Raw genomic sequence first — 57,671 nt, 5'->3', positions numbered from 1 at the left:
TCCGCGCCGATGCCGAACAGCTTGCTCTCTACGGCGTCGATGTGGTGCGCCGGATCCAGTTTTTCGCTGATGGCCTCATCCAGCGCGGCCAGCAGGCGCTGACGCGGGGCCAGGCGGTCGACGGTGATGTCTTTCATGCCGTCCGGGATCCAGATGTTCATTACCGACGGCGTGCCAAGCTGCTCGCCAAACCAGGCCGAGACGCGGCGGCTGGCTTTTACGTGGTCGATCCAGAACTGACGGATTTCGTCGTTGGCATGCGCGAGGGTAAAACCGTCCGCGCTCAGCGGGTGCGAGAAGCAGGAGGGGTTAAAGTCCAGGCCCAGCTTGTTGGTTTTCGCCCATTCCACCCAGTTTTTAAAGTGTTCCGGTTTGATCTCGTTACGCGCCACCGGTTCATCGGACTCCAGATAGATCGCGTGCAGATTCAGGCGTTTTGGCCCCGGAATCAGGCTCAGCGCCAGTTCCAGGTCGGCACGCAGTTCGGTAGCGTTGCGCGCTTTGCCCGGGTAGTTACCCGTCGCCTGAATGCCACCCGTCAGAGAACCGCCTGGGTTCTCGAAACCGGCGACGTCATCGCCCTGCCAGCAGTGCATGGAGACCGGCAGTCGGTCGAGCTGGCGCAGCGCCGCTTCGACATCTACGCCGACGGCGGCGAAACGCTGTTTAGCCAGATCCCAGGCTTGTTGAAGTTGAGTGGTCATGCGCAAAGCTCCTTAGTCAGTCGTTTTTGCTGAAACTGCGCCCGGTAGCGGGCAATTTCATGGCAGGGATTAGGGATGAAGGTGGTCAGGCAGGTATTCGCGGTGACCACCGAACGGAATTCGTCGACGTCTGCAAGTTCGTCCAGGGTCATTAGCTGAATACCGATGTTGCCGAGCGTCGAGGCCTCCACCGGACCCGCCACCACGGTGATACCGCAGGCATCGGCGCAGAGCTGGTTCAGCAGATGGTTCTGGCAGCCGCCGCCCACGATATGCAGCTGGCTAAACGGTTTGCCGCGAAGGCTCGCCAGCTCGCTCAGGACATCCGCGTAGAGCAGGGCGAGACTGTCAAAAATGCAGCGCGCCAGCTCGGCAGGACTGGAGGGCACCGGCTGCCCGGCTTCGAAACAGGCGGCCTGGATTTCGGCGCTCATATGCACCGGGTTAATAAAGCGGTCGTCGTTCGGGTTGATCAGGAACGTACAGGCCTTCAGCTTTTCGGTTTCTGTGATAAGTGCAGGCAGGTCGGAAATGTGCTGCTCTTTCAGTATCCGCTGGAGCAGCCAGAGACCCATGATGTTCTTCAGCACACGGTAGCGTCCTTCGGCACCGCCTTCGTTAGTGATGTTCGCCGCCAGAGCGGCGTCGCTGGTGTAAGGCGTTTTGCTCTCAAAGCCCATCAGCGACCAGGTGCCGGAAGAGAGGTAGGCCGCGTCTTTACTGGCCAGCGGGGATGCAATCACCGCGCTGGCGGTATCGTGACTGGCGACGGCAACCACCGGGATTTCATTCCCCTGCGGGCAAATCCAGTAACCGATCACATTCCCCGGATGGGTCGGCGCGCCGAACCAGGAAGGCGAGGCGCCCGTCCATGCCAGCAGGTGTTCATCCCAGCTATCGGTGTTGATGTTGACCAGCTGCGTGGTGGTGGCGTTGGTGTATTCCCAGTTCATGTTGCCGGTCAGCCTGTAGCTTAAGTAGTCCGGGATCAGCAGGGCATGCGCCACCTTTTTGACCAGCTCCGGCTGCTGCTTAACCAGCGCATGTAGCTGGTACAGCGTGTTAAACGGCAGAAACTGTATGCCGCTGCGGCCATAGATGTTGTCCTTGCCAAGCTGTGCGATGGCGTGCGCCATCAGCCCATCGGTGCGGCTGTCGCGATACGAGACGGGCAGGCCAATGCGTTCGCCATGGCTGTCGAGCAGAACGTAGTCCACGCCCCAGGTATCAATACCGATGCTGTCGATGCGTATGCCGTTATTGCAGACGTTGTTCAGCCCGGTGCGGATCTCCGCTTCCAGGGCATCAATATCCCAGGTATCAAAACCGTTCTGTTTTTGCAGGCAATTGGCGAAACGGTGCATTTCGCGAAGCGTAAATGTGCGCTCGCTGCAATCCCAGGTGGCGAGCATTACGCGGCCGCTGGATGCGCCTAAATCGACAGCCACACAATGGCGAAAAGTCATGGTCAGGTCCCTTCTTAAGTCATTGGTGCTGAGTGTAAAAAAGGGAAGAAAAGACCACCTTCTCATCACTGACAGCACGAATCTCGCGCTGGCAAGAAAGCAAAGATGAACGTGAGGGAGTTCACAATTTCCAGTCATGGCGGGGTTTTAGGGCAATGTGACGCTGACCGCATTTCCCGATTTTTTCGTCTGTTTCTTGAAAAACGGACAGCTTTTGCGACGTTTGATGTCAAAAATTTAAGGTGAGTGCGGAAGGCCTTAATTACTATTTTGAGAACTTTTCTCATTGCTGGGAGCCGTTATGACCGTACTGCACAGCGTCGATTTTTTCCCGTCGGGAACGTCTCCGGTCGCGATTGAGCCTCGGCTCCCGCAGGCTGCGTTTCCTGAACATCATCATGATTTTCATGAAATTGTGATTGTCGAGCATGGAACGGGTATTCATGTCTTCAACGGCCAGCCGTACACCATCAGCGGCGGTATGGTGTGCTTCGTGCGTGACCACGACAGGCATTTGTATGAACATACCGATAACCTGTGCCTCACCAACGTGCTCTATCGTTCGCCGGACGCGTTCCAGTTTCTGTCGGGGTTGAACAAGCTACTGCCCCAGGAGCAGGATGGACACTACCCGTCTCACTGGCGGGTGAATCAGTCCACGTTGCAGCAGGTGCGCCAGTTGGTGAATCAAATGGAGCAGAGCGAGGACGGGCAGGAGACCCATGCCATTGCCACCCGCGAGCTGCTGTTTATGCAGCTGCTGGTTCTGCTGCGTCGCAGTAGCCTGGTGGAAGGGCTGGCAAATAACGACGCGCGGCTGAACCAGCTGATGGCCTGGCTGGAGGACCATTTCGCTGAGGACGTATGCTGGGAAGCGCTGGCGGATGATTTTTCGCTGTCGTTACGCACGCTCCATCGTCAGCTGAAGCAGTACACCGGGCTCACGCCGCAGCGCTACCTCAACCGCCTGCGCCTGATCAAAGCGCGTCACCTTTTACGTCACACCGACGAAAGCGTCACGGATATCGCCTATCGCTGCGGTTTCGGCGACAGTAATCACTTTTCGACGCTTTTTCGCCGCGAGTTTAGCTGGTCGCCGCGCGATATCCGTCAGGGGAAGGATGCTTCGCTCCAGTAACGCGAAGGCAATCACCGTTTTATTGCCGTAAAAAGGCTAATAATGTCCGGTTATTCACCGTAGAGGTTGTGGTGTGGCCGCTCAGTTAATTCTTCGCAAAGATGATTTTTTTGCCTCCGCGAGCCAGGCCGTCGCGGTGGCCGACCGCTATCCGCAAAATGTCTTTGCCGAGCATACCCACGAGTTTTGCGAGCTGGTGCTGGTGTGGCGCGGCAACGGCTTACACATCCTTAACGACCGGCCCTACCGCATCACGCGTGGCGATCTGTTTTACATCCGCGCCGAAGACAAACACGCTTACGCCTCGGTTAACGATCTGGTGTTGCAGAACGTTATCTACTGCCCGGACAGGCTCAAACTGAATGTCGACTGGGCGGCCCATATCCCCGGTTTTCTCAATACCAGAGGCGAACCCCACTGGCGCTTAAGCAGCAACGGCATGGCTCACGTGCGCCAGACGATCTCTCAGATGGAGCAGGAGAGCCAGAAGCACGATCCGGTGGCAAACCCGATGGCGGAACTGCTGTTCGCCCAGCTGGTCATGACCCTGAAACGCCATCGTTACGCTACCGATAACCCCTCCGCAACCGTCCAGGAAGCGCTGCTGGATAAGCTGATCGCCCGGCTTGCGGGCAGCCTGAACAAAAGTTTCGTGCTGGAAAAGTTCTGCGAGCAGGAGCAGTGCAGCGAGCGCGCGCTGCGCCAGCAGTTCCGCACCCAGACGGGGATGACGGTGAACCACTACCTGCGCCAGCTGCGCATCTGCCACGCCCAGTACCTGTTGCAGCATACTGAGCTGATGGTGAGCGAAGTGGCGATGCGCTGCGGATTTGAGGACAGTAATTACTTTTCGGTGGTGTTTAACCGCGAGGTGGGGATGACGCCGGTTCAGTGGCGTCATCGCAGTCGAAAGGCGGCGTAGTCAGTTCGCCATGCCGAGGCCGACAATATTCGCGGCAATGATGATCACCACGCAGCCCAGGCTTAGAACGCCCACCGGACGACGCCCGGCGTTATTCCACTCTTTCAGTACCAGCCCAACCAGTCCGCCACACAGCACGTAGAAGCTCATGTGCAGCATCCAGCTTATGTAGTCGTACTGCGGTGGAATGCTGGCGTGGCCCCAGGCGTAGAAAAAGAACTGCAGATACCACATGAGACCGCCCAGCATCGAGAGCAGCACATTGGTGATGATTAAGGATTTTGCCAGTGAGAAATCGGCTTTTACCGACAAATCCTTCACTTTTGCCAGACGAATGAAGCAGAAGCCGAGGTTGACCAGCGCGCCGCCGCCCATGATGACAACGTAGCTTGGCAGTGCCACGTACAGCGGGTCGACGCCCAGCGCGGCGGCCGCTTCGTGCATGGGCTTCGCGGCGTTCATGGCGAACGACATGCCCGCCGAGAAGATGCCGCACATCACTGCCAGCAGCAGCCCTTTCTTCAGATTAAAGTCTTCGGCTTTGATGCCCATCTTGCGCTCTTTCAACTGACCCGCGCGGGTGACGATACCCACGCCGATCACCGCGACGAGCACGCCCAGCAGCGTCATCTGCCCGCCTTTAGTGTTGATCAACACGTCAACATTACCGTTAAGAATGGGCGTCATCAGCGTGCCAACGATCAGCGTAATGCCAATCGCGATGCCGATACCCATCGACATCCCGAGGTAGCGCATGGTCAGGCCGTAGTTGATGTTGCCGATGCCCCACATCGCGCCGAACAGAAACACCGGCAGCAGGGTGGAGGCGCTGAAGGAGGTGAAGTAGCCCCAGAAATCCGGGAGTAGCATGGCGCTAATGGTCCACGGCAAAATCAGCCAGGACACGGTACCGCCAACCGACCACATGGTTTCCCACGACCACCCTTTCACCTTTTTGAACGGGGCATAGAAACAGGCTGCACTGGCCGCGCCTATTAAATGCCAGAAGATACCCATCGTAATCGCATGATTCATTTTTACGTCCTCATCGTTTTTATAGCCGGTGGCTTCCCCCCGACTTGATGAGTGTAAAAATTAGGCGGTTCAGGAACCTTCAGAAGGTTGCCGCACTTTTGTTCTGGATGGCAATCAGCACGTTAACCGGGTGAGCAGACTCACAATTTTGTGTTTAGGCAAAACCCGAATAACCTTATAAAAACTACGGCATTGATAATCATTTTCAATATCATTTAATTAACTATAATGAACCAACTGCTTACGCGGCATTAACAGCTGTGCCGCCCGACAATAATGGAGAGGATTATGAGTTATACACTGCCATCCCTGCCGTATGCCTACGACGCACTGGAACCGCATTTCGACAAGCAGACGATGGAAATCCATCACACTAAACACCACCAGACCTATGTAAACAACGCGAACGCCGCGCTGGAAAGCCTGCCAGAGTTCGCTAACCTGTCTGCTGAAGAGCTGATCACCAAACTGGACCAGCTGCCAGCGGACAAGAAAACCGTTCTGCGCAACAACGCTGGCGGTCACGCTAACCACAGCCTGTTCTGGAAAGGCCTGAAAACCGGTACCACCCTGCAGGGCGACCTGAAAGCGGCTATCGAGCGCGACTTCGGTTCCGTTGACAACTTCAAAGCGGAATTTGAAAAAGCCGCTGCAACCCGTTTCGGCTCTGGCTGGGCGTGGCTGGTACTGAAAGGTGACAAACTGGCGGTTGTTTCTACCGCTAACCAGGACTCCCCGCTGATGGGTGAAGCGATCTCTGGCGCATCCGGTTTCCCAATCCTGGGTCTGGACGTGTGGGAACACGCTTACTACCTGAAGTTCCAGAACCGTCGCCCGGACTACATCAAAGCCTTCTGGGACGTGGTGAACTGGGACGAAGCAGCAGCGCGTTTCGCCGCTAAAAAATAAGGTTGCATTGACGCCTGTGAGAAGCGAGTCTGATGACTCGCTTTTTTTGTATCTGCAGAAAGGAGCAGCGATGCATTATCCGGTGAATGTATTTACAGGCAAGGTAAGGGAATACGACGGCAGCCGCCCGAGCGCCATCGCCAAAATTCAGGTCGACGGTGAGCTGACGCTAACCGACCTCGGGCTTGCCGGCGACGAGCAGGCCGAAAAGAAAATCCACGGCGGGCCGGAGCGCGCGCTGTGCCACTACCCGCGCGAACACTATCAGCACTGGAGAACCGAGTTCCCCGAGCAGGCGGATCTCTTCGTCGCCCCCGCGTTTGGCGAGAACCTCTCCACCGAAGGGCTGACCGAAAAGAACGTGTTTATTGGCGATATCTACCGCTGGGGCGATGCCCTGATTCAGGTGACGCAGCCGCGCTCCCCGTGCTTCAAGCTCAACTACCATTTCGGCATTCAGGATATGTCAGCCCAACTGCAAAGCGCGGGTAAAACAGGCTGGCTGTACCGTGTGGTGCTGGCAGGGCAGGTATCTGCGGATGCACCGCTGGTGCTGGCGTCGCGCCTGAGCGATGTCTCCGTGTATGAGGCCTGCGCGATTGCCTGGCATATGCCGTTCGACGACGAGCAATATCACCGCCTGCTGTCGGCGGCAGGTTTATCCACTAGCTGGACGCGAACGATGCAGAAGCGGCGCTTAAGCAGCAAAATCGAGGATAATTCGCGGAGATTGTGGGGAAAATAGTCCCCGTAGAGAGTAGGCCGGGTAAGGCGAAGCCGCCACCCGGCATTTTTGCCTCTGCGCCTGTTATTGCCCGGTGGCGCTGCGCTTACCGGGCCTACAAAACAATGCCAGAGGGAAACTACGAACGCTTATACAGCGGCAGCCATAGCGTTAACCGCAAACCGCCCAGCGGGCTGTCGTCGGCTTTGACCCAGCCGCGGTGCTGCTGCATGGCGGTTTCAACAATCGCCAGCCCCAGCCCCGTACCGCCAGACTCGCGGTCGCGCGCCTCGTCGGTGCGGTAGAACGGACGGAAAATCTGCTCGCGATCTTCCGGGCTCACGCCAGGACCGTCGTCATCGACAATGACCGTAATCCCGTCTTTATCCACCGAAAACGCCACTTCAATCTTCGTATGCGAGTAGCGCAGGGCGTTACGCACGATATTCTCCAGCGCGCTTTCCAGCGTGTTGGGGTTACCGTACAGCGGCCATGGCCCCGGCGGGAAGTTGACGGTGAACGATTTGCCCATCTGTTCCGCTTCGAACGCTGCGTTATCCAGCACTTCATGCCACAGATGATTGGCTTTCACCGTTTCGCTGACCAGCGCGTTTTTCTGCTGATTGCGCGACATAACGAGCAGGTCGTTGATCATGCTGTCCAGGCGGTGAGCTTCCGTTTCAATACGCTCCAGCTCCTTGCTCTCACCGCTGCGGCGACGCAGCAGGGCGGTGCCGAGCTGTAAGCGCGTGAGCGGGGTGCGCAGCTCGTGCGAGATATCCGACAGCAGGCGCTGCTGTGCCGTCATCATGCGATCGAGCGCGCTCACCATCTGGTTAAAACTGGTTCCGGCGGCAAGGAACTCCTGCGGCCCTGCTTCCAGTTCAGGATGCTGTCGCAAGTTACCCTGAGCCACCTCATCGGCGGCATTTTTCAGCTTACGCGCCGGTTTTGCCAGGCTCCACGCCAGCCATAACAGCAGCGGCGAGCTGACCAGCATGGTAACAATCAGCAGCAGAAGCGGACGGTCAAACAGCAGGTTAATAAAATCAGACTGGGAGTTGCTCGCCGGGCGGATCAGGTAGAGCTGATAATTATCCTCCCCGTCCCTGACGGAGAAAGGCCCCACCATCTCTACGCGGCCATATTTCTTCTTCTGGGGGTGATCGGCGTTATCCGCCTGGCCAATGAAGTTGCGGATGATCTGCATCTCGTTGCGATCGGCCCCAATCACGCGGCCTTCGCTGGTGACCAGCAAAAGACGTTGCCCGGGCGGCGCCCACTTGTCGATAGCGCGAAACAGCCTGCGCCACCACATCAAATCGTTCGGCGGATCGTTTGCCAGCTCGGCTTCCACGTGCTGCTCGATCATCACGCCCTGACGTTGCTCGCTGTCGAGAAGCTCCGTCATCTGGCGTGAGTCGAGTTTTGGCAACATCAGTACGAGCATTAAAACCAGTGCCAGCGTCAGCCAGAAGATGGCGAAGATGCGGGCGGTTAAGCTTCCTATCATGAAGCGGAAACCATCAGATAACCGCGACCACGCAGGGTTTTAAACCATGGGTGACCGTCTTTACGTTCCGGCAGCTTACGGCGCAGGTTAGAGATGTGCATGTCGATGGCGCGGTCAAACGGGGTGAGACGTTTGCCCAGCACTTCCTGACTTAAATGTTCACGCGATACCACCTGGCCGAGATGCTGCGCCAGCAGATAAAGCAGGGTGAACTCCGTGCCGGTGAGTTCCAGCGTCTGGCCATCGAAGCTCGCTTCCTGGCGGCCCGGATTCAGGCTCAGGGAGTCGACTTCAAGGGTGGGTGAGCTGTTATCGGTATTTTGCTGCTGCTCGCTCCAGTGGGAACGTCGCAGGATAGCGCGAATACGGGCAACCAGTTCACGGTCGTTAAACGGCTTGGGTAAATAGTCATCCGCGCCCAGCTCAAGGCCGAGTACGCGATCAAGTTCGCTGCCGCGTGCGGTCAGCATGATAACGGGAGTCTGGTGTGTCTGGCGAAGCTCTTTCAACGTATCGATACCGTTCTTCTTTGGCATCATCACGTCGAGCAAAAGTAAATCGATGCTGTCGTCAAGGAGACTCAGCGCCTGCTCGCCATCATGGGCAACCAGAACGTTGAAACCTTCCATGTCGAGCAACTCCTTTAAAAGGGATGTGAGCTCTCGGTCATCATCAACTAACAGGATTTTATTCATTGTTTAAATACCTCCGAGGCAGAAATTACGACATCAAGGCTGTCTAATCCATGACTTTACGTTGTTTTACACCCCCTGACGCATGTTTGCAGCCTGAATCGTAGACTGTCTCTCGTTGAATCGCGACACGAAAGATTTTGGGAGCAAGTGATGCGCAAAGTTACCGCTGCCGTCATGGCCTCAACGCTGGCGTTCAGTGCGTTTAGCCAGGCTGCTGTAGCTATCATCAGCGATAACGGTTCCTCAAAAGAGGACACAACGCAGCACAGTAGCCAAAGCCATATGTTTGACGGCATAAGTTTAACCGAACATCAGCGTCAACAGATGCGAGATCTGATGCAGAGGGCAAGACATGAGCAGCCCCCTGTTAATGTTAGCGAAATGGAGACAATGCATCGCCTTGTCACCGCAGAAAATTTTGACGAAAGCGCAGTTCGCGCTCAGGCCGAAAAAATGGCACAGGAACAGATTGCTCGCCAGGTAGAGATGGCGAAGGTCCGCAACCAGATGTTCCACCTGCTAACGCCCGAGCAGCAAGCGGTTTTGAATACCAAACATCAGCAGCGAATGGACCAGCTGCGTGAGGTTGCACGGATGCAGCGAAGCTCAGAAACGACGTTTTTCAGTAGCAATAGCAGTACCCGTAGTAACCAGTAAACCCTGTTTTCCTTGCCATAGACACCATCCCTGTCTTCCCCCACATGATGTGGGGGTTTTTTTTGCCCCGCATTCTGATTTGTTAACCGTTTATTCATCCTAAGACTCCCCATGCTTCCGTTATACTAGCGGCATGACATGACAGGAGCGTTTATGAATCAATCCTATGGAAGACTGGTAAGCCGGGCCGCGATGGCCGCGACGATAATGGCGTCGTGCTTGCTGGTCATCAAGGTTTTCGCATGGTGGTATACCGGCTCGGTCAGTATTCTGGCGGCGCTGGTGGACTCGCTGGTGGACATTGCCGCCTCGTTGACCAACCTGCTGGTGGTGCGTTACTCGCTGCAGCCGGCTGATGAAGAGCACACGTTTGGGCACGGCAAAGCGGAGTCGCTGGCCGCGCTGGCGCAAAGTATGTTCATTTCCGGTTCTGCGCTGTTCCTGTTTTTAACCGGCATTCAGCATCTCGTCTCGCCGACACCGATGAAGGATCCCGGCGTGGGCGTGATTGTGACCATCGTTGCACTTATATGCACACTTGTTCTGGTAACGTTCCAGCGCTGGGTTGTTCGCAAAACGCAAAGTCAGGCTGTACGGGCGGATATGCTTCATTATCAATCTGATGTTATGATGAATGGGGCTATTCTTATTGCGCTCGGTCTGGCCTGGTATGGCTGGCATCGGGCCGATGCGTTGTTTGCGTTAGGGATCGGTATCTATATTTTGTATAGCGCCCTGAGGATGGGGTACGAAGCGGTGCAATCACTGCTTGACCGCGCCCTCCCGGACTCGGAACGCAATGAAATTTTTTCTATCGTGACCTCCTGGCCCGGCGTCAGCGGTGCACACGATCTTCGAACGCGGCAGTCAGGGCCGACCCGCTTTATTCAGATTCATATTGAAATGGAAGACAACCTGCCACTGGTTCAGGCTCACGTTATTGCTGAGCAGGTCGAGCAGGCGATTTTGCAGCGTTTTCCTGGTTCAGACGTCATCATTCACCAGGATCCCTGCTCGGTTGTACCCGGACATGTTGGGCTTTCGTAATTCGTTGTAAAAAAGTGAGCCAGGCCAGCATTTTGTGTATAAATTACCGCCATTTGGTCTGACCTGAATCAATTCAGCTGGAAGGGATTGATATACTATTTGCAGTATTCGTTGGTCGATAAATTTCTTCCGGCAACAGATTTCAATTTTGCATTCCTAAGTTCAGAGGTAGTCATGATTAAGAAAATCGGTGTGTTGACAAGCGGCGGTGATGCGCCGGGCATGAACGCGGCAATCCGTGGTGTTGTCCGTGCAGCGCTGACGGAAGGCCTGGAAGTTTTTGGCGTTTATGACGGTTATCTGGGCCTGTATGAAGATCGTATGGTTCAGCTAGACCGCTACAGCGTGTCTGACATGATCAACCGTGGCGGTACTTTCCTCGGTTCTGCGCGCTTCCCGGAATTCCGTGATGAACACGTTCGTGAAGTGGCTATCGAAAACATGAAAAAACGCGGCCTGGATGCTCTGGTGGTTATCGGTGGTGATGGCTCCTATATGGGTGCAAAACGTCTGACCGAAATGGGCTTCCCGTGCATCGGCCTGCCAGGCACTATCGACAACGACATCAAAGGCACTGACTACACGATCGGCTTCTTTACTGCACTGGGTACCGTTGTTGAAGCGATTGACCGTCTGCGTGATACCTCGTCTTCTCACCAGCGTATCTCCATCGTTGAAGTGATGGGCCGTTACTGCGGTGACCTGACTCTGGCGGCAGCTATTGCTGGCGGCTGTGAGTTTATCGTCGTGCCAGAAGTCGAATTTAGCCGTGAAGATCTGGTGGCTGAAATCAAAGCGGGCATCGCGAAAGGTAAAAAACACGCGATCGTGGCTATCACCGAGCACATCTGTGACGTTGACGAACTGGCGAAGTACATCGAAGCGGAAACCAAGCGCGAAACCCGCGCAACCGTTCTGGGTCACATCCAGCGTGGCGGTTCCCCTGGCCCTTATGACCGTATCCTGGCATCCCGTATGGGCGCGTACGCTATCGATCTGCTGCTGCAGGGCCACGGTGGCCGCTGCGTCGGTATTCAAAACGAAAAACTGGTTCACCATGACATCATCGACGCCATTGAAAACATGAAGCGTCCGTTTAAAGGTGACTGGCTGGACTGCGCGAAAAAACTGTACTGATCGGCATCCAGCGTAAGCGTAAATGCAAAACGGTAACCTCTGGGTTACCGTTTTTTTATGTTTGCTCCCTCTCCCGTGGGAGAGGGCTGGGGTGAGGGCATCAGGCCACTCCTCCACTCGTTTATTCCACTACGTTATAGCCAATCTTTTTTTATTCTTTAATCCTCGATTCGCTTTCTGGCACGCTGCATTCATCAAAACACTACATAAGAGAGCTGGGCGATGAATAAATGGGGCGTGGGTTTTACATTATTGCTGGCATCGACCAGCGTTCTGGCTAAGGACATCCAGTTACTGAACGTGTCATACGACCCGACGCGTGAACTGTACGAGCAATACAACAAAGCGTTTGCGGCACACTGGAAGCAGGAAACCGGCGACAATGTCGTGGTTCGCCAGTCTCACGGTGGTTCTGGCAAGCAGGCGACCTCCGTCATCAACGGTATTGAAGCCGACGTGGTAACCCTGGCGCTGGCCTACGATGTTGACGCTATCGCCGAGCGTGGCCGCATCGACAAAAACTGGATCAAACGCCTGCCGGATAACTCCGCGCCATACACCTCGACCATCGTTTTCCTGGTGCGTAAAGGCAACCCGAAACAGATCCATGACTGGAATGACCTGATTAAACCAGGCGTGTCAGTCATCACGCCTAACCCGAAAAGCTCGGGCGGCGCTCGCTGGAACTACCTGGGCGCGTGGGGCTACGCGCTGCATCACAACAATGGCGACCAGGCCAAAGCGCAGGAATTCGTGAAAGCGCTGTATAAAAACGTTGAGGTGCTGGACTCCGGCGCGCGTGGCGCCACCAACACCTTCGTCGAACGCGGGATTGGCGACGTGCTGATCGCATGGGAAAACGAAGCCCTGCTGGCCACCAACGAGCTGGGTAAAGACAAGTTTGAGATCGTCACCCCAAGCGAATCGATTCTGGCTGAGCCGACCGTCTCTGTAGTCGATAAAGTGGTTGAGAAGAAAGACACCAAAGCGGTAGCTGAAGCGTACCTGAAGTATCTCTACTCGCCAGAAGGCCAGGAAATTGCGGCGAAGAACTTCTATCGCCCACGCGATCCGGCAGTTGCGAAGAAATACGAAAGCGTCTTCCCTAAACTGAAGCTCTTCACCATTGATGACGAGTTCGGCGGCTGGACGAAAGCGCAGAAAGAGCACTTCTCTAACGGCGGCACTTTCGACCAGATTAGCCAGCGCTAACCATTAGCCAATGACACGGTAACCCGGCGTGAGAAATCCGCCGGGTTTTTTATTTGGTCATCATTTTGCGTTACTCTTTTGCCTCTATTGAAAACAGGGAACGCGTTGTGAAAAAAATTATCGTATTGATCCTGATTGTCATCGCCCTTGCCGCTGGCGGCGCGTACTGGATGAAGGCGGGTAATCCGAATGCGTTGCGCCATATCGTTCTCGACCAGTGTGTGCCGAATCAAATCCAGAACCGTAACCCGGCGCCGTGTGCGCAGGTGAAAACGGATGCAGGCTACGTGGTGTTTAAAGACCGCAACGGGCCGCTGCAGTATCTGCTGATGCCAACCTACCGCATCAACGGCACCGAAAGCCCGCTGTTGACCGAATCACATACGCCGAACTATTTCTGGCTGGCCTGGCAGTCGCGAAGCTTTATGACGTTGAAGCGTGGCTCCGAGGTCCCTGACAGCGCCATTTCGCTGACGATCAACTCCCCGACGGGCCGTACGCAAAACCATTTTCATATTCATATCTCCTGCCTGCGCCCGGACGTGCGCGAGAAGCTCAATGCGGCTCAGGGAGAAATCACCACCCAGTGGCTACCGTTCCCGGGCGGGCTGGAAGGACATGAGTATCTTGCTCGTCGGGTGACGGAGAATGAACTGGTCCAGCGCAGCCCGTTTATGATGCTGGCAGAAGAGCTGCCGGAAGCGCGCGACCACATGGGGCGTTTCGCGCTGGCGATGGCGCAGCAGTCGGACGGCTCGTTTGTGTTGTTGGCGACCGAGCGCAACCTGCTGATGCTGAACCGCGCGTCGGCTGAGGAATTACAGGATCATCAATGCGATATCCTGAAGTGACCCCACTATAAATAGCGTTTACTCGTCCTGCCTGTCGCCGTAGACTTGCTGAAAAATTCTACAGGAGACAGGTATGTCGCTCTGGTTAACGTATCCTCTGCTGCTGCCCTCACTGATCGTTGGCGTCACCATCGTGCTGTGGGCGACGTCGCTATTGCCGGAATTTATCACCGCGCTGCTGTTCTTCACGGCGGCGATGACCGCGAAAATTGCCCCGCCGGAGACGGTCTTCGGCGGTTTTGCCTCGTCGGCCTTCTGGCTGGTCTTCAGCGGCTTTGTGCTCGGCGTGGCGATACGTAAAACCGGACTGGCGGACAGGGCCGCCCGGGCGTTGTCCGCAAAGCTCACCGACTCCTGGATATTGATGGTGGCGAGCGTGGTGCTGCTGAGCTACGCCCTGGCGTTTGTGATGCCGTCGAATATGGGACGTATTGCGCTGCTGATGCCGATTGTTGCGGCGATGGCAAAACGCGCCGGTATCGCCGACGGCTCCCGCGCCTGGTTCGGACTTGCGCTGGCCGTTGGGTTTGGCACCTTCCAGCTTTCTGCCACCATCCTGCCTGCTAACGTACCTAACCTGGTGATGAGCGGTGCGGCAGAAGGCTCGTACGGCATTCATCTGAACTATGTCCCGTATCTGCTGCTGCACACGCCTGTACTCGGTATTCTTAAAGGCCTGATCCTGATCGGCCTGATCTGCTGGCTTTTTCCCGGTAGCCCGAAACCGCCGAAGGATCTGGCACCGTCTGAACCCATGGGGCGGGATGAAAAGCGTCTTGCCTGGCTGCTGGCGGTCGTGCTGGGGATGTGGGTGACGGAGAGCTGGCACGGCATAGGGCCCGCGTGGACGGGGCTGGCGGCATCGGTCATCGTTATGCTGCCGCGCATTGGGTTCATTACCGGAGAGGAGTTTTCTGCGGGGGTAAATATGCGTACCTGTATCTATGTTGCAGGTATTCTTGGGCTGGCGACTGTTGTGACGCAAACCGGTATCGGAGCGGCGGTGGGTGAGGCGTTGCTCCGCATTATGCCGCTGGATGCAGGCAGACCGTTCACCAGTTTCCTGGCGCTTACCGGTATAACCACAGCGCTCAACTTCATTATGACCGCCAACGGCGTTCCGGCGCTGTATACCACTCTGGCACAGAGTTTTTCGGATGCGACCGGCTTCCCGTTGCTGTCGGTGATCATGATTCAGGTGCTGGGCTATTCCACGCCGCTGCTGCCGTATCAGGCGTCACCGATTGTCGTAGCGATGGGCTTAGGGAAGGTGCCTGCAAAGGCGGGGATGGTACTCTGTCTGGCGCTGGCGATTGCAACGTATCTGGTGCTGCTGCCGCTGGATTATTTGTGGTTTAGCGTTTTAGGTCGTTTGTAGCGATTTTGTAGGGCGGGTAAGCGCAAGCGCCACCCGCCACAACAGCATTACGCCTGCTTAGCCGCTTCTGCTGCTTTAACGATCACCGCGAAAGCGTCAGCTTTCAGGGATGCACCGCCAACCAGCGCGCCATCGATGTCTGGCTGGGTGAACAGCTCAGCAGCGTTGGAGGCGTTAACGGAACCGCCGTACTGGATGATGACCTGCTCAGCCACTTTCGCGTCTGCTTTAGCAATGTGATCGCGGATGAATTTGTGAACCGCCTGCGCCTGTGCAGGGGTTGCAGATTTGCCGGTACCGATCGCCCAGACTGGCTCGTATGCGATAACCGCGCCTTCGAACGCTGCCGCGCCCTGGGTTTTCAGCACTGCGTCGATCTGACGTGCGCACACTTCTTCGGTTTTGCCTGCTTCGTTTTCTGCTTCGGTTTCACCGATGCACAGAACCGGGATCAGACCCTGCTCTTTCAGCACGGCGAATTTCTTCGCGATAAACTCGTCGGATTCTTTGTGGTAGGTGCGACGCTCGGAGTGGCCGATGATGATGTATTTCGCGCCGATATCTTTCAGCATTTCAGCGGAGGTTTCACCGGTGAACGCGCCAGACAGGTTAACGTCAACGTTCTGCGCGCCCAGAATGATGTGGCTGCCGTCAGCGGCGCGTTTAGCCAGATCCAGGTACATATCCGGCGGAGCGATAGCAACCGCGCAGCCGGTCACGCCAGCCAGCTCTTTACGCAGGTTCGCAACCAGTTCGTTTACCATGTGGCGGCTGCCGTTCAGTTTCCAGTTACCCATCACTAAAGGATGTCGCATTTCAATTCTCCACGCTAAATAAGCGAATTAAGGAATATGGCCACCCTGACGGGCAGCATGGTCTGTGAATCAGTATAGAGATTTTCCCTCGAAAGGCTTTGCTTTTTGTCATTAATTCGCCCCGCCAAGGGTGTCAGATAGTGCCAGCTTAATCGGTTCAACAGCGAAGGTCAGTCCTTTTTCGCCGTTGTCCGCCACAACATAGCGGATCGCGCCTTCGGTATCGGCGTAGTAACGCTTATTTTTACCGGCGGTAAGGAGCTTTTGCAGCTTCTGCTGGCTTTGTTTTTTCGTCAGCGCAGGGGTAAAAGCCTGCAATACTGCGCTCATGTACTCCATCGCCTTCGCCTTAGCGGCTTTCTGCTCCGGGCCTTGAATCGGCAGCCAGGTGATTTGCATGCTTTTGATTTTTAACGTACCGCGCTCCAGCGCCGTGGAGGCATACAAATTCTCGTTAATCTTGCTTGCCGCACGGGTCAGGGTAGGGGTATCGCGGGAGCCATCAATGGCGCGAAATTCATCCAGCGGCAGCGTTGGATTAACCTGATTGAAGGTTTCACGAAACTGGCTAATGGACTGATCGAACGACGGCGCGCCCGCCAGCAGATACGGCGCGGTGGTCGGGGCAGTGGTTTCGGCGGCGTGCAGGGGAACACCCGCGCTAAGCAGCGCTAAACACAGGAAAAGAGAACGTGCCGAACTTTTCATCAACATTGCCCCTGGCCGTAAGTGCTCATGATTAAAACGATATCTGGTCGGCTTGTCAAAAGGTCACAACTCCAGGGTAAAATGCGCGCTATACGATAATAAGGAACCTTACATGACCATACAGCAGTGGCTGTTTTCATTCAAAGGGCGTATTGGACGCCGTGATTTCTGGATCTGGATGGTGACGTGGGTTGTCGCCATGCTGCTTCTGTTTTTCGTTGCTTACAATGCCTGGCTGAGCACGCAAACGGCGGCCTTCGCGCTGGTCTGCCTGCTATGGCCAACGGCCGCCGTCGTGGTGAAACGTCTGCACGATCGCGGTCGTTCCGGCGCGTGGGCATTTCTGATTATTCTGGCGTGGATGCTGGTGGCAGGAAACTGGGCAATGCTTCCGTCCATCCTGCCGTGGGTCGTGGGCAGGCTGCTGCCGTCGGTCATCTTCGTGATGATGATTGTCGATCTGGGCGCGTTTATCGGCACCCAGAGCGAAAACAAATACGGTAAAGATACCGTAGAGGTGAAGTACCGCTGATCACCAGTAGTGTTCGGCGGTCATATGGCCCGGCCGGCGGCGAAGATGTTTCGTCATCTGCCGGGTATCCTTCAGAAGCTGCTGCGTGTCCCGCACCATCTGCGGGTTGCCACACAGCATGACGTGGCTGGTTTCAGCGTTTAACGGCAATCCAACAGCCTCTTCCAGAGCACCGCTCTCAATAAGCGCCGGCACGCGACCGGTAAGCGTTCCTGCTACGGTTTCACGGCTGACCACCGTCTGAATCTTTAACTTTCCGCCGTACTGCTGTTCAAGCGCCTGCATCTGCGGCAGGTAGCTCAGGTCTGCGGCGTAGCGCGCAGCGTGAACCAGCACGATGTTTTTAAAGCGCTCCAGGTCTTTGCCGTACTGCAAAATAGAGAGATAAGGGCCGATGGCCGTACCGGTTGCCAGCATCCAGAGCGTGTCACAATCTGGGATCTCTTCGAGCACAAAGAAGCCTGCCGCTTCACTAACTATTTGCACATCGTCGCCGGGCTTAAGCGCGGCAAGGCGCGGGCTGAGTTTGCCGTCCGGAACGGTGACCAGATAGAACTCGAGGTCCGGGTTATCAGGTGCGTTAACGTAAGAGTAGGCGCGCTGCACGCGCTCGCCGTCGACGTCCAGCCCCAGCTTCGCAAATTGCCCGGCTTTAAACGGGTGGACGGGAGCATGTACGGTGAGACTAAATAGCGCATCGGTCCAGAACTGTATCTTTGTGACTTTACCTGTTACCCAGTCCGCCATGATCTTCTCCTGTGCTGTTTCTCTGTTCTATCTTCCGTACTTGTGGTGACAATTTCCAGCCCGTCAGGGCCGGAAAGCTCTATCGATCAAACGGTTTTACAGAATGTGCGTCTGCACGTCCGGGTCTTTACGGTCGAGATAGTGGATAGACTGAATGCGGCGAATAGTGCGCGATTTGCCGCGGATCAGCAGCGTTTCAGTGGTGGCCATATTGCCCTTACGGCTGATGCCGTCCAGCAGATCGCCTTTGGTGATTCCGGTCGCCGAGAAGACGACGTTATCGCTACGGGCCATCTCGTCCAGCGCGAGAACTTTATTGGCCTCAATACCCATCGCTTCGCAGCGTGCCAGCTCATTTTCCCCGATGCGGCGGTTCTCTTCGCTGTCGCCTTTCACCTCATGGCGGGGCAGCAGACGCGCCTGCATATCGCCATCCAGCGCGCGGATCACGGCTGCTGATACCACGCCTTCCGGCGCACCGCCGATGCCGTACAGCACATCCACTTCGCTGTCAGGCATGCAGGTCAAAATGGAGGCGGCAACGTCACCATCCGGAATGGCAAACACCCGCACGCCGAGCTTTTGCATCTGCGCGATGGTGGCGTCGTGGCGCGGTTTGGCCAGAATAGTCACGGTAAGTTCGCTAAGGGGTTTGCCCAGGGCTTTGGCGATATTGCGCAGGTTCTCTTCCAGCGGCAGGCTGAGGTCGATTGCGCCCTTCGCGCCAGGACCGACAATCAGCTTTTCCATATACATATCCGGCGCGTTGAGGAAGCAGCCTTTATCGCCTACCGCCAGCACCGCTAACGCATTGGCCTGACCCATCGCCGTCATTCGGGTGCCTTCGATCGGGTCGACGGCAATATCCACAGCATCGCCGTTGCCAGTACCGACTTTTTCACCGATATAGAGCATCGGTGCTTCGTCGATCTCGCCTTCGCCGATCACGATAGTGCCGTCGATGTTGACCTGGTTAAGCACAATGCGCATGGCATGGACGGCGGCGCCGTCTGCGGTATTTTTGTCACCACGACCCAGCCATTTATACCCTGCAAGGGCAGCTGCTTCGGTGACGCGGGAAAACTCGATAGCAAGTTCACGTTTCATGAGGTACTCGTGCAATCAAAAGGAATTGCACGAAGTTTATCACAGAGTGGGGAGGGGCGAGGGGCCCGGTGCGGTGCGGGCCCCTCACCCTGACCCTCTCCCCAGGGGAGAGGGAATATATGATTACTCGTCGTGCTCTTCCCACGCCAGAGCGCGTTTCACCGCCTTCTTCCAGCCGCTGTAGCGGAAGTTACGCTCGGTGGTTTCGATGCCCGGGCGGAATTCGCGTTCGATCACCGCTTTTTCCTGCAGCTCGTCCAGGTTCTGCCAGAAGCCTACCGCCAGACCGGCAAGGTACGCCGCGCCCAGCGCCGTCACTTCACGCACTTCCGGGCGCTCAACGCGGGTGCCCAGAATGTCGGACTGGAACTGCATCAGAAAGTTGTTCGCGACCGCACCGCCGTCCACGCGCAGGGCGTGCAGACGAATGCCAGAGTCAGCCTGCATCGCTTCCAGCACGTCGCGCGTCTGATAGGCGATAGATTCCAGAGTGGCGCGAATAATGTGGTTTGAGTTCACACCGCGCGTCAGGCCGAAAATTGCGCCGCGTGCATACGGATCCCAGTACGGTGCGCCCAGACCGGTGAACGCAGGCACCACGTACACGCCGTTGGTGTCTTTCACTTTGGTCGCGAAGTATTCGGAGTCGAATGCATCGCTGATCAGCTTCATCTCATCACGCAGCCACTGGATAGACGCACCGGCCATGAACACCGCACCTTCCAGGGCATAGTTCACTTCGCCGCGAGGGCCGCAGGCGATGGTGGTCAGCAGGCCGTTTTCTGATTTCACCGCTTTCTCGCCGGTGTTCATCAGCATAAAGCAGCCGGTGCCATAGGTATTCTTAGCCATCCCTTCTTTAACGCAAAGCTGGCCGAACAGCGCCGCCTGCTGGTCACCGGCGATACCGGCGATAGGAATACGCGTACCGCCTTTACCCCCAATGTTGGTCTGGCCGTATACCTCAGAAGACTTGCGCACTTCAGGCAGCATCGCGCGTGGGATATCCAGCGCGTCCAGCATCTTGTCATCCCACTCCAGGGTGTTGATGTTGAACAGCATGGTACGCGAGGCGTTGGTGTAGTCGGTGACGTGAACGCGTCCCTGAGTCATCTTCCAGATAAGCCAGGTGTCAACGGTACCGAACAGCAGCTCGCCGCGCTTAGCACGCTCACGTGAACCTTCCACGTGGTCGAGGATCCACTTCACTTTGGTGCCGGAGAAATACGGGTCAATCACCAGGCCTGTTGCGCTACGGATGTAATCTTCCATGCCCTCGCGCTTCAGTTTTTCGCAAATTTCTGAGGTACGTCGGCACTGCCAGACGATGGCGTTGTAAATAGGCTTACCGGTTTCGCGCTCCCAGACGACGGTGGTCTCACGCTGGTTGGTAATACCAATGGCGGCAATCTCGTCGGAACTGATATCGGCTTTCGCCAGCACTTCGACCAGCGTGGAGCTTTGTGAGGCCCAGATCTCCATCGGATCGTGTTCTACCCAGCCTGGGCGAGGATAAATTTGTTCAAATTCGCGCTGTGACACGCTGACGATGTTCGCGTCATGATCCATTACGACAGCGCGGGAGCTGGTAGTGCCCTGGTCGAGCGCAACGATATATTTTTTTTCGGTCATGGTATGTGTCCCGTAGTCAGATTACAGCGAAGCTTTTTGTTGTGCGGTAGAAGTCGTTTCCTTCTCCTCTTCCACACAGGTGTCGCACGGTAAGTGGCGACCAATTAATTTGCGATAGCCAAATGCACCCAGTGCCGCCCCTACGATTGGTCCGAACAGCGGTACCAGGAAGTAAGGAATATCTTTGCCACCGGTGAAGGCCACGTCGCCCCACCCTGCAAAGAAGGCGAAGGTTTTTGGACCCAGGTCACGCGCCGGGTTCATCGCAAACCCGGTTAATGGGCCCATGGACGCACCAATGACGGCGATCAGCAGACCAATCAGCAATGGCGCCAGCGGGCCACGCGGAATGCCGTTGCCATCATCGCCCAGCGCCATAATGACGCCCATCAGAATAGCGGTAATCACCATTTCAACTGCGAACGCCTGCACAAAATTGATATGCGGGTTTGGATAGGTTGAGAAGATACCTGCCAGATCCAGACTTTCGACGCTGCCGCGCACCATATGATGCGTCTGTTCGAAGTCGATGAAAAGATTGTAATAAAGCCCGTAAACTAACGCCGCTGCGCAAAACGCGCCGGCAAACTGAGAAATAATGAAAGGAACAACTTTGCGTCCGTCGAAGCACGCGAACAGCCAAAGTGCGATAGTTACCGCCGGGTTAAGATGTGCACCGGAAACCCCTGCAGTCAGGTAGATGGCCATCGCCACGCCCAGACCCCAGATGATACTGATTTCCCACTGACCAAAACTGGCACCCGCCACTTTCAGTGCAGCGACACAGCCCACTCCGAAGAATATCAGCAACCCGGTACCAAGGAACTCGGCAATGCACTGGCCTTTTAAGGTTGATGTCTGACTCATAATCGGAATCCTGAAGAGATTGATGTTTATTGTTAGCATGGCCGCCCGTGACAGCCACGATGTCCTGTAGACATAGTGTTAATTTATCGTTAACGAGCAAAAACGAGAAATATCGAAATCAAAATGTGTGGTCTGCGTCAATAAAATGAGCGTTTTCGCGCCATAAAGCGCATTTTTGCATCAGCGCCGGAATGTGAGCTGAATCATTTCATTAACGAATGAGTTAACAATTTAGGGGTATATGACGCGAACGCACCAGGACCAGACCTAAAAGTGTTGCAAACCGCGATCTGCGCGGTGTGTCGCTGGACACAGAGCGCCGCGCTCCATACAATCGACGGTATATGTCGTGCGCGTTTATGTTAAAGCGTCGCCTTGCAATTCAGGAGAGGTAGCATCATGTCTTTAGAAGTGTTTGAGAAACTGGAATCGAAAGTACAGCAGGCGATTGACACCATCACCCTGCTGCAGATGGAAATTGAAGAGCTGAAAGAGAAGAACAACAGCCTGGCGCAGGAAGTTCAGAACGCTCAGCACGGCCGCGAAGAACTGGAGCGCGAAAACAACCAGCTGCGCGAACAGCAGAACGGCTGGCAGGATCGCCTGCAGGCGCTGCTGGGACGTATGGAAGAGGTCTGATTCCCTCAGGGATTACTGACCAGGCCGGGTAAGGCGAAGCCGTCACCCGGCTTTTTTATGGTTATTACTCACGGATTTCAATCATAAAAAAGGCCGCCCAAGGCGGCCTTAACGCTACTTGTCCTGCGCTGTCATAGCATAAGCAACAAACCCACTCGGTTCATCACTCTTTACCACGAGTACGCTGGCGACAATGAACGCGATACATAAATAGCGTTTCATTATGCGGTCCCTGCAGCTAACCGCTCCACCGTTCACCACCGGTGATAAGTCGGTGGACACAAGCCCGGTTAAAGGTTGCTTTACGGTTGTGAATACACCTTTCCCTGGACCGATGCCCATGTGCGAGATGGCGGAAAGGGACGATGCATCATAATGAGCAACAGTAGCGTAGTTAAGGCCTTCAGAGGAAATTAGGAATTTATAAAGGGTCGACGGGGGTTACCAGAGGGATGAACCAGGGTAAGATAAAAATCCTGGTTAAAGGTTGCAAGATAACCCAACGGACCGCGAATCCCGAGGGACAAAAAAACCGCCACATTGCTGTTGGCGGTTTTTTTATGGTTCACGCTGACTGTTCTACTACTCGATATCCAGCGGATCTTCGGAAAGAATAATCCCGGTGTTATCAGCATAAAGATGGTCGCCGGAGAAGAAGGTCACGCCGCCGAAGTTAACGCGCACGTCGCTTTCGCCGATGCCGTCACCCGCCGCCCCTACCGGTATGGCCGCGATGGCCTGAATCCCGATATCCAGTTCCTCCAGATCGTCCACCTGGCGCACGGAACCGTATACCACAAGGCCTTCCCACTCATTCTGAACGGCAATGCCGGCCAGTTCTGCATCAATTAATGCACGGCGCACGGAACCGCCGCCGTCGACCACCAGAACGCGGCCGCGGCCGTTCTGTTCGAGCAGATCGTACAGCAACCCGTTGTCCTCGAAACATTTCACCGTGACGATTTGACCGCCAAACGACGACCGTCCACCAAAGTTGGAGAACAGCGGTTCAACGACGTTGACATCTTCCTGGTAGATGTCACAGAGCTCGGAGGTATCGTATTTCATAGGTTTAACGCTCGGTTGCTGCGAATGTGTTCAGTATATCGTGCGAAATGCGTTGTTGGCAAAATCATCAATTGTTAATTGATATTTGTCAGCTAACTGAGCGTCTGGCTTAAAACAATCCCGATGACGAACAATAGGTTAGTCAGCAGGGCGCCTTTTACCGTTCGCTCCAGCATCGGCGGCATGGCTGTCGGGCTGAGTTCACGCATCACAAAGCGGGCCTGTTTCACCAGCAGCGGTGCGGCAAGCACAAACAGCCACCCCCACAAACTCTGCAGGGAAATCAGGTTAAACAGCGCCAGGCAAACCAGCGCGCCAATGAGCAGGCAGGCATGGTAGCGACGCGCATTCACCGGACCCAGACGAACCGCCAGGGTGTTTTTGCCGTTCTCACGATCGCTGTCTATGTCGCGCAGGTTGTTGATGTTGAGCACCGCTGTCGCCAGCAGACCGCAGGCGGTTGCGGGCAGGAACAGGGCAGGGATCACTGTATGCGCCTGTAAGTACCAGCTGCCCATCACGCTCAGCCAGCCGAAGAACACCAGTACGGAAATATCCCCGAGTCCAATATAACCGTAGGGGCGCGTACCGACGGTGTAAGTGATGGCCGCGATAATGGCCAATAAACCCAACACCAGGAAGCCAATAAAATCGCTGGTGGTCTTAGACGCAACCGTCACCAGCGCCAGGCCGGACACGCAGATCAGCACCACGGTGATAATCAGCGCGCGTTTCATCTGCGCCTGGGTAATTACGCCTTTCTGCATCCCGCGCAGAGGCCCTATGCGATCGGGCTTGTCGCTGCCTTTCACCGCGTCGCCGTAGTCGTTGGCGAGATTGGAGAGGATTTGCAGCAGACCTGCGGTAATTAATGCCAGCGCGGCAACCAGCGGATCGAAATAACCCTGCCACCAGGCAAGCGCCGTACCGACGATAATCGCGGCAAAGGCCAGAGGAAGGGTTTTAGGGCGCAGACTTTCGAGCCACGCCTGAGTACGGCTGATGTCAGTCATAAGTATTTAGCCAATAAAAATGGGGGCATTAGCCCCCATTAAACGTGATGAGAATCCAGTAACCGCGATTATAGGATAAAACGGCTCAGATCTTCATCTGCCACTAACGCATCCAGATGTTTACTCACATATTCTGCGTCAATGGTAACGGTTTGACCGTTCAGGTCGCTCGCATCATAAGAGATATCTTCCACCAGGCGTTCCAGCACGGTGTGCAGACGACGCGCACCGATGTTCTCGGTGGTTTCGTTCACCTGCCATGCGGCCTGGGCGATACGCTTGATGCCGTCTTCGGTGAACTCAAGGTTCACGCCTTCGGTCGCCATCAGCGCTTTGTACTGAACGGTAGCAGAGGCGTTAGGCTCGGTCAGGATACGTTCGAAATCTTCGGTGGTCAGCGCCTGCAGCTCCACGCGGATTGGCAGACGCCCCTGCAGCTCAGGGATCAGATCCGACGGGCTGGCAACCTGGAACGCGCCTGAAGCAATAAACAGGATGTGGTCCGTTTTCACCATGCCGTGCTTGGTGGAGACGGTGCAGCCTTCGACCAGCGGCAGCAGGTCGCGCTGAACGCCTTCACGGGAAACATCCGGGCCGGAGCTGTTGCCGCCGCGCTTACAAATTTTGTCGATTTCGTCGATAAACACGATACCGTGCTGCTCAACCGCGTCGATAGCGTCCTGCTTCAGCTCTTCCGGGTTCACCAGCTTCGCCGCTTCTTCTTCAATCAGCAGCTTCATCGCGTCTTTGATTTTCAGCTTACGCGCTTTCTGCTTCTGGCCGCCCAGGTTCTGGAACATGGACTGCAGCTGGCTGGTCATCTCTTCCATTCCCGGAGGCGCCATGATTTCCACACCCATTGGCGCGGCAGCGAGATCGATCTCAATCTCTTTATCATCCAGCTGGCCTTCACGCAGCTTTTTGCGGAACGCCTGACGTGCAGCAGACGGTTCCGCCTGCTGCTCAGCCTGGCCCCAGTTGTTTTTTGCCGGTGGGATCAGCACGTCGAGAATGCGCTCTTCGGCCATCTCTTCCGCGCGATAGCGGTTTTTCTCAATCGCCTGGACGCGCACCATTTTGATCGCCGAGTCGGTCAGATCGCGGATGATGGAGTCCACTTCTTTACCCACATAGCCCACTTCGGTGAACTTGGTGGCTTCAACTTTGATGAACGGTGCGTTAGCCAGCTTGGCCAGACGACGGGCAATTTCGGTTTTACCGACGCCGGTCGGGCCGATCATCAGAATGTTTTTCGGCGTGACTTCGTGGCGCAGCTCTTCGTCAAGCTGCATACGGCGCCAGCGGTTACGCAGAGCGATAGCCACGGAACGCTTCGCGTTATCCTGGCCGATAATGTGTTTGTTCAGTTCGCTGACAATTTCGCGTGGGGTCATTTCAGACATGGGAGATCCTTACGCTTTGGAGGTCAATTCTTCGATGGTGTGGTTGTGGTTGGTATAGATGCAGATATCACCTGCAATATCCAACGCCTTCACCGCGATATCACGCGCGTTCATGTCGGTGTTTTCCAACAGCGCGCGGGCTGCAGCCTGGGCATAAGGGCCGCCAGAGCCGATGGCAATCAGGTCATTTTCCGGCTGAATCACGTCACCGTTGCCGGTGATGATCAGCGATGCTGTTTCATCGGCTACCGCCAGCAGCGCTTCGAGCTTGCGCAGCATGCGGTCGGTACGCCAGTCTTTTGCCAGCTCAACGGCGGCTTTCACCAGATGACCCTGGTGCATTTCCAGTTTGCGTTCAAACAGTTCAAACAGCGTGAAGGCATCAGCCGTGCCGCCTGCAAAACCGGCGATCACTTTGTCGTTGTAGAGACGACGCACTTTCTTCACGTTGCCTTTCATGACGGTATTACCCAGCGTGGCCTGGCCATCACCGGCGATTACCACATGGCCGTTACGGCGTACACTTACTATTGTTGTCACGAGCAGACCCCCTGGTTACAGAATCGGGAAACAGAAGCCCTGAGCCTGTGCTCAGGGCTGAATTAAATGATAGATGGGGGGGAATTTGGGGGTTTCAACCCCCGGAGGCGAGTCGAATACAGTTTGTGTGACCGGCAATTTTCAAACGAGAAATGGTGCCATCGGCATTTTCTTTGCCTTTGACAGGACCAATCACCACGCGATTCCAGCCGTTATTGGTGGTAATACGCGAATCAAACCCTTCAAAGGCCAGCTGTGCACGCACCGTTTCCGCCTGCTCGGCGCCTTTGAACGAACCGCACTGCACCATCCAGCGGCGTTCGTCTTTTTTCTCTGCCGTCTGCTTCGGCGCCTCGGTCTCTTTAGTGACCGGCGCGGCCTGCTGTGTTTTCGGCTGTTGCGCGGCGGTATGCGCTGGCGTCTGCAGCAGATCCTGATACGGCTGAGCCGCTTGTTTTTGCGGCTGCGCTTTTGGCTGCTGCTGAACAGGCTGGGACTGCGCCGTTCGCGTCTGCTGCTGGTATGGCTGTTCCGTTACCCGCGGCTGTGCTTTTGGCTGCTGCACCGGCTGGGTTTGCGCCCACTGTTGTTGCTGTTGCTTCTGTTGCTGCTGAATTTGCTGTTGCGCCTGACGTCGCTGCAGCGTTTGCTGGCGCTGTTCAGGCGTCTGCTCATTCCACGGCACTTCGTTCAGCTGCGTAGGCTGCTGGCGCATATCGGCCTGCATTTGTGCCAGCAGCTGACGCTGTTCATCCGTCAGCTGATTTGCATTCTGCACTTCACCACCCGCAGAAGGTTCGGTTGGCGCACGTACACCAGGCTGACGGCTTTCCAGCTCTTTGATATAGCGCCAGCGCTCTTCAGGCTTCGGAGGTAGGCCATTTCCGGCCACTTTGCTGGCCTGAAGCGCCTCAGACTCTTCTTTTTTATGGTGCGTGATAAAGTACAGGCCACCAATAAAGGCGACGACTACAGCCGCAGCAATAGCGACCATTGCTGGCGAGACAGCAGGCAGGTTACGTTGCTTTTTCCTTGAGCTACTCTTTTTGCGTCGCGAAGGTGCCGGCTGGCCGCGACGTACATAATCTCGTTGTGCCACTATCGTTTCGCTGTATTTATTCGTTCGTCAGTCCGCCATGTTACTTAAGCGGCGGGGCTTTGACCAGATAAGGGTGTCCTAAAGACGTTTACTTTAAGTCAATGCCTGGGTAGAGCCGCGGACAATCAGTTCGCAGTCCAGCAACCGCGAACCGCTGCTAACTGTTTGACCGTGAAGCTGATCCAGCAAAAGCAGCATCGCTTCACGACCGATTTGATAGCGCGGCTGAGAGACCGTTGAGAGCGGCGGATCGCAAAATTCTGAAAGCGAAATATTATCGAATCCGATGATCGATAAATCTTTCGGGATCCGCAGGCCGCGGCGTTTGGCATACGATAATGCGCCCAGCGCCATCACGTCGCTGTGACAAAATACGGCGGTTGGCGGTTCAGGTAGGTCCAGAAGCTTTTCCAGCGCCTGTCCACCGGCTGCGAAAGTAAAGTCTCCGCGCGCAATGTAGTGCGGATCGACGGTAGCGCCGGTACGGCGCAGCGCCTGAACGTATCCCTGCAGGCGGTAGTGACACAGCGGCATCTCTTCCGGCCCGGCAATGCAGCCTATACGCTTGTGCCCCAGCTCCTGGAGATAGTTTACAGCGTTGAACGCGGCGGTGAGGTTATCAATATGGACGGTCGGCAGTTCCAGCTCTGGCGCGAACTCGTTGGCCATTACCATAGGCGGTAGATTGCGCTGCTCTTCAATGCTGGCATCAAACGGCAGGCGCGAGCCAAGCAGCAGCATGCCGTCAATCTGCTTGGTGATAATGAGGTCGATAAAGGTTTTTTCCTGCTGGTTCTGATGGGCACAATCGCCAATCAGCACCAGATAGCCTTGCTCTGCGGCCGTCACTTCAATACCGCGGATAATCTCGCTGAAGAAGGGATCGCAGATGTCCGGCACAATCACCAGGATAGTGCGCGATTCATTGCGCTTCACGTTACGCCCCATCGCCTGCGGGAAGTAACCCACTTCCAGCGCTGCCTGCTCAACCTTGTTACGGGTCGCCTGGGAGACTTTGTCCGGGTTCATTAATGCGCGGGACACGGTTGCCGTTGAGACTTGTGCTTTCTCGGCAACGTCTTTCATGGTCGCTGTGGCAACCTCTTTCCTGGACTTCAACGTCTTCTCCTCGCCTGAACACCGAACTTCTGCCATCACCATTTTTACAGATAGTTAATGGAATCGGTTACAGAATTTTCATAAAAAGTGTGAGGAGCGTTAAATTTTTCGATCCGTCTTCAACCTTCGATGGGATCGACGTCCAGCACCCACTTCACTTTTCGCGCTTCGGGCAGGGTGTTAATCAGTACGAGCGCGCCGCTGACGATGTGCTGAAGACGAACCCGCGAGGGGTGCTGGAGCAAAATTTGCCAGCGAAAGCGCCCGCCGCGTTTTGGTGCCAGCGCCGGCACCGGGCCCAAAATCCACAGCTGGTTATCCACCAGCGGGCTGGCCTGCAGGAGATTTCTCAGCTGCTGCAGGAAAAGCGGCGCCTGCTGGTTGTTATGATCTTCCGCGCGGATGATAACGTGGCTGGTCCAGGGGGGAAGCTGCATGGTCTGGCGTTCGGCCAGCGCCTGCTCGGCAAAGGCGTCATAGCCTTTATGCAGCAGGGTTTGCAGCAGGGGGTGTTCCGGGTGGTGCGTTTGCAGCACCACTTCGCCCTGTTTGCCGGCGCGTCCCGCACGCCCCGCCACCTGGGTATAAAGCTGGGCGAAGCGTTCGGCTGAGCGAAAATCCGCAGAGAACAGCGCGCCATCCACGTCCAGCAGGGCGACCAGCGTCACGTCCGGGAAGTGGTGTCCTTTGGCCAGCATCTGAGTGCCAATCAAAATACGCGACCCGCCGCGATGCACTTCCGCCAGCTGTTGTTCCAGCGCCCCTTTGCGGCTGGTGGTGTCCCGGTCGATTCGGGACAGGGGCACGTCCGGGAAGAAGGGCGCAAGGGCCTGTTCCAGCTGCTCCGTTCCCAGACCGACCGGCACGATATGCGTTGAGCCACACGACGGACACTGGCGCGGCACCGGGCGCTGGCTGTCGCAGTGGTGGCAGCGCAGATGACGCTGGGCCTGGTGGAAGGTGTAGTAATGGTCGCAGCGCGGGCACTCGGCAATCCAGCCGCAGTCGTGGCACAGCAGGGCGGGCGCAAATCCGCGGCGGTTAAGGAACAGGATGACCTGGTTCCCCGCCTGCAAATGCTGGCGCATGCGGGTAATAAGCGCGGGCGCTAACCCCGCCTGAACCTGCTGACCTTTCAGATCCAGCACGTGCTGAATGGCCGGACGGGCATTCCCCGCCCGACGCGTCAGGCGCAGCATATGGTATTTACGCTGGCGCACGTTGTGCAGCGTTTCGAGCGCTGGCGTGGCAGAGCCGAGAATAATAGGAATTTGCTCGCTGTGGGCGCGATAAACAGCCAGATCGCGGGCGTGATAGCGCCAGCCTTCCTGCTGTTTATAGGAGCTGTCGTGCTCTTCGTCGATCACGATAACCCCAAGATTTTTAAACGGCGTAAACAGCGACGAGCGGGTGCCGATCACAATCGCCGCTTCGCCGTTCTTCGCTTTCAGCCAGGCGCTGAGACGTTCGCTGTCGTTCAGGCCGGAGTGCAGCACCTCAACGGGCGCATTAAAGCGTTCGCGAAAGCGGGCGATGGTTTGCGGCGTCAGGCCAATTTCCGGCACCATTACCAGCGCCTGTTTGCCCTGTGCGAGCACGTTTTCCAGCACGCTCAGGTAGACTTCGGTCTTGCCGGAACCGGTGACCCCCGCCAGCAGCCAGGCAGAGAAATGATCGGAGGCGCTATGAATCGCGCCGACGGCGGTGGCCTGCTCGGTATTCAGACGCAGGCGATCCCCTGAAACGGAGAAACTCTCCCGCCAGTCGTAAAGGGCAGGTGCTTCGCTTGCCAGTTCGCTTAGCCCTTTCTTTCTTAAGGCCTGGAGCGCCGTTTCGCTGACCTCGAGCTCATCAACCTGATGGCGCCAGATTTTCCCCTGACGCAGCGCCGCCAGCGCCTGCTGCTGTTTCTGCGAGCGCTTCAGGCTGTTGATGTCGACCGCCTGACCCTGCTCGGTAGCAAACCAGTACCACATCGGCGCATGGCTGGCGCTCTTGCCCTGGCGCAGCATGATCGGCAGGGCGTGGAACAGGACGTCGCCAATCGGGTGATGATAATAATCCGCCGCCCACAGCAGCAGTCGCCAGGTGCTGGTGGAGTAAACCGGCTCGCTGTCCAGCACCTCAACGACCGACTTCAGTTCGTTAAGCGGCAGTTCGCTCTTATCGCTGACGGAGACAACAATCCCCACGCGCTGCTGTTTGCCAAACGGCACGGTCACGCGACAGCCCGCTTTGGCGCTCATGCTGTCGGGCAGCAGATAGTCAAAGGTGCGGGGAAGCGGAACGGGCAGGGCAACGTGAGCGACGGGCATCGAATCTTCCTGACTTGAAAAGTGGCGCGTTAGTATACACATTAGTGAAAGCGGCGTGCGGATCAGTTTGCATACGTTGGTCAAATTCTGTATGATTCGCCGCCTTTGGTGTACTTTACGCCAAAGAACTTACAATCAACATCGCGTGGTGTCTGGCGTTAGGGCTGGAAGAGCGACGCGGCCTTAACTGAGGTTCTCCCATGAAAAAAGATATTCACCCGAAATACGAAATGATTACTGCAAACTGTTCTTGCGGTAACTCTATCCAGATCCGCTCTACCGTGGGTCACGATCTGAACCTGGACGTGTGCGGCAAATGCCACCCGTTCTACACTGGTAAGCAGCGTGATGTTGCAACCGGTGGCCGTGTTGACCGCTTCAACAAGCGTTTCAGCATCCCGGGCGCTAAATAAGTTTCCCGAAAAAAAGGCACCGCAAGGTGCCTTTTTTGTATCCGCTTATCAGTATTCCCACGTATCCGGGTCAATACCCAGTTCACGCATGATCACCTTCGCCTCTTCCGGGATTTCGTCACTACGCTCTTTGCGCAGATCGTCATCGTTTGGCAACGGTTGACCGGTAAACGCATGCAGAAACGCTTCGCACAGCAGTTCGCTGTTGGTTGCGTGGCGCAGGTTGTTCACCTGACGACGCGTACGTTCATCGGTGAGGATCTTCAACACCTTCAGAGGAATGGAAACCGTAATTTTCTTTACTTGCTCACTCTTCTTACCGTGCTCAGCGTATGGGCTGATATATTCGCCGCTCCATTCAGCCATGAGATACCTTTAATCCTCTCAGTCATTTATCTAAAGGTGCAAAACCTGTAACCACCCGTTTTGAACCGCAATCTTGCCTAGTTTACCGTAGAGACGATACCGTGGCACGGATATTGCCGCTGCAGCGTGCACTAAAGCATATAATTTTAACGGCTATTTGCGCATTGCTCAATCTATACGCAAAGAAGTTTAGATGTCCAGATGTATTGACGTCCATACTTTCAATGTTTACTCTGGTGCCTGACTTTTCACCTCATTCGCCAGGAAGCCCTCACCATGACGCGTAAACAGGCCACTATTGCAGTGCGTAGCGGATTAAATGATGACGAGCAGTACGGCTGCGTTGTCCCGCCGATTCATCTTTCCAGTACCTATAATTTCACCGGATTTAATGAACCCCGCGCGCATGATTACTCGCGTCGTGGCAACCCTACGCGTGACGTGACCCAGCGCGCGCTGGCGGAGCTGGAAGGTGGCGCAGGTGCAGTATTAACCAATACGGGAATGTCCGCCATTCACCTGGTGACTACGGTGTTCCTGAAGCCGGGTGACCTGCTGGTTGCACCGCACGATTGCTACGGCGGCAGCTACCGTCTGTTTGACAGCCTGGCGAAACGCGGTTGCTATCGCGTGCTGTTTGTCGATCAAAACGACGAACAGGCGCTGAAACAGGCGCTGGCAGAGAAGCCGAAGCTGGTGCTGGTGGAAAGTCCAAGCAATCCATTGTTGCGCGTTGTCGATATTGCGAAAATTTGTCAGCTCGCAAGGGATGCGGGAGCGATAAGTGTAGTGGATAATACGTTCCTCAGTCCGGCCCTTCAGAACCCACTCGCACTGGGTGCCGATCTGGTATTGCATTCATGCACAAAATATCTGAACGGCCATTCTGACGTGGTCGCGGGCGTGGTGATTGCCAAAGATCCTGAAGTTGTCACCGAACTGGCATGGTGGGCGAATAACATTGGCGTCACCGCCGGGGCCTTCGACAGCTATCTGCTGTTACGAGGCATTCGCACGCTGTCGCCGCGCATGGACGTGGCGCAGCGCAATGCCCAGGCGATTGTCGATTTCCTGAAAAAGCAGCCGCTGGTGAAGAAGCTCTATCACCCGTCGCTGCCTGAAAATCAGGGGCACGAAATTGCCGCGCGCCAGCAGAAGGGATTTGGCGCGATGTTAAGTTTTGAACTGGACGGTGACGAGCAAACGCTGCGTCGCTTCCTGAGCGGGCTGTCATTGTTTACGCTGGCGGAATCCTTAGGTGGGGTTGAAAGCTTGATCTCCCACGCCGCGACCATGACGCACGCAGGTATGGCACCCGAAGCACGTGCCGCCGCCGGTATTTCTGAGACGCTGCTGCGAATCTCAACCGGTATTGAAGATTCTGAAGATTTAATTGCCGATCTGGAAAATGGCTTCCGGGTCGCAGCCAAGGGGTAATCATGAGTGTGATAGCGCAGGCAGGGGCGAAGGGTCGTCAGCTGCACAAGTTTGGTGGTAGTAGTCTTGCCGATGTGAAATGTTACCTGCGCGTCGCAGGGATCATGACCGAGTATTCGCAGCCGGGGGACATGATGGTTGTCTCTGCGGCAGGCAGCACCACCAACCAGTTGATTAGCTGGCTGAAACTGAGCCAGACCGATCGCCTTTCTGCGCATCAGGTGCAACAGTCCTTACGTCGTTATCAGAGCGAGCTGATTGCCGGCCTGCTGCCTGCGGACGTGGCGGACGGGCTGATCAGCGCCTTTACCCATGACCTTGAGCGTCTGGCGGCTCTGCTGGACAGCGGAATTACCGATGCGGTGTATGCCGAAGTGGTGGGCCACGGTGAAGTGTGGTCCGCGCGCCTGATGGCCGCTGTTCTGCAACACCTGGGTGTCGACGCAGCCTGGCTCGACGCGCGCGATTTCCTGCGCGCTGAACGCGCCGCGCAGCCGCAGGTGGATGAAGGCTTGTCCTACCCACTGCTGCAACAGCTGCTGGTGCAGCACCCGGGCAAACGCATTGTGGTGACCGGCTTTATCAGCCGCAGCAACGCGGGTGAAACCGTGCTGCTGGGTCGTAACGGCTCCGACTACTCGGCAACGCAAATTGGTGCCCTGGCGGGCGTGTCCCGCGTCACCATCTGGAGCGACGTGGCCGGTGTTTACAGCGCGGACCCGCGTAAAGTGAAGGATGCCTGCCTGCTGCCGCTGCTGCGCCTGGATGAAGCCAGCGAGCTGGCGCGTCTGGCCGCACCGGTGCTGCACGCGCGCACGCTGCAGCCGGTTTCCGGTAGCGATATCGACCTGCAGCTGCGCTGTAGCTATACCCCGGATCAAGGCTCCACGCGCATTGAGCGCGTGCTGGCGTCCGGTACCGGGGCGCGTATTGTCACCAGCCACGACGACATCTGCCTGATTGAGTTCCAGGTCCCTGCGGGTCAGGACTTCAAACTGGCGCATAAAGACATCGACCTGGTATTAAAGCGTGCCCAGGTGCGTCCGCTGGCCGTTGGCGTGCATAACGATCGCCAGCTGCTGCAGTTCTGCTATACCGCTGAAGTGGCGGACAGCGCGCTGAAAATCCTGGATGAAGCGGGCCTGCCGGGCGAGCTTCGCCTGCGTCAGGGGCTGGCGCTGGTGGCGATGGTGGGCGCGGGCGTCACCCGTAACCCGCTGCACTGCCACCGCTTCTGGCAGCAGCTGAAGGGCCAGCCGGTGGAGTTTACCTGGCAGTCGGAAGAGGGCATCAGCCTGGTCGCCGTCCTGCGCAAAGGGCCAACCGAGAGCCTGATTCAGGGTCTGCATACCTCTCTGTTCCGCGCGGAAAAACGCATCGGACTGGTGCTGTTTGGTAAAGGCAATATCGGTTCCCGCTGGCTGGAGCTGTTTGCCCGCGAACAGGTCACGCTCTCGGCGCGTACCGGATTTGAATTCATTCTCGCGGGCGTCGTGGACAGCCGCCGCAGCCTGTTGAACTACGAAGGGCTGGACGCCAGCCGCGCGCTTGCCTTCTTCAATGATGAAGCCGTTGAGCAGGATGAAGAGTCGCTGTTCCTGTGGATGCGCGCGCACCCGTATGACGATCTGGTGGTGCTGGACGTCACCGCCAGCGAACAGCTTGCGGATCAGTATCTGGATTTCGCGAGCCACGGTTTCCACGTCATCAGCGCCAATAAGCTGGCGGGCGCCAGCAGCACCGATAAATACCGTCAGATCCACGACGCGTTTGAAAAAACAGGGCGCCACTGGCTGTACAACGCTACCGTTGGCGCGGGCCTGCCGGTGAACCATACGGTGCGCGACCTCATTGAGAGCGGCGACAGCATTCTGGCGCTGAGCGGTATTTTCTCCGGCACGCTCTCCTGGCTGTTCCTGCAGTTTGACGGCACCGTACCGTTTACTGACCTGGTGGATCAGGCATGGCAGCAGGGCTTAACGGAACCCGATCCGCGCGTTGACCTCTCAGGTAAAGACGTCATGCGTAAGCTGGTGATCCTGGCGCGTGAAGCCGGTTATGACATCGAACCGGATGCCGTCCGCGTCGAATCCCTGGTCCCTGCCGGCTGTGAAGAGGGCTCTGTGGACCATTTCTTTGAAAATGGTGAAGAGCTTAACGAGCAGATGGTGCAGCGTCTGGAAGCGGCGAATGAAATGGGGCTGGTACTGCGCTACGTGGCGCGTTTCGAGGCGAACGGAAAAGCGCGAGTCGGTGTCGAGGCGGTGCGTCCTGAACATCCGCTGGCGGCGCTGCTGCCGTGCGATAACGTCTTCGCCATCGAAAGCCGCTGGTACCGCGATAACCCGCTGGTGATCCGTGGTCCTGGCGCGGGGCGCGACGTCACCGCTGGGGCGATCCAGTCCGACATCAACCGTCTGGCTAAGCTACTGTAACCTCTGTATTTCCCTCTCCCTGTGGGAGAGGGTTAGGGTGAGGGCATCAGACCGCACTAACCCCCCATCATGAATTCCCTTCACATTCCCTGAGCAAACCTCACCGTTATTGTTGATTATTTATGTTGACGTCCCTCCGCTTTTCCGTCATTTTTACATCTGGACGTCTAAACGTATAGAAGTTCACAACACAATAAACAACGACACGCGATTGATAGAGGTAAGGTATGAGCTTTTTTCACGCCAACCAGCGGGAAGCACTGAATCAGAGCCTGGCTGAGGTAAACGGCCAGATTAACGTCTCTTTTGAATTTTTCCCGCCGCGCACCAGTGAAATGGAGCAAACCCTGTGGAGCTCTATCGATCGTCTCAGCAGCCTGAAACCGAAGTTTGTCTCCGTGACGTACGGGGCTAACTCCGGCGAGCGTGACCGTACGCACAGCATCATTAAAGGCATTAAAGATCGTACCGGCCTGGAAGCGGCGCCGCACCTCACCTGTATCGACGCCACTCGCGACGAGCTGCGCGCCATTGCCCAGGATTACTGGAACAACGGCATCCGCCATATTGTTGCGCTGCGCGGTGATCTGCCGCCGGGTAGCGGCAAGCCGGATATGTATGCAGCTGATTTGGTTGCGCTGCTGAAGGATGTGGCCGACTTTGATATCTCCGTTGCCGCTTATCCGGAAGTTCATCCGGAAGCAAAGAGTGCCCAGGCCGATCTGCTTAACCTGAAGCGTAAAGTGGACGCCGGCGCGAACCGTGCCATTACCCAGTTCTTCTTTGATGTGGAAAGCTACCTGCGCTTTCGTGACCGCTGCGTCTCCGCGGGCATCGACGTTGAAATCATCCCGGGGATCCTGCCGGTCTCTAACTTCAAACAGGCAAAGAAATTTGCCGATATGACCAACGTGCGCATCCCGCTGTGGATGTCCAAAATGTACGAAGGGCTGGACGATGACCCGGAAACCCGCAAGCTGGTTGGGGCCAATATCGCGATGGACATGGTGAAGATCTTAAGTCGCGAAGGCGTGAAAGACTTCCACTTCTATACGCTGAACCGCGCGGAGATGAGTTACGCCATTTGTCATACGCTCGGCGTGCGTCCAGCGTAATAAGCATAAAGCCCTCATAATTTGAGGGCTTTTTAGTCAGGTAAAAAACTTAAAAGGTATTAGCTATCGAATCTGTGGATTAATTCAACTATATCTTATTGCTAGTGGTGTATATCGTAACGGTAACACTGTAAAAGGGAGCATAGCGATGAGCACGTCAGACGAGACCAATAAAGCGGCATCAGTCGGCAAATGCCCGTTCCACCAGGGCGGCGTCGATCACAGCGCGGGTGCAGGTACAGGCAGCCGTGACTGGTGGCCAAAACAACTCCGCATCGATCTTCTTAACCAACATTCCAACCGTTCTAACCCTCTGGGTGAAGACTTCGACTACCGCAAAGAATTTAGCAAACTCGATTACTCTGCCCTTAAAGGCGACCTCAAAGCACTTTTAACCGACTCTCAACCGTGGTGGCCTGCCGACTGGGGCAGCTATGCGGGCCTGTTTATCCGTATGGCCTGGCACGGCGCGGGTACCTATCGCTCCGTTGACGGGCGCGGTGGGGCAGGACGCGGTCAACAGCGCTTTGCACCGCTGAACTCCTGGCCGGATAACGTTAGCCTCGATAAAGCGCGCCGTCTGCTGTGGCCCATCAAGAAAAAATACGGACAAAAAATCTCCTGGGCTGACCTGTTCATCCTCGCAGGTAACGTGGCGCTGGAGAACTCTGGCTTCCGCACCTTTGGTTTTGGTGCCGGGCGTGAAGACGTCTGGGAACCGGATCTCGACGTAAACTGGGGCGATGAAAAAGCCTGGTTGACCCATCGTGACCCGGAAGCGCTGGCGAAGCGCCCTCTGGCAGCGACCGAAATGGGGCTGATTTACGTTAACCCGGAAGGGCCAAACGCCAGCGGTGAACCGCTGTCAGCGGCAGCGGCGATTCGCGCCACCTTCGGCAACATGGGCATGAACGACGAAGAGACCGTGGCGCTGATTGCCGGTGGCCACACCCTCGGCAAAACCCACGGCGCGGGTGAAGCCACCCACGTTGGCACCGACCCGGAAGCCTCACCGATTGAAGCGCAGGGCCTGGGCTGGGCCAGCACGCACGGCACAGGGGTTGGCGCAGACGCCATTACCTCCGGCCTGGAAGTTATCTGGTCACAAACTCCGACCCAGTGGAGCAACTACTTCTTCGAGAACCTGTTCAAATTCGAATGGGTGCAGACCCGCAGCCCGGCAGGCGCGATTCAGTTTGAAGCCGTTGATGCGCCGGAAATCATGCCTGACCCGTTCGACCCGTCGAAAAAACGTAAGCCAACGATGCTGGTTACTGACCTGACGCTGCGTTTTGACCCGGAATTCGAAAAGATTTCCCGCCGTTTCCTGAACGACCCGCAGGCCTTCAACGAAGCCTTCGCGCGCGCGTGGTTCAAACTGACCCACCGCGATATGGGACCAAAATCGCGTTACCTCGGTCCGGAAGTGCCAAAAGAAGATCTGATCTGGCAGGATCCGCTGCCGGAGGCGGTATTCAATCCGACTAAAGAGGACATTGAAAGCCTGAAGGCGGAAATTGCAGCGTCCGGTCTGTCCGTCAGCGAGCTGGTTTCCGTTGCCTGGGCGTCAGCGTCAACCTTCCGCGGTGGCGATAAGCGTGGCGGTGCGAACGGTGCGCGTCTGGCGCTGGCCCCTCAGCGTGACTGGGACGTGAACGCCGCAGCGGTTCGCGCGCTGCCGGCTCTGGAAGCTATCCAGCGCACCACCAACAAAGCCTCTCTGGCCGATATCATCGTGCTGGCGGGCGTGGTAGGCGTAGAGCAAGCCGCGAAAGCTGCGGGCGTGTACGTCACCGTACCGTTCACGCCGGGCCGCGTGGATGCGCGTCAGGATCAGACGGATATCGAGATGTTTAACCTGCTCGAACCGGTTGCCGATGGCTTCCGCAACTACCGTGCGCAGGTGGATGTGTCCACGACGGAATCCCTGCTGATTGATAAAGCCCAGCAGCTGACGTTGACCGCACCGGAGCTGACGGTGCTGATCGGCGGCCTGCGCGTGTTGGGGGCTAACTTCGATGGCAGTAAGAACGGTGTGTTCACTGACCGCGAAGGCGTGCTGAGCAATGATTTCTTCGTGAACCTGCTGGACATGAATACCCAGTGGAAGGCGACCGATGAATCAAATGAACTGTTTGCCGGAAGCGATCGCGCCAGCGGTGAAGTGAAATATACCTCCACCCGCGCCGATCTGGTCTTCGGTTCTAACGCCGTCCTGCGCGCGCTGGCAGAGGTTTATGCCAGTGATGATGCGCACGAGAAGTTCGTCCGCGACTTCGTTGCAGCATGGGCGAGGGTGATGGATCTGGACCGGTTTGACGTGAAGTAACCATTGGGCCGGGTGGCGGCTACGCCTTACCCGGCCTACGGGCAAAAAAATCCCCGCCGATGCGGGGATTTTTATTTATGCTATTTACTCCCACTCCTGCAAAAACCGCTGTCCGTACTGGTCGGCCACCAGCAGCGCCGCATAGACCTGATCCGGTGTGACGCCACCAGGCATATTGTGAATGGTTTCTCCTTCCGCGCAGGATGCTTCGGCAATCAGACGCATTTTGGCCGGAATGTCTTCTTTGATGTTCAGCTGCGCCAGCGTAATGGGCAACCCAACGCTGTGGCAAAGCGCCGCGACGGTCTCTATTTCTTCTACCGGCGCATTTTCCAGCACTAGCTGCGTCAGCGTACCAAACGCCACTTTTTCGCCGTGATAGAAATGATGCGCGTCCGGCACGGCCGTCATACCGTTATGAATAGCGTGTGCCGCGGCCAGCCCGCCGCTCTCAAAGCCGACGCCGCTGAGATAGGTGTTGGCTTCGATAATGCGTTCCAGCGCCGGTGTGACCACGTGCTGTTCCGCTGCCAGCATCGCTTTTTCACCCTCTTCAACCAGCGTGTTGTAGCACAGCTCGGCCAGGGCTAATGCCGCCTGGGTGCATTTACCGCCGGCCATGGTGGTTGCGCCGCTTCGCGAGCAGGCGCGTGCTTCAAACCAGGTCGCCAGCGCATCGCCAATTCCGGCGGCAAGCAGACGTGCAGGTGCACCCGCCACCACTTTCGTATCCACAATGACCATGTTCGGGTTGTGCGGCAGCATCAGGTAGCGATCGAACTCGCCGCTGTCGGTGTAGATAACGGAAAGGGCGCTGCACGGCGCGTCGGTGGACGCGATCGTCGGCGCAATCGCGACGGGCACGTCCATAAAGTGGGCCAGCGCTTTGGCTGTATCCAGCGTTTTACCGCCCCCGATGCCCAGCACCGCCATGCAGTCGGCGCCGTCAGCGAGTTTTTTCAGTCGATCGATTTCATTTTGTGAACATTCGCCGCCAAACGGCGCGATTTCGGCATGCAGTTCTGCTTTTTTAAAGCTTTGTCGCAAGGTTTCTTCGGCAAAACCCAGTACAAACTTATCGCCGACGACCAGCCAGCGCTGTGCCAGGGGTTTCAGATAGTCGCCGAGACGGGTAAGCACATCAGCGCCCTGGATATATTTCCCCGGCGATTGAATGATACGGTCCATAACAGTTCTCCCTTACAGGTTGAGGTTACCAAACGCGTTTTTCCAGTCCTGCTCGAACTTCTCTATGGCTGACTCTACCGCCGGGGTGCCGAGCATTTGTTGCGCTACGTCTAAAGGAAGCGTGATTGCCTCACATCCCGCGAGCAGACAGTCCAGCGCCTGACGCGGCGTTTTGAAGCTGGCGGCCAGCACTTTGCTGTCCGGTGCGTGCAGCTCCAGCAGGGACTGCAGCTCCTGCACCATGCGGATGCCGTCACCGCCCTGAGCGTCGACGCGGTTTACATACGGCGCGACATATTTCGCCCCCGCCAGTGCGGCGAGTAAGCCCTGCGCAGCGCTGTAAACGGCGGTTCCCAGCGTGGTTATCCCCTCTTTTTTCAACTCTTTAATCGCGATAAGCCCCTGAGCGGTGACCGGGATTTTGACCACGATATCCGGTACGGCGTTACTCAGGCGCTTGGCTTCCGCCACCATGCCTTCTGCATCGCGGCTCAGGGTTTGCGCAAACAGCGTACCTTCCGGCCCGATGGCTTTTTGCAGGCGCGGCAGCACGTCCCAGATGGGTTCACGGCTGGCGGCAATGATGCTTGGGTTGGTGGTGACGCCCGCGATGGGGAAGACGCGGGCCAGGCGTTCAACGTCCGCCACGCTGGCGGTATCGAGGTAGAGTTCCATTATTTTTCCTTAAGTCAGAAAGGCTAAATAAAGGATAAGGCCCGGCCAGGCGCGGCCGATACAGGTCAATTTTGCCAAATACTGGACAAATGTATTCTGCTTAACGAAGTGAGATGCCGATCACAGTGCTAGTTTTTGGCGATTAGCTGGCTGTGGTACTGGCGGCGATATTCGGAAGGGGAGCGTTCGGTGTGTTTGCGAAAGAGACGGCAGAAATAATTGCTGTCCATAAATCCGCAGCGCGCCGCAATATCCTTAATTTTTAAATCGTATCCCTTGAGCAGCTGGCGAGCGTGTTCCAGACGCGTCTGCGTCAGGTATTCATTGAACCCGACGTTTCCGGTCTTCTGAAAAAGGTGAGAGAGATAGTTAGGGGAAATATAAAACGCCTCGGCAACGGAATCCCGAGTCAGCGCTGAGGCATGATGTTCGTCAATAAAGCGACGAACGGCTTCGAAGAGCGCACGGCTGCGGCTATCAGTGTGGATCTCGCTGCCAAGCAGATCGCGGCAGTGGCTAAGCAGACTTAACACTACCAGCCTGGCCGTGTCCTGCTCGGTAGGCTGCATGTGCAGCTCGTTGAGCGTTTGCAGGAGAAACGCGCCCGTTCGGGGGCCTCGCCTGGCGACCTGCAGCTGTTGTAAAAGGTCATTGTCCCGATGAAGCTCAAGCGTCAATTGCTGTTTACCGAAGCTTATTCTGAAAATGTTTGAAGAATGAAGCGGGACGTGCCCGGATGTGGAAAAGAATGCCTCGCAGCGGGTTTCAAGGATAACCGAGAGACAAGGTGATGTTCGGATGTTCTTCCCGGCAGGCGCGACAAAGTGCACATGATGCAGGGGTAATGCGCCGTTAATCAGCTCCGTCAGGATTTGCCTAACATCGTGGTGCATGACGTGGATACCGCGGTATTGCCGGGTGGCGCTAACGCTTACCCGGCCTACCTGTCGTAGGCCCGCGCAAGCGTAGCGCCGCCGGACATAAAGCATTAACCGGTGTTACGCATACCTGCCGCAACGCCCGCAATCGTCACCATCAGCGCCTGTTCAACGCGTGGATCCGGCTCTTTTCCTTCTTCTTCCGCCAGGCGCGAACGGTGCAGTAGCTCTGCCTGCAGAACGTTCAGCGGGTCGGTGTAGATGTTGCGCAGCTGGATAGACTCGGCAATCCACGGCAGATCTTCCATCAGGTGGGAATCGTTAGCGATATCCAGCACCACCTTGATGTCGCCTTGCAGCAGCTCGCGCAGCTCTTTACCCAGCGCCCACAGCTCAGGCTTCACCAGACGCTGATCGTAGTATTCCGCCAGCCACAGGTCGGCTTTTGAAAAGACCATTTCCAGCATACCCAGGCGGGTGGAGAAGAACGGCCAGTCGCGACACATGGTTTCCAGCTCGTTCTGTTTACCGTCTTCCACCACTTTTTGCAGCGCGGCGCCGGCACCCAGCCAGGCGGGCAGCATTAAGCGGTTCTGCGTCCAGGCGAAGATCCACGGGATGGCGCGCAGGGACTCTACGCCACCGGTCGGGCGGCGCTTCGCCGGACGCGAGCCCAGCGGCAGTTTACCCAGCTCCTGCTCAGGCGTTGCCGAGCGGAAGTAAGGGACGAAATCTTTGTTTTCACGCACGTAGCCGCGGTACAGATCGCAGGAGATATCCGACAGCTCGTCCATGATGCGGCACCAGGAGTCTTTCGGTTCCGGCGGCGGCAGCAGGTTCGCTTCCAGAATGGCGCTGGTGTAAAGCGACAGGCTGCTGATGGTCACTTCCGGCAGGCCATACTTGAAGCGGATCATCTCGCCCTGTTCAGTAACGCGCAGGCCGCCTTTCAGGCTTCCCGGCGGCTGCGACAGCAGAGCCGCGTGAGCAGGCGCGCCGCCACGGCCAATTGAGCCACCGCGTCCGTGGAACAGAGTCAGCTCAATACCGGCTTTCTCGCAGGTCTTGATCAGTGCATCCTGCGCCTGATACTGCGCCCAGGATGCCGCCATTACGCCCGCATCTTTTGCGGAGTCGGAATAGCCAATCATTACCATCTGTTTGCCCTGAATAAAGCCGCGATACCAGTCGATGTTCAGCAACTGGGTCATGACGTCGTTGGCATTGTTCAGGTCGTCGAGGGTCTCAAACAGCGGAGCGACCGGCAGGGCATAGTCGATACCGGCTTCTTTCAGCAGAAGGTGAACGCCCAGCACGTCGGACGGGGTTTTCGCCATGGAGATCACATAGGCGGCCACCGATCCTTTCGGCGCGTCCACGATCGCTTTACAGGTGTTGAGCACCTCGCGGGTGTCGTTGCTTGGCTCCCAGTTGCGCGGCAGCAGAGGGCGCTTTGAGTTCAGCTCGCGGATCAGGAAGGCCTGTTTGTCGGCTTCGGACCAGCTTTCATAATCGCCGATGCCGAGATAGCGGGTCAGCTCGCCCAGGGCTTCGGTATGGCGGGTACTTTCCTGACGCACGTCGATACGCACCAGCGGCACGCCAAAACACTTCACGCGACGCAGGGTGTCGAGCAGCTCGCCGTTGGCGATGATGCCCATCCCGCAGGCCTGCAGCGATTTATAACAGGCGTAAAGCGGCTCCCAGAGCTGTTCGTTCTGGCTGAGCAGGCCTTCCGGTTTTGGCAGGCGCTGGCCTTTCAGGCGCGCTTCCAGCCAGGCCTGAGTGGCCATCAACTGACCGCGCAGTTTTTTCATCAGGAAACGGTACGGCTCGCTGGCGCCTTCTTCTCCGGCCAGCGCGCGCAGTTCCGGCGTTGCTTCAACCATCGACAGCTCGGAGATCAGCACCTGAATGTCCTTCAGGAACAGGTCGGTCGCTTTCCAGCGGCTCAGCAGCAGGACGTGACGGGTGATTTCGGCGGTGACGTTCGGGTTGCCGTCGCGGTCGCCGCCCATCCAGGAGGTGAAACGTACCGGAACAAAGTCGACCGGCAGGCGGTAGCCCAGGTTCTCTTCCAGCTGTTCGTTCAGCTCGCGCAGGTAGTTAGGTACCCCTTCCCACAGGCTGTTTTCCACCACCGCAAAGCCCCATTTGGCTTCGTCGACCGGGCTTGGGCGGTGCTTACGAATTTCATCGGTGTGCCAGGACTGGGCAATCAGCTGGCGCAGACGGCGCATCAGCTGGTTGCGTTCGTAGTCGGCAATGTCTTTATTATCCAACTGCTTGAGGCAGTTGTTCACTTCCACCATTTTGTGGATCAGGGTGCGACGGGTGATCTCGGTGGGGTGAGCGGTCAGTACCAGCTCCAGCGAAAGAGACTCCACCGCTTTTTTGATGGTGGCTTCGTTGAGGTCTGGCTGGTCTTTCAGTTTACGAAGGGTGCGGGCAATGACTTCCGGGTTGCTGGCCGCTTCGCCGTTTGGCGAAATGCTGTGGTATTGCTCAGCGGTATTTGCCAGGTTCAGGAACTGGCTGAATGCGCGTGCAACAGGCAGCAGCTCGTCGTTAGAGAGGTTCTGCAAGGTGGTGAGCAGCTCCTGACGACTGGCCTCGTTACCTGAACGGGAAGATTTAGACAGCTTGCGGATGGTTTCAACGCGGTCGAGGATGTTCTCCCCCAACGCATCTTTGATGGTATCTCCAAGCACTTTGCCGAGCATACTGACATTACTACGCAACGCGGAATATTGTTCGTTCATAAAAACCCAGTCACCCCATCATTTTTGTTTATGCCCAATCGAAAATCTTTTGGACATTATTTTGTCATCTCCCTTTATAAAGCCACGTAAAACCCCCGTCGTCAATTGCTGCGAAAACGGTTCAGCAAACGAATAAATGTGGGCAATTTACGAAATTTAATTCGCTTCGCGTCAGATAAGAGATGCTTATGGGAATGTGACGGAGATCATGCGATTTGTTGCCCTCACCCTAACCCTCTCCCACGGGGAGAGGGGACTCTTCGGTGCGGTTTTAATGCCAGCAGAAGTGATGCACAACCTGGGTAATCAGTTCGCGGGTAGGCTTGATGAAGCGGGTTTCCAGATATTCGTCCGGCTGGTGCGCCTGGTTAATCGAACCGGGGCCAAGGACCAGCGTCGGGCAAAGGGTCTGAATAAACGGCGCTTCAGTGCAGTAGTTCACCACGTCGGTTTTCTCGCCGAGCAGCTTTTCCACCACTTCGACCAGCTGATGATCCGGCGGGCATTCGTAACCCGGGATCGGCGGGTGCAGTTCGGAGACCGTCAGACGGCCCGGCCAGCGCTCGCTCACCGGGGCCAGCGCTTCATTCAGAAGGCCGTCGAGATCGCTCAGCGTCATGCCCGGCAGCGGGCGGATATCCATGTGCAGTTCGCAGCAGGCGCAGATACGGTTGGAGGCATCGCCGCCGTGCAGGCTGCCGAGGTTCAGGGTCGGATACGGCACGGTGAACGCGTCGTAGTGGTAACGCTCTTTCAGGTCGTTGCGCAGGGTCATGATACGGCCGATGGCGTCATGCATCAGCTCAATGGCGTTGACGCCGCGCGCCGGATCGCTGGAGTGGCCGGACTGGCCCAGGACACGCACTGCGGTAGAGATATGGCCTTTATGCGCACGAATTGGCTGCAGAGACGTTGGCTCGCCGATGATGGCGCAATCCGGGCGAATCGACGTATTTTCAGAGAAGTAGCGCGCCCCCGCCATGCTGGTCTCTTCATCGGCGGTCGCGAGGATGTAGAGCGGCTTTTTCAGTTTTGTCACGTCCACGTCGCGCAGCGCGTCGAGAATAAAGGCGAAAAAGCCTTTCATGTCGGCGGTGCCCAGACCGTAAAGCTTGTTGTCATGCTCGGTCAGAGTGAACGGGTCGCGGGTCCAGCGGCCGTCATCAAACGGCACGGTGTCGGTATGACCGGCAAGCAGCAGGCCGCCCGCACCGGTTCCGGTGCTGGCCAGCAGGTTAAATTTGTGACGTGTTCCGGGGACGGGCTGAACCTCAACGTTAAACCCAAGATCGCTGAACCAACCCGCCAGCAGATTGATTAAAGACTCATTGCTCTGATCCAGCGCTTCTTCCGTTGCACTGATGGACGGTGTGGCAATCAGGGCGCGGTAAATCTCGATAAATGGTGGTAAGTTCATTTTCATTGTTGACACACCTTAGGTCGTGATAGTATCAATATTCATGCAATAAATGTGAATAAAAATACATTATCGTTGAGCATAAAGGAACCCGATGTTGAATACGCTGATTGTAGGCGCTAGCGGTTATGCGGGCGCAGAGCTTGTAAGCTACGTAAATCGTCACCCTCATATGACCATAACCGCTTTGACTGTGTCAGCGCAAAGCAATGATGCGGGAAAGTTAATTTCCGATTTGCATCCGCAGCTTAAGGGCATGGTTGATCTGCCTTTGCAGCCTATGTCTGACATCAGCGAGTTCACCGATGGTGTCGACGTGGTGTTTTTAGCTACCGCGCACGAGGTCAGTCACGACCTGGCGCCGCAGTTCCTGGCCGCCGGCTGCGTGGTGTTCGACCTCTCCGGCGCGTTCCGTGTTAACGACAGCGCGTTTTACGAAAAATATTACGGCTTCACCCATCAGCATCCGGAGCTGCTTGAAAAAGCGGTGTACGGTCTGGCGGAGTGGAGCGCTGACAAACTGAAAGAAGCGGATCTGATTGCCGTCCCGGGCTGCTACCCGACGGCGGCGCAGCTTTCGCTAAAACCGCTGATCGACGCCGGGCTGCTGGATCTGAACCAGTGGCCGGTGATCAACGCCACCAGCGGCGTGAGCGGGGCAGGGCGCAAAGCGGCTATCTCCAACAGCTTCTGCGAAGTGAGTCTTCAGCCTTATGGCGTGTTTAATCACCGTCATCACCCTGAAATCACCACCCATCTGGGCGCGGACGTGATTTTCACGCCGCATCTGGGCAGCTTCCCGCGCGGGATCCTCGAAACCATTACCTGCCGCCTGAAGCCTGGCGTAACCAAAGAGCAGGTGAGCGAGGCCTTCACGCAGGCGTACGCGGATAAACCGCTGGTACGTCTGTACGACAAAGGCGTGCCGGCGCTGAAAAACGTGGTCGGCCTGCCATTCTGCGATATCGGCTTTGCCGTGCAGGGCGAGCACCTGATTGTGGTGGCCGCGGAAGATAACTTACTCAAAGGCGCTGCCGCGCAGGCAATGCAGTGTGCAAATATTCGTTTCGGCTTCCCTGAAACGCAGGCTCTTATTTAAGGTGTGATGATGAACCCATTAATTATCAAACTCGGTGGTGTACTGCTGGACAGCGAAGAAGCGCTGGAGCGTCTGTTTACCGCGCTGGTTAACTATCGCGAATCTCATCAGCGTCCGCTGGTGATTGTCCACGGCGGCGGCTGCGTGGTGGATGAGCTGATGAAAGGGCTCAACCTGCCGGTGAAAAAGAAAAACGGCCTGCGCGTGACGCCTGCCGACCAGATTGACATCATCACCGGGGCGCTGGCGGGTACGGCGAACAAAACGCTGCTGGCGTGGGCGAAGAAACACCACATTGCCTCCGTTGGCCTCTATCTGGGCGATGGCGATAGCGTAAAAGTGACCCAGCTCGACGAAGATCTCGGCCATGTTGGACTGGCGCAGCCGGGTTCGCCTAAGCTGATTAACACGCTGCTGGAAGGTGGTTTCCTGCCGGTGGTGAGCTCTATCGGCGTGACCGAAGAGGGCGCACTGATGAACGTCAACGCTGACCAGGCGGCGACTGCTCTGGCGGCAACGCTGGGTGCGGATCTGATCCTGCTCTCCGACGTGAGCGGCATTCTGGACGGTAAAGGTCAGCGCATTGCTGAAATGACCGCGGAAAAAGCCGAGCAGCTGATTGCTCAGGGCATTATCACCGACGGCATGATCGTCAAAGTGAATGCGGCGCTGGATGCCGCACGCGCGCTGGGCCGCCCGGTGGATATCGCCTCATGGCGTCACGCGGAGCAGCTCCCGGCGCTGTTTAACGGTACGCCGATTGGCACGCGTATTTTAGCCTAAGTTTTTATTGAATGACCGTAGGCCGGGTAAGCGTAGCGCCACCCGGCGGAACTAACGAATAAAGGAAGCATGTTATGGCACTTTGGGGTGGGCGTTTTACACAGGCAGCGGATCAGCGGTTCAAACAGTTCAATGACTCTTTGCGCTTCGACTACCGCCTGGCCGAACAGGATATCGTCGGCTCTGTGGCCTGGTCCAAAGCGCTGGTGACGGTGGGCGTGCTGACCGCAGAGGAACAGTTGCAGCTGGAAGAAGCGCTGAACAATCTGCTGGAAGAGGTGCGTCTTAACCCGCAGCAGATCCTCGAAAGCGATGCTGAAGATATTCACAGCTGGGTGGAAGGCAAACTGATCGACAAAGTCGGCCAGCTGGGTAAAAAGCTGCACACCGGCCGTAGCCGTAACGACCAGGTCGCCACCGACCTGAAGCTGTGGTGTAAAGATACCGTTGGCGAACTGCTGACGGCCAATCGTCAATTGCAGAGCGCGCTGGTGGAGACCGCACAGAACAACCAGGACGCGGTGATGCCGGGTTATACCCATCTGCAGCGCGCGCAGCCGGTGACCTTTGCGCACTGGTGTCTGGCCTACGTTGAGATGCTGGCGCGTGACGAAAGTCGCCTGCAGGATACCCTGAAGCGTCTGGACGTCAGCCCGCTGGGTAGCGGTGCGCTGGCCGGTACGGCGTATGAAATTGACCGTGAACAGCTGGCAGGCTGGCTGGGCTTTGCCTCCGCCACCCGTAACAGCCTGGACAGCGTCTCTGACCGCGACCACGTGCTGGAGCTGCTCTCAAACGCGTCTATTGGCATGGTGCACCTGTCGCGCTTTGCTGAAGACCTGATCTTCTTTAACTCTGGCGAAGCCGGTTTCGTTGAGCTGTCCGACCGCGTGACCTCCGGCTCATCCCTGATGCCGCAGAAGAAAAACCCGGATGCGCTGGAGCTGATCCGCGGGAAGTGTGGTCGCGTGCAGGGCGCGCTGACCGGCATGATGATGACCCTGAAAGGGCTGCCGCTGGCGTACAACAAAGACATGCAGGAAGACAAAGAAGGGTTGTTCGACGCGCTCGACACCTGGCTGGACTGTCTGCATATGGGCGCGCTGGTGCTGGACGGCATTCAGGTGAAACGTCCGCGCTGCCAGGAAGCGGCGCAGCAGGGCTATGCGAACTCTACCGAACTGGCGGATTATCTGGTAGCGAAAGGCGTACCGTTCCGTGAAGCGCACCATATTGTAGGTGAAGCGGTGGTTGAAGCCATTCGTCAGGGTAAACCGCTGGAGGATCTGGCGCTTGCCGACCTGCAGAAATTCAGCGCGGTTATCGGGGATGATGTGTATCCGATTCTGGCGCTGCAGTCGTGCCTGGACAAGCGTGCGGCGAAAGGCGGCGTGTCGCCTAAGCAGGTAGCGCAGGCGATTGCGGATGCGAAAAACCGGTTGGTTTGAACCGTGCGGGCTGGTGCCCTCACCCCGGCCCTCTCCCACGGGGAGAGGGAGCAAACACTAAAAATGGCAACTTCGGTTGCCATTTTGCTTTTATCCCCGGGCTTTTTTACGCAAAAAAAAAAAGCGGACCACGGGGTCCGCAAAAGTTCACGTTGGCTTTAGTTGTTCGAGTTTTGAGAGAAACTCGCTGACGGTGCGGGGACGTCAAGGGTCAAACACGTGCCGCCTCGTCTATGTGGCGTATTATTCAACAGAATGCTTGATAGGGATAATCGTTCGTTGCTATGCTATCTATCGCCATGAACTATCGTGGCGACGGAGGATGAATAATGAATATTCGTGATCTTGAATACCTGGTAGCGTTAGCCGAGCATCGTCACTTTCGCCGCGCGGCAGATTCCTGCCACGTCAGCCAGCCCACGCTGAGCGGTCAGATCCGCAAGCTGGAAGACGAACTGGGCGTGATGCTGCTGGAGCGCACCAGTCGTAAGGTTCTGTTCACCCAGGCAGGTCTTCTGCTGGTGGATCAGGCGCGCACCGTGCTGCGCGAGGTCAAAGTGCTCAAGGAAATGGCAAGCCAGCAGGGGGAGGCGATGTCAGGCCCGCTGCATATTGGCCTGATCCCAACCGTTGGCCCGTACCTGTTGCCGCACATCATTCCGATGCTGCACCAGACGTTCCCGAAACTCGAAATGTACCTGCATGAAGCGCAAACCCATCAGCTGCTGGCACAGCTGGACAGCGGCAAGCTCGACTGCGCCATTCTGGCGCTGGTAAAAGAGAGTGAAGCCTTTATAGAAGTGCCGCTGTTCGATGAGCCGATGATGCTGGCGATCTATGAAGATCACCCGTGGGCGAACCGCGATCGCGTGCCGATGGCCGATCTGGCCGGTGAAAAGCTGCTGATGCTGGAAGACGGCCACTGCCTGCGCGATCAGGCGATGGGCTTCTGCTTCGAAGCGGGTGCCGATGAGGATACGCATTTCCGCGCGACCAGCCTGGAAACGCTGCGCAATATGGTCGCGGCGGGAAGCGGAATCACGCTGCTGCCTGCGCTGGCGGTACCGCGCGAGCGTAAACGTGATGGAGTGGTCTATCTGCCGTGCATTAAGCCGGAACCGCGTCGTACGATTGGCCTGGTGTATCGCCCGGGTTCACCGCTGCGCAGCCGCTATGAGCAGCTGGCAGAGGCCATCCGTAGTTCCATGGATGGCCATTTTGACAGCGCGTTAAAACAGGCGGTTCAGACCGTTTAGTGCCGCAACCCGATAGGCTTCCGCCATGGTCGGGTAGTTAAAGGTGGTGTTAACGAAGTACTCAATGGTGTTACCACCACCTTTCTGCTCCATGATTGCCTGCCCGATATGAATGATTTCCGCGGCGCGTTCACCAAAGCAGTGAATCCCGAGGATCTCTTTCGTCTCGCGATGGAACAGGATCTTCAGCGTACCCACGCTCATCCCCACGATTTGCGCCCGCGCCAGATGTTTGAACTGCGCACGTCCCACCTCGTAAGGTACCTTCATGGCCGTCAGCTGCTGCTCGGTTTTTCCGACAGAACTGATTTCCGGAATGGTATAAATGCCCGTCGGGATATCTTCAATCAGATGCGCCGTTGCTTCACCTTTCACCAGCGCCTGAGCGGCAATACGGCCCTGATCGTAAGCGGCAGAGGCCAGGCTCGGGTAGCCAATCACGTCGCCGACCGCGTAAACGTGCGGCAGCGCGGTCTGGTACATGCTGTTGACCTTCAGCTGACCGCGGCTGTCGGTCTCAAGCCCGATATTCTCCAGCTGCAGCGAATCGGTGTTACCGGTGCGGCCATTGGCATACAGCAGGCAGTCGGCTTTCAGCTTTTTACCGGACTTCAGGTGCATGATTACACCGTCGTCGCAGCCTTCAATCTTCTCGTACTCTTCGTTGTGGCGAATCACCACGCCGCTGTTCCAGAAGTGGTAGGAGAGGGAGTCTGACATCTCCTGATCGAGGAATGCCAGCAGGCGGTCGCGGGTGTTAATCAGGTCAACTTTGACCTCCATTCCGCGGAAGATCGACGCATATTCACAGCCAATAACCCCCGCGCCATAGATGATCACATGGCGTGGCTCATGGTGCAGGCTGAGGATGGAGTCGCTGTCGTAGACGCGCGGGTGCGAGAAGTCCACGTCGGCCGGATGGTACGGGCGCGAACCGCAGGCAATCACAAATTTTTCAGCGGTGAGGGTTTCAACCGAACCGTCGTGGCATTCGAGCGCCAGCGTGTGTTCATCCACAAAATGCGCGTTGCCCTGCAAAATTTCACAGTGGTTACGCTCATAAAACCCCTGACGCATACGTGTCTGCTGGTTAATGACGGTATCCGCGTGATTCAGGATGTCAGCAAAGGATGAACGAAGAAGTCGGGAGTGGTCGCTGTAAAGAGGGTTCTGGTTAAATTCGATAATGCGGCTAACGGCGTGGCGGAGGGCTTTGGAAGGGATGGTGCCCCAGTGGGTGCAACCGCCGCCGACATTATGGTAGCGCTCAATGACCGCTACTCTGGCTCCCTGTTTCACCAGACCCATAGCAGCACCTTCGCCGCCGGGGCCGGAACCAATAACTATTGCGTCGTAATCGTAGGAATATGGCATGGCAAGGCTTACCTGTTCTTATACATAAAAGCAACAGAATCATAACATCATTGCCGGAGTAACCCAATTATCGTTGTGCTTTTTTCCGGCAGTGGAGCACAAACCGTACGTAAACAATCATTCACAAAGCTGAACAAACAGATTAATTTTATTCTCTGGTATAGTGCCATCAGGCCTTTGGAAGGATTCAATTATTGTGATGGGCGTTAGAGCACAACAAAAAGAGAAAACCCGGCGTTCGCTGGTGGAAGCCGCATTCAGTCAACTGAGTGCTGAGCGGAGTTTTGCCAGTTTGAGCCTGCGCGAAGTCGCACGCGAGGCCGGGATTGCGCCAACGTCTTTCTATCGTCATTTCCGTGATGTGGATGAATTGGGCCTGACCATGGTCGACGAGAGCGGCCTGATGCTGCGCCAGCTGATGCGCCAGGCGCGTCAGCGAATTGCAAAAGGGGGGAGCGTGATCCGCACCTCCGTCTCGACCTTTATGGAATTTATCGGCAATAACCCCAACGCATTTCGTCTGCTTCTGCGCGAACGTTCGGGCACATCGGCGGCGTTTCGTGCCGCCGTCGCGCGTGAAATTCAGCACTTCATCGCGGAACTTGCCGACTATCTTGAACTCGAAAACCATATGCCGCGTGCGTTCACTGAAGCACAGGCGGAGGCGATGGTGACGATTGTTTTCAGCGCGGGTGCCGAAGCGCTGGATGTCAGCATTGAACAACGCAAGCAGCTCGAAGAGCGACTGGTATTGCAGCTCAGGATGATCTCCAAAGGCGCGTACTACTGGTATCGCCGTGAACAAGAGAAACTGGCACATCAAACCGAAGAGTGAAGGTGAGTAATGAAACAGTCAGGTCAGGATAAAGGGACGCTGTTGCTGGCATTGATCGCTGGCTTATCCATTAACGGTACGTTTGCCGCTATTTTTAGCTCAATCGTTCCGTTTTCGATTTTCCCGCTTATTGCGCTGGTGCTGACGGTTTACTGCCTGCATCAACGTTACCTGAACCGCACGATGCCGGTCGGGTTACCGGGACTGGCCGCAGCCTGCTTTATTCTGGGTGTATTGCTGTATAGCACGGTGGTGCGCGCGGAGTATCCGGATATCGGCTCTAACTTCCTGCCTGCGGTACTGTCTGTGGCGCTGGTGTTCTGGATTGGCTCGCGCATGCGTAACCGCAAGAGCCAGTTATCAGAGTAGAGGGTTTTGTCATTGTAGGCCGGATAAGCGAAGCGCCATCCGGCTTTTTGGCAGGTGGCGCTTCGCTTACCTGCCCTACAGGGCCTGGATCATTTTGCCGTGAGTAGTACACCGCACTCCATATGGTGCGTATACGGGAACTGATCGAACAGCGCCAGGCGTTCAACCTTGTGCGTCTGGCCTAACGTTTCCAGATTCTTGCACAGCGTCTCCGGGTTACAGGAGATGTACAAAATGCGCGGGTACGCCTGCACCATCTTCTCGGTTTCGCTGTCCAGGCCACTGCGCGGCGGGTCGACAAAAATCGTCTCACACTGGTAGCTTTTCAAATCAATCCCTTCCAGGCGGTTAAACGCCCGCACGCCGTTCATCGCCTGGGTAAACTCTTCTGCGGCCATACGAATGATCTGCACGTTGTCGATATGGTTGGCGGCAATGTTGTACTGCGCGGCGGCCACCGACGGCTTGGCGATTTCCGTTGCCAGGACGCGATCGAAGTTACGCGCCAGCGCCAGCGAGAAGTTGCCGTTACCGCAGTAGAGTTCAAGCAGGTCGCCCGTTGACCCTTCCGTTGCCTTCAGCGCCCACTCCAGCATTTGCACGTTCATCGCGGCGTTTGGCTGGGTGAAGCTGTTCTCCACCTGGCGATAAACCATCTCTTTACCTGCCACCGGCAAACGCTCGTCGATGTAATCCTGATCCAGCATGATTTTGGTTTTTGTTGCGCGGCCGATCAGGTGAACGTTGATGTTCTGCGCACGCAGCGCATCGCGCAGCGCTTCCGCCTGCTCGCGCCACTCGTCGTTCAGCGCTTTGTGGTATAGCAGGGAGACAATCGCCTGGTTGCTTTGGGTGGTCAGATAGTCAATCTGGAACAGCTTATGGCGCAGCACTGGGTTATTGCGCACGCCTTCCATCATCAGCGTCATGAGCTGGTTGATTAATTCACTTGCTGCCGGGAAGCTGTCCACGCGAATGCGCGATTTCGTCTGCTGATCGAAAATGATGTGATACAGGTCATCCCCGTCATGCCAGATGCGGAATTCGGCGCGCATACGGTAATGGCTGACAGGGGAGCGGAACACCTCGGGAACGGGCGCGTTGAACGGCGTCATCATACTTTGCAGGCGGACAACTTTCTCTGCCAGCTGCGCGTCGTACTGTTCTGTCGGGAGGTGTTCGGGGGTCATGATGCGTCCTGAGTGATAAAGAATTACGCGGGGATTGTAGGCATTGTTCAGGGGATGTCCAGATTTAATGGCTAATAGCTGTCTGGACATCTATACGTGTCTAATTGTAGCATTCTGTTTCCGGTCTCATGAGAGTGAAAAGGGAATCCAGTGTAAATCTGGAGCTGACGCGCAGCGGTAAAGACTGGCGGGATGAGCGTTGTAGACACTGTGAAAATGGGAAGTCTTCATCCTTATAAAGCCACCTAGCCCGAAGACCTGCCGGGATCACGTCGCATTTGGTTTCATCATCGCGTGCTATCGATGGGGCCTGCGGCATCCTTCTTATATTGTGGATGCTTTAACAATGATTAAAAAAGTATCGCTGTTGACGGCGTTGTCCGTCACGGCATTTTCGGGCTGGGCGCAGGATAGCGCAGACTCGTTGGTGGTGACGGCAAATCGTTTTGAACAACCGGCAAAAACTGTTCTGGCACCGACGTCCGTGGTGACGCGTGAAGATATTGAGCGCTGGCAGGCAAAGAGCGTTGTAGAGATCATGTCACGTCTGCCGGGCGTGGATATCGCGCAAAGCGGTGGCCTGGGTGCCACCTCTTCTACCTTTATTCGCGGCACTGAATCCCGTCACGTTCTGGTCCTGATTGATGGTGTACCGTTGAACAGTGCCGGGATCAGCAACGTTCCGGATTTGAGCCAAATCCCAACCTCGCTGATTCAGCGCATCGAATACATCCGTGGCCCGCGTTCGGCACTGTATGGCTCCGATGCGATTGGCGGCGTGATTAACATCATCACCGGGCGCGACAAGCCGGGTGCAGAAATCTCAGCGGGTGTCGGCTCTAAGGGCTATCAGACCTATGATGGTGCTTTCCAGCAGGTGCTGGATAAAACCAAAATCACCATGGCGGGTAACTATACCTATACCCGTGGCTTTGATATTGCTGCCCAGGATGCGCCGCGCCAGCCTGACCGCGATGGCTTTATGAGTAAATCGCTATACGGCTCCGTGGAGCAGCAGATTACCGACAGCGTGAGCGGGTTCTTCCGTGGCTTTGGTTATGACAACCGCACCGCGTATGACGGTTACGATCACTACGATGCCAACTTTATGGTGGATGGACGACCTGATACCCGTCAGCTCTACAGCCAGAACTGGGATACCGGCCTGCGTTACAACCAGGGGATTTTCCAGTCTCAGCTGGTGGCAGGTTACGGCCGCAGTAAAGATCAGAACTATGATCCGAAGAAAGGGCGTTACGCCGATTCCGCAACCATGGATGACGTGAAGCAGTACACCACTCAATGGCTCAACACCTTAGAAGTTGGCCATGGCAACATCGGCGCAGGTCTGGACTGGCAAAAGCAGAAGACGCAGGCCGGAACGGGCTATCTGGACAAAGGTTACGAGCAACGTAATACCGGCGTGTTCGTTTCAGCGATGCAGCAGTTCGACAGCGTGACGCTGGAAGCAGCGGCGCGTAATGACGATAACTCTAACTTCGGCAACCATGGCACGTGGCAAACCAGCGCAGCATGGGAGTTTGTGGATGGCTATCGCGTGATTGCCTCCTACGGTACCGCTTTTAAAGCACCGACGATGAGCCAGATCCACAGCGCTTCTTACGGTAATCCGGACCTTAAACCAGAAGAGAGCAAGCAGTGGGAAGGGGGCTTCGAAGGCCTGACGGGGCCGGTCAACTGGCGTATCACGGGTTATCGCAATGACATTGATAATCTGATTAGCAGCGATCCGCATACGTATCGTTACTACAACGTTGACGAAGCGCGTATTAAAGGGGTGGAAGCGACCGCACAATTCGATACTGGCCCGGTTGGGCATCAGATTTCCTATGATTATGTCGACCCGCGTAATGCCAAAACTAACGAAGTGCTGGCTCGTCGTTCTAAGCAGCAGGTTAAATATCAGCTTGACTGGCAGGTATGGGATCTCGACTGGAATCTTGCCTACCGTTATCTGGGCACCCGCTATGATGTCGCTATCGATCCAGACACCTATGCGTCAGAGCGCGTGAAAATGGGCGGCGTTAGCCTGTGGGATGTCGCAGTTTCGTATCCTGTCACCTCACACCTCACAGTTCGTGGTAAAATAGCCAACCTGTTCGATAAAGATTACGAGACAGTTTATGGCTACCAAACTGCAGGACGGGAATACACCTTGTCTGGCAGCTACACCTTCTAATCCGCGTCCCACCGTGCTGGTGTTTGATTCCGGCGTCGGTGGGCTTTCGGTCTATGATGAGATTCGGCATCTCCTGCCGGATCTCCATTACATCTACGCTTTCGATAACGTCGCTTTCCCCTATGGTGAAAAGAGCGAAGACTTTATTGTTGAGCGTGTGGTTGAAATCGTCACTGCGGTACAAAAGCGCTATCCCCTTGCGCTGGCCGTCATCGCCTGTAATACGGCGAGCACCGTCTCCCTTCCTGCCCTGCGTGAAAAATTCCCGTTCCCGGTTGTGGGCGTTGTTCCGGCAATAAAGCCTGCTGCCCGCCTGACGGCGAACGGTATTGTGGGTTTGCTGGCAACGCGGGGTACGGTCAAGCGTCCTTATACCCGCGAGCTGATCGACCGTTTTGCTAACGAATGCCAGATTGCGATGCTCGGCTCGGCCGAGCTGGTGGAGATGGCCGAAGCGAAGCTGCATGGAAAGGCGGTATCACTCGAAGAGTTGCGTCGTATTCTTCGTCCATGGCTGCGGATGCCGGAACCTCCGGATACCGTTGTGCTGGGCTGCACCCACTTCCCTCTATTACAGGAAGAGCTGTTAGAGGTTCTGCCGGAGGGAACGCGCCTGGTGGATTCTGGTGCAGCTATCGCCCGTCGTACGGCCTGGCTGCTGGAACACGAAGCGCCGGATGCAAAATCTGCCGATGCGAATATCGCTTTTTGTATGGCAATCACCAAAGAGACCGAGCAACTTTTACCCGTTTTACGCCGTTATGGCTTTGAAACGCTCGAAAAACTGGCGCTGTAGCACGGTTTTGAGCAAAAAAGAGACGGTTGAACGTTTTTTTTAAAAGAGGGGTTGTCAACGTCTGAGAACTCCCTATAATGCGCCTCCACTGACACGGAACAACGGCTTACAGGCCGCCGGGTTAGCGGGGTTCAGAGATGAACGCCAACAGAGAAAAGCGAAAATAATCACTTGACTCTGAATGAGGAAAACGTAATATACGGGACCTCGCAACGGTGAGCTGAAAGCCGCGTTGCAACTGCTCTTTAACAATTTATCAGACAATCTGTGTGGGCACTCAAAGTGACATGGATTCTTAATGTCTTCGGACAATA

51 protein-coding genes and 1 riboswitch (1 of these 52 running past the window's edge) are annotated in these 57,671 nt (G+C 56.3%); of the genes, 25 read left to right on the top strand and 26 right to left on the bottom strand.

Annotated features, from left to right (window positions below):
- A protein-coding gene (rhaA, locus tag ABR39_RS01755; RefSeq protein WP_047345520.1) for an L-rhamnose isomerase crosses the window boundary here: on the bottom strand, positions 1 to 704 show its 5' portion. 556 nt of this gene lie to the left of the window's left edge; the window shows 704 of its 1,260 coding nt (coding positions 1–704); the start codon lies at positions 702 to 704; the stop codon falls past the left edge of the window.
- On the bottom strand, positions 701 to 2,170 hold the full coding sequence (gene rhaB / locus ABR39_RS01750) for a rhamnulokinase (RefSeq protein ID WP_047345519.1): 1,470 nt from the start codon (positions 2,168 to 2,170) through the stop codon (positions 701 to 703). Before rhaB ends, rhaA begins: the two co-directional genes overlap by 4 nt.
- 301 nt (positions 2,171 to 2,471) lie before the next feature.
- Here rhaB and rhaS point away from each other — a divergent pair, with 301 nt between their 5' ends.
- The gene (gene rhaS, locus ABR39_RS01745; protein ID WP_047345518.1) at positions 2,472 to 3,308 is read left to right on the top strand and encodes an HTH-type transcriptional activator RhaS; all 837 of its coding nucleotides are present in this window, start codon (positions 2,472 to 2,474) and stop codon (positions 3,306 to 3,308) included.
- A gap of 73 nt (positions 3,309 to 3,381) precedes the next feature.
- Complete coding sequence (rhaR, locus tag ABR39_RS01740) at positions 3,382 to 4,230, top strand: HTH-type transcriptional activator RhaR (RefSeq protein ID WP_047345517.1); 849 nt, start codon at positions 3,382 to 3,384, stop codon at positions 4,228 to 4,230.
- Here the strand turns inward: rhaR and rhaT are convergent, their stop codons facing one another.
- Entirely contained in the window at positions 4,231 to 5,265 is a 1,035-nt protein-coding gene (gene rhaT / locus ABR39_RS01735) for an L-rhamnose/proton symporter RhaT (protein ID WP_023309733.1), read from the bottom strand.
- Between the two features lie 288 nt (positions 5,266 to 5,553).
- On the opposite strand from rhaT, the gene sodA reads away from it, so the two are divergent.
- Together sodA and yiiM are read left to right on the top strand one after the other, a co-directional pair.
- Positions 5,554 to 6,174 (top strand): superoxide dismutase [Mn], encoded by a 621-nt coding sequence (gene sodA, locus ABR39_RS01730; protein ID WP_004203668.1) that lies wholly within the window; start codon positions 5,554 to 5,556, stop codon positions 6,172 to 6,174.
- A 70-nt stretch (positions 6,175 to 6,244) separates the two neighbouring features.
- Positions 6,245 to 6,919 (top strand): 6-hydroxyaminopurine reductase, encoded by a 675-nt coding sequence (gene yiiM / locus ABR39_RS01725; protein WP_047345516.1) that lies wholly within the window; start codon positions 6,245 to 6,247, stop codon positions 6,917 to 6,919.
- Between the two features lie 118 nt (positions 6,920 to 7,037).
- Here the strand turns inward: yiiM and cpxA are convergent, their stop codons facing one another.
- Together cpxA and cpxR are read right to left on the bottom strand one after the other, a co-directional pair.
- On the bottom strand, positions 7,038 to 8,411 hold the full coding sequence (gene cpxA / locus ABR39_RS01720) for an envelope stress sensor histidine kinase CpxA (RefSeq protein WP_023309731.1): 1,374 nt from the start codon (positions 8,409 to 8,411) through the stop codon (positions 7,038 to 7,040).
- Positions 8,408 to 9,106: an envelope stress response regulator transcription factor CpxR gene (cpxR, locus tag ABR39_RS01715; protein WP_006179159.1), complete on the bottom strand. Its 699-nt coding sequence runs from the start codon at positions 9,104 to 9,106 to the stop codon at positions 8,408 to 8,410. The genes cpxA and cpxR overlap by 4 nt, the downstream gene beginning before the upstream one ends.
- A gap of 150 nt (positions 9,107 to 9,256) precedes the next feature.
- Here cpxR and cpxP point away from each other — a divergent pair, with 150 nt between their 5' ends.
- The 6 genes from cpxP to ABR39_RS01685 all read left to right on the top strand — a co-directional run bounded on the left by cpxP (position 9,257) and on the right by ABR39_RS01685 (position 15,388).
- Entirely contained in the window at positions 9,257 to 9,763 is a 507-nt protein-coding gene (gene cpxP, locus ABR39_RS01710) for a cell-envelope stress modulator CpxP (protein WP_047345515.1), read from the top strand.
- 153 nt (positions 9,764 to 9,916) lie between these two features.
- A complete protein-coding gene (fieF, locus tag ABR39_RS01705) occupies positions 9,917 to 10,810 on the top strand; it encodes a CDF family cation-efflux transporter FieF (protein ID WP_047345514.1) in 894 nt (297 codons plus the stop codon).
- A 174-nt stretch (positions 10,811 to 10,984) separates the two neighbouring features.
- Positions 10,985 to 11,947 (top strand): 6-phosphofructokinase, encoded by a 963-nt coding sequence (gene pfkA, locus ABR39_RS01700; RefSeq protein ID WP_023309696.1) that lies wholly within the window; start codon positions 10,985 to 10,987, stop codon positions 11,945 to 11,947.
- Between the two features lie 222 nt (positions 11,948 to 12,169).
- Positions 12,170 to 13,159 carry a sulfate ABC transporter substrate-binding protein gene (locus ABR39_RS01695; RefSeq protein WP_023333864.1) on the top strand — a complete coding sequence of 330 codons (990 nt, stop codon included), beginning with the start codon at positions 12,170 to 12,172 and terminating at the stop codon, positions 13,157 to 13,159.
- A gap of 107 nt (positions 13,160 to 13,266) precedes the next feature.
- Positions 13,267 to 14,010 carry a CDP-diacylglycerol diphosphatase gene (locus ABR39_RS01690; protein WP_047345544.1) on the top strand — a complete coding sequence of 248 codons (744 nt, stop codon included), beginning with the start codon at positions 13,267 to 13,269 and terminating at the stop codon, positions 14,008 to 14,010.
- Positions 14,011 to 14,083: 73 nt separating this feature from the next.
- Positions 14,084 to 15,388, top strand: coding sequence for an SLC13 family permease (locus ABR39_RS01685; RefSeq protein WP_047345513.1), 1,305 nt, complete (start codon positions 14,084 to 14,086; stop codon positions 15,386 to 15,388).
- A gap of 47 nt (positions 15,389 to 15,435) precedes the next feature.
- On the opposite strand, the gene tpiA is transcribed toward ABR39_RS01685, so the two are convergent.
- Together tpiA and ABR39_RS01675 are read right to left on the bottom strand one after the other, a co-directional pair.
- Entirely contained in the window at positions 15,436 to 16,203 is a 768-nt protein-coding gene (gene tpiA / locus ABR39_RS01680; protein ID WP_003862019.1) for a triose-phosphate isomerase, read from the bottom strand.
- 111 nt (positions 16,204 to 16,314) lie between these two features.
- Complete coding sequence (locus ABR39_RS01675) at positions 16,315 to 16,911, bottom strand: DUF1454 family protein (protein WP_047345512.1); 597 nt, start codon at positions 16,909 to 16,911, stop codon at positions 16,315 to 16,317.
- Between the two features lie 112 nt (positions 16,912 to 17,023).
- On the opposite strand from ABR39_RS01675, the gene ABR39_RS01670 reads away from it, so the two are divergent.
- Entirely contained in the window at positions 17,024 to 17,443 is a 420-nt protein-coding gene (locus ABR39_RS01670) for a DUF805 domain-containing protein (RefSeq protein WP_023293600.1), read from the top strand.
- Here ABR39_RS01670 and fpr read toward each other — a convergent pair whose 3' ends face one another.
- The 4 genes from fpr to ABR39_RS01650 all read right to left on the bottom strand — a co-directional run bounded on the left by fpr (position 17,444) and on the right by ABR39_RS01650 (position 21,796).
- Positions 17,444 to 18,190 (bottom strand): ferredoxin--NADP(+) reductase, encoded by a 747-nt coding sequence (gene fpr / locus ABR39_RS01665; protein WP_047345511.1) that lies wholly within the window; start codon positions 18,188 to 18,190, stop codon positions 17,444 to 17,446.
- A gap of 96 nt (positions 18,191 to 18,286) precedes the next feature.
- On the bottom strand, positions 18,287 to 19,297 hold the full coding sequence (gene glpX / locus ABR39_RS01660) for a class II fructose-bisphosphatase (protein ID WP_047345510.1): 1,011 nt from the start codon (positions 19,295 to 19,297) through the stop codon (positions 18,287 to 18,289).
- Between the two features lie 123 nt (positions 19,298 to 19,420).
- Complete coding sequence (glpK, locus tag ABR39_RS01655) at positions 19,421 to 20,929, bottom strand: glycerol kinase GlpK (protein ID WP_047345509.1); 1,509 nt, start codon at positions 20,927 to 20,929, stop codon at positions 19,421 to 19,423.
- A 21-nt stretch (positions 20,930 to 20,950) separates the two neighbouring features.
- Positions 20,951 to 21,796: an MIP/aquaporin family protein gene (locus ABR39_RS01650; RefSeq protein WP_010436934.1), complete on the bottom strand. Its 846-nt coding sequence runs from the start codon at positions 21,794 to 21,796 to the stop codon at positions 20,951 to 20,953.
- Positions 21,797 to 22,195: 399 nt separating this feature from the next.
- On the opposite strand from ABR39_RS01650, the gene zapB reads away from it, so the two are divergent.
- Positions 22,196 to 22,435 carry a septal ring assembly protein ZapB gene (gene zapB / locus ABR39_RS01645; protein ID WP_010436935.1) on the top strand — a complete coding sequence of 80 codons (240 nt, stop codon included), beginning with the start codon at positions 22,196 to 22,198 and terminating at the stop codon, positions 22,433 to 22,435.
- Between the two features lie 582 nt (positions 22,436 to 23,017).
- Here the strand turns inward: zapB and rraA are convergent.
- The 7 genes from rraA to priA form a co-directional block, all read right to left on the bottom strand.
- Positions 23,018 to 23,503: a ribonuclease E activity regulator RraA gene (gene rraA / locus ABR39_RS01640; protein ID WP_025758826.1), complete on the bottom strand. Its 486-nt coding sequence runs from the start codon at positions 23,501 to 23,503 to the stop codon at positions 23,018 to 23,020.
- A 92-nt stretch (positions 23,504 to 23,595) separates the two neighbouring features.
- Entirely contained in the window at positions 23,596 to 24,516 is a 921-nt protein-coding gene (gene menA, locus ABR39_RS01635; RefSeq protein ID WP_047345508.1) for a 1,4-dihydroxy-2-naphthoate polyprenyltransferase, read from the bottom strand.
- A 68-nt stretch (positions 24,517 to 24,584) separates the two neighbouring features.
- The gene (gene hslU / locus ABR39_RS01630) at positions 24,585 to 25,919 is read right to left on the bottom strand and encodes an HslU--HslV peptidase ATPase subunit (RefSeq protein ID WP_023309685.1); all 1,335 of its coding nucleotides are present in this window, start codon (positions 25,917 to 25,919) and stop codon (positions 24,585 to 24,587) included.
- A gap of 9 nt (positions 25,920 to 25,928) precedes the next feature.
- A complete protein-coding gene (gene hslV / locus ABR39_RS01625) occupies positions 25,929 to 26,459 on the bottom strand; it encodes an ATP-dependent protease subunit HslV (RefSeq protein WP_008501802.1) in 531 nt (176 codons plus the stop codon).
- Between the two features lie 94 nt (positions 26,460 to 26,553).
- Positions 26,554 to 27,558, bottom strand: a complete 1,005-nt coding sequence (ftsN, locus tag ABR39_RS01620; protein WP_047345507.1) for a cell division protein FtsN — start codon at positions 27,556 to 27,558, stop codon at positions 26,554 to 26,556.
- 93 nt (positions 27,559 to 27,651) lie between these two features.
- Positions 27,652 to 28,677, bottom strand: a complete 1,026-nt coding sequence (gene cytR, locus ABR39_RS01615) for a DNA-binding transcriptional regulator CytR (RefSeq protein ID WP_047345506.1) — start codon at positions 28,675 to 28,677, stop codon at positions 27,652 to 27,654.
- Between the two features lie 119 nt (positions 28,678 to 28,796).
- Positions 28,797 to 30,992 carry a primosomal protein N' gene (priA, locus tag ABR39_RS01610; protein ID WP_047345505.1) on the bottom strand — a complete coding sequence of 732 codons (2,196 nt, stop codon included), beginning with the start codon at positions 30,990 to 30,992 and terminating at the stop codon, positions 28,797 to 28,799.
- A gap of 200 nt (positions 30,993 to 31,192) precedes the next feature.
- Between priA and rpmE the strand changes: the two genes are divergently transcribed.
- Complete coding sequence (gene rpmE / locus ABR39_RS01605; protein ID WP_003862040.1) at positions 31,193 to 31,405, top strand: 50S ribosomal protein L31; 213 nt, start codon at positions 31,193 to 31,195, stop codon at positions 31,403 to 31,405.
- 48 nt (positions 31,406 to 31,453) lie between these two features.
- On the opposite strand, the gene metJ is transcribed toward rpmE, so the two are convergent.
- A complete protein-coding gene (gene metJ / locus ABR39_RS01600) occupies positions 31,454 to 31,771 on the bottom strand; it encodes a met regulon transcriptional regulator MetJ (RefSeq protein WP_006179183.1) in 318 nt (105 codons plus the stop codon).
- A 276-nt stretch (positions 31,772 to 32,047) separates the two neighbouring features.
- Here metJ and metB point away from each other — a divergent pair, with 276 nt between their 5' ends.
- The 4 genes from metB (at position 32,048) to katG (ending at position 39,087) form a co-directional block, all read left to right on the top strand.
- A complete protein-coding gene (gene metB / locus ABR39_RS01595; RefSeq protein ID WP_047345504.1) occupies positions 32,048 to 33,208 on the top strand; it encodes a cystathionine gamma-synthase in 1,161 nt (386 codons plus the stop codon).
- A gap of 2 nt (positions 33,209 to 33,210) precedes the next feature.
- The gene (locus ABR39_RS01590) at positions 33,211 to 35,643 is read left to right on the top strand and encodes a bifunctional aspartate kinase/homoserine dehydrogenase II (RefSeq protein ID WP_047345503.1); all 2,433 of its coding nucleotides are present in this window, start codon (positions 33,211 to 33,213) and stop codon (positions 35,641 to 35,643) included.
- 227 nt (positions 35,644 to 35,870) lie between these two features.
- Positions 35,871 to 36,758, top strand: coding sequence for a methylenetetrahydrofolate reductase (gene metF, locus ABR39_RS01585; protein WP_023309676.1), 888 nt, complete (start codon positions 35,871 to 35,873; stop codon positions 36,756 to 36,758).
- A 148-nt stretch (positions 36,759 to 36,906) separates the two neighbouring features.
- The gene (gene katG, locus ABR39_RS01580) at positions 36,907 to 39,087 is read left to right on the top strand and encodes a catalase/peroxidase HPI (protein ID WP_047345502.1); all 2,181 of its coding nucleotides are present in this window, start codon (positions 36,907 to 36,909) and stop codon (positions 39,085 to 39,087) included.
- A gap of 84 nt (positions 39,088 to 39,171) precedes the next feature.
- Here katG and gldA read toward each other — a convergent pair whose 3' ends face one another.
- The 5 genes from gldA to argE form a co-directional block, all read right to left on the bottom strand.
- Positions 39,172 to 40,275: a bifunctional L-1,2-propanediol dehydrogenase/glycerol dehydrogenase gene (gene gldA / locus ABR39_RS01575; RefSeq protein WP_047345501.1), complete on the bottom strand. Its 1,104-nt coding sequence runs from the start codon at positions 40,273 to 40,275 to the stop codon at positions 39,172 to 39,174.
- 12 nt (positions 40,276 to 40,287) lie between these two features.
- Complete coding sequence (gene fsa / locus ABR39_RS01570) at positions 40,288 to 40,950, bottom strand: fructose-6-phosphate aldolase (protein WP_047345500.1); 663 nt, start codon at positions 40,948 to 40,950, stop codon at positions 40,288 to 40,290.
- A gap of 128 nt (positions 40,951 to 41,078) precedes the next feature.
- Entirely contained in the window at positions 41,079 to 41,843 is a 765-nt protein-coding gene (locus ABR39_RS01565; protein WP_047345499.1) for a helix-turn-helix transcriptional regulator, read from the bottom strand.
- Positions 41,844 to 41,938: 95 nt separating this feature from the next.
- Positions 41,939 to 44,590, bottom strand: a complete 2,652-nt coding sequence (gene ppc, locus ABR39_RS01560; RefSeq protein WP_047345498.1) for a phosphoenolpyruvate carboxylase — start codon at positions 44,588 to 44,590, stop codon at positions 41,939 to 41,941.
- 271 nt (positions 44,591 to 44,861) lie between these two features.
- A complete protein-coding gene (gene argE, locus ABR39_RS01555) occupies positions 44,862 to 46,013 on the bottom strand; it encodes an acetylornithine deacetylase (RefSeq protein ID WP_047345497.1) in 1,152 nt (383 codons plus the stop codon).
- An 88-nt stretch (positions 46,014 to 46,101) separates the two neighbouring features.
- On the opposite strand from argE, the gene argC reads away from it, so the two are divergent.
- The 4 genes from argC to oxyR all read left to right on the top strand — a co-directional run bounded on the left by argC (position 46,102) and on the right by oxyR (position 50,593).
- Positions 46,102 to 47,106 (top strand): N-acetyl-gamma-glutamyl-phosphate reductase, encoded by a 1,005-nt coding sequence (gene argC, locus ABR39_RS01550; RefSeq protein WP_047345496.1) that lies wholly within the window; start codon positions 46,102 to 46,104, stop codon positions 47,104 to 47,106.
- Positions 47,107 to 47,112: 6 nt separating this feature from the next.
- The gene (gene argB, locus ABR39_RS01545; protein WP_123156760.1) at positions 47,113 to 47,889 is read left to right on the top strand and encodes an acetylglutamate kinase; all 777 of its coding nucleotides are present in this window, start codon (positions 47,113 to 47,115) and stop codon (positions 47,887 to 47,889) included.
- 74 nt (positions 47,890 to 47,963) lie between these two features.
- Entirely contained in the window at positions 47,964 to 49,337 is a 1,374-nt protein-coding gene (gene argH / locus ABR39_RS01540; RefSeq protein ID WP_047345494.1) for an argininosuccinate lyase, read from the top strand.
- A gap of 329 nt (positions 49,338 to 49,666) precedes the next feature.
- Complete coding sequence (gene oxyR / locus ABR39_RS01535) at positions 49,667 to 50,593, top strand: DNA-binding transcriptional regulator OxyR (RefSeq protein WP_047345493.1); 927 nt, start codon at positions 49,667 to 49,669, stop codon at positions 50,591 to 50,593.
- Here the strand turns inward: oxyR and sthA are convergent.
- Positions 50,567 to 51,967, bottom strand: a complete 1,401-nt coding sequence (gene sthA / locus ABR39_RS01530) for a Si-specific NAD(P)(+) transhydrogenase (protein ID WP_047345492.1) — start codon at positions 51,965 to 51,967, stop codon at positions 50,567 to 50,569. The genes oxyR and sthA overlap by 27 nt on opposite strands.
- A 196-nt stretch (positions 51,968 to 52,163) precedes the next feature.
- Between sthA and fabR the strand changes: the two genes are divergently transcribed.
- Both fabR and ABR39_RS01520 read left to right on the top strand, forming a co-directional pair.
- Positions 52,164 to 52,802 carry an HTH-type transcriptional repressor FabR gene (gene fabR, locus ABR39_RS01525; protein ID WP_008501784.1) on the top strand — a complete coding sequence of 213 codons (639 nt, stop codon included), beginning with the start codon at positions 52,164 to 52,166 and terminating at the stop codon, positions 52,800 to 52,802.
- 9 nt (positions 52,803 to 52,811) lie between these two features.
- On the top strand, positions 52,812 to 53,171 hold the full coding sequence (locus tag ABR39_RS01520) for a YijD family membrane protein (protein ID WP_047345491.1): 360 nt from the start codon (positions 52,812 to 52,814) through the stop codon (positions 53,169 to 53,171).
- An 89-nt stretch (positions 53,172 to 53,260) separates the two neighbouring features.
- Here the strand turns inward: ABR39_RS01520 and trmA are convergent, their stop codons facing one another.
- Positions 53,261 to 54,361, bottom strand: a complete 1,101-nt coding sequence (gene trmA / locus ABR39_RS01515; RefSeq protein WP_047345490.1) for a tRNA (uridine(54)-C5)-methyltransferase TrmA — start codon at positions 54,359 to 54,361, stop codon at positions 53,261 to 53,263.
- 104 nt (positions 54,362 to 54,465) lie between these two features.
- Positions 54,466 to 54,641, top strand: a riboswitch (cobalamin riboswitch).
- A gap of 66 nt (positions 54,642 to 54,707) precedes the next feature.
- Here trmA and btuB point away from each other — a divergent pair.
- Complete coding sequence (gene btuB / locus ABR39_RS01510) at positions 54,708 to 56,561, top strand: TonB-dependent vitamin B12 receptor BtuB (protein ID WP_047345489.1); 1,854 nt, start codon at positions 54,708 to 54,710, stop codon at positions 56,559 to 56,561.
- Positions 56,506 to 57,357 (top strand): glutamate racemase, encoded by an 852-nt coding sequence (murI, locus tag ABR39_RS01505; RefSeq protein ID WP_047345488.1) that lies wholly within the window; start codon positions 56,506 to 56,508, stop codon positions 57,355 to 57,357. The genes btuB and murI overlap by 56 nt, the downstream gene beginning before the upstream one ends.
- The last annotated feature ends 314 nt before the right edge of the window (positions 57,358 to 57,671 follow it).

It is taken from the genome of Enterobacter genomosp. O, from assembly GCF_001022965.1.
GTDB classification, from domain to species: domain Bacteria; phylum Pseudomonadota; class Gammaproteobacteria; order Enterobacterales; family Enterobacteriaceae; genus Enterobacter; species Enterobacter cloacae_L.
Note: the sequence above shows the minus strand (reverse complement) of the source record. Positions and strands in the feature narration are given on the sequence as shown.

Bases quoted from the DNA above. Each gene is read 5' to 3' on its own strand.
- cpxA (WP_023309731.1), bottom strand. From the start codon at position 8,411: ATGATAGGAAGCTTAACCGCCCGCATCTTCGCCATCTTCTGGCTGACG.
- priA (WP_047345505.1), bottom strand. From the start codon at position 30,992: ATGCCCGTCGCTCACGTTGCCCTGCCCGTTCCGCTTCCCCGCACCTTT.
- metB (WP_047345504.1), top strand. From the start codon at position 32,048: ATGACGCGTAAACAGGCCACTATTGCAGTGCGTAGCGGATTAAATGAT.
- rraA (WP_025758826.1), bottom strand. From the start codon at position 23,503: ATGAAATACGATACCTCCGAGCTCTGTGACATCTACCAGGAAGATGTC.
- rhaS (WP_047345518.1), top strand. From the start codon at position 2,472: ATGACCGTACTGCACAGCGTCGATTTTTTCCCGTCGGGAACGTCTCCG.
- tpiA (WP_003862019.1), bottom strand. From the start codon at position 16,203: ATGCGACATCCTTTAGTGATGGGTAACTGGAAACTGAACGGCAGCCGC.
- ABR39_RS01685 (WP_047345513.1), top strand. From the start codon at position 14,084: ATGTCGCTCTGGTTAACGTATCCTCTGCTGCTGCCCTCACTGATCGTT.
- cpxR (WP_006179159.1), bottom strand. From the start codon at position 9,106: ATGAATAAAATCCTGTTAGTTGATGATGACCGAGAGCTCACATCCCTT.
- btuB (WP_047345489.1), top strand. From the start codon at position 54,708: ATGATTAAAAAAGTATCGCTGTTGACGGCGTTGTCCGTCACGGCATTT.
- argH (WP_047345494.1), top strand. From the start codon at position 47,964: ATGGCACTTTGGGGTGGGCGTTTTACACAGGCAGCGGATCAGCGGTTC.
- argE (WP_047345497.1), bottom strand. From the start codon at position 46,013: ATGAAAATGAACTTACCACCATTTATCGAGATTTACCGCGCCCTGATT.
- ABR39_RS01590 (WP_047345503.1), top strand. From the start codon at position 33,211: ATGAGTGTGATAGCGCAGGCAGGGGCGAAGGGTCGTCAGCTGCACAAG.
- metF (WP_023309676.1), top strand. From the start codon at position 35,871: ATGAGCTTTTTTCACGCCAACCAGCGGGAAGCACTGAATCAGAGCCTG.
- ABR39_RS01565 (WP_047345499.1), bottom strand. From the start codon at position 41,843: ATGCACCACGATGTTAGGCAAATCCTGACGGAGCTGATTAACGGCGCA.
- gldA (WP_047345501.1), bottom strand. From the start codon at position 40,275: ATGGACCGTATCATTCAATCGCCGGGGAAATATATCCAGGGCGCTGAT.
- glpX (WP_047345510.1), bottom strand. From the start codon at position 19,297: ATGAAACGTGAACTTGCTATCGAGTTTTCCCGCGTCACCGAAGCAGCT.
- fpr (WP_047345511.1), bottom strand. From the start codon at position 18,190: ATGGCGGACTGGGTAACAGGTAAAGTCACAAAGATACAGTTCTGGACC.
- ABR39_RS01670 (WP_023293600.1), top strand. From the start codon at position 17,024: ATGACCATACAGCAGTGGCTGTTTTCATTCAAAGGGCGTATTGGACGC.
- sthA (WP_047345492.1), bottom strand. From the start codon at position 51,967: ATGCCATATTCCTACGATTACGACGCAATAGTTATTGGTTCCGGCCCC.
- rhaB (WP_047345519.1), bottom strand. From the start codon at position 2,170: ATGACTTTTCGCCATTGTGTGGCTGTCGATTTAGGCGCATCCAGCGGC.
- rhaT (WP_023309733.1), bottom strand. From the start codon at position 5,265: ATGAATCATGCGATTACGATGGGTATCTTCTGGCATTTAATAGGCGCG.
- oxyR (WP_047345493.1), top strand. From the start codon at position 49,667: ATGAATATTCGTGATCTTGAATACCTGGTAGCGTTAGCCGAGCATCGT.
- cpxP (WP_047345515.1), top strand. From the start codon at position 9,257: ATGCGCAAAGTTACCGCTGCCGTCATGGCCTCAACGCTGGCGTTCAGT.
- ABR39_RS01520 (WP_047345491.1), top strand. From the start codon at position 52,812: ATGAAACAGTCAGGTCAGGATAAAGGGACGCTGTTGCTGGCATTGATC.
- ABR39_RS01695 (WP_023333864.1), top strand. From the start codon at position 12,170: ATGAATAAATGGGGCGTGGGTTTTACATTATTGCTGGCATCGACCAGC.
- hslU (WP_023309685.1), bottom strand. From the start codon at position 25,919: ATGTCTGAAATGACCCCACGCGAAATTGTCAGCGAACTGAACAAACAC.
- zapB (WP_010436935.1), top strand. From the start codon at position 22,196: ATGTCTTTAGAAGTGTTTGAGAAACTGGAATCGAAAGTACAGCAGGCG.
- pfkA (WP_023309696.1), top strand. From the start codon at position 10,985: ATGATTAAGAAAATCGGTGTGTTGACAAGCGGCGGTGATGCGCCGGGC.
- ABR39_RS01650 (WP_010436934.1), bottom strand. From the start codon at position 21,796: ATGAGTCAGACATCAACCTTAAAAGGCCAGTGCATTGCCGAGTTCCTT.
- glpK (WP_047345509.1), bottom strand. From the start codon at position 20,929: ATGACCGAAAAAAAATATATCGTTGCGCTCGACCAGGGCACTACCAGC.
- fsa (WP_047345500.1), bottom strand. From the start codon at position 40,950: ATGGAACTCTACCTCGATACCGCCAGCGTGGCGGACGTTGAACGCCTG.
- murI (WP_047345488.1), top strand. From the start codon at position 56,506: ATGGCTACCAAACTGCAGGACGGGAATACACCTTGTCTGGCAGCTACA.
- ABR39_RS01675 (WP_047345512.1), bottom strand. From the start codon at position 16,911: ATGAAAAGTTCGGCACGTTCTCTTTTCCTGTGTTTAGCGCTGCTTAGC.
- fieF (WP_047345514.1), top strand. From the start codon at position 9,917: ATGAATCAATCCTATGGAAGACTGGTAAGCCGGGCCGCGATGGCCGCG.
- katG (WP_047345502.1), top strand. From the start codon at position 36,907: ATGAGCACGTCAGACGAGACCAATAAAGCGGCATCAGTCGGCAAATGC.
- yiiM (WP_047345516.1), top strand. From the start codon at position 6,245: ATGCATTATCCGGTGAATGTATTTACAGGCAAGGTAAGGGAATACGAC.
- rpmE (WP_003862040.1), top strand. From the start codon at position 31,193: ATGAAAAAAGATATTCACCCGAAATACGAAATGATTACTGCAAACTGT.
- ppc (WP_047345498.1), bottom strand. From the start codon at position 44,590: ATGAACGAACAATATTCCGCGTTGCGTAGTAATGTCAGTATGCTCGGC.
- argC (WP_047345496.1), top strand. From the start codon at position 46,102: ATGTTGAATACGCTGATTGTAGGCGCTAGCGGTTATGCGGGCGCAGAG.
- sodA (WP_004203668.1), top strand. From the start codon at position 5,554: ATGAGTTATACACTGCCATCCCTGCCGTATGCCTACGACGCACTGGAA.
- argB (WP_123156760.1), top strand. From the start codon at position 47,113: ATGATGAACCCATTAATTATCAAACTCGGTGGTGTACTGCTGGACAGC.
- menA (WP_047345508.1), bottom strand. From the start codon at position 24,516: ATGACTGACATCAGCCGTACTCAGGCGTGGCTCGAAAGTCTGCGCCCT.
- trmA (WP_047345490.1), bottom strand. From the start codon at position 54,361: ATGACCCCCGAACACCTCCCGACAGAACAGTACGACGCGCAGCTGGCA.
- metJ (WP_006179183.1), bottom strand. From the start codon at position 31,771: ATGGCTGAATGGAGCGGCGAATATATCAGCCCATACGCTGAGCACGGT.